59 protein-coding genes (2 of these 59 cut by a window edge) are annotated in these 57,671 nt (G+C 38.2%); 48 read left to right on the forward strand and 11 right to left on the reverse strand.

Annotation, left to right across the window (positions count from 1 at the left end; all coding sequences use genetic code 11):
- From Q360_RS0118130 to Q360_RS0118150, 5 genes are all read right to left on the reverse strand, one after another.
- Positions 1-594, reverse strand: the 5' portion of a protein-coding gene (locus tag Q360_RS0118130; RefSeq protein WP_027078341.1) for a hypothetical protein. Its footprint begins 150 nt before the window's first position; only the first 594 of its 744 coding nucleotides appear in the window; the start codon lies at positions 592-594; the stop codon falls past the left edge of the window.
- Positions 595-740: 146 nt separating this feature from the next.
- Positions 741-4,088 (reverse strand): VCBS repeat-containing protein, encoded by a 3,348-nt coding sequence (locus Q360_RS23860; RefSeq protein WP_051554798.1) that lies wholly within the window; start codon positions 4,086-4,088, stop codon positions 741-743.
- A gap of 125 nt (positions 4,089-4,213) precedes the next feature.
- Positions 4,214-5,128, reverse strand: a complete 915-nt coding sequence (locus Q360_RS0118140; RefSeq protein WP_027078342.1) for a hypothetical protein — start codon at positions 5,126-5,128, stop codon at positions 4,214-4,216.
- Between the two features lie 18 nt (positions 5,129-5,146).
- Positions 5,147-6,856 (reverse strand): SusD/RagB family nutrient-binding outer membrane lipoprotein, encoded by a 1,710-nt coding sequence (locus Q360_RS0118145; protein WP_027078343.1) that lies wholly within the window; start codon positions 6,854-6,856, stop codon positions 5,147-5,149.
- A 23-nt stretch (positions 6,857-6,879) separates the two neighbouring features.
- Positions 6,880-10,125 carry a SusC/RagA family TonB-linked outer membrane protein gene (locus Q360_RS0118150; RefSeq protein WP_027078344.1) on the reverse strand — a complete coding sequence of 1,082 codons (3,246 nt, stop codon included), beginning with the start codon at positions 10,123-10,125 and terminating at the stop codon, positions 6,880-6,882.
- A 403-nt stretch (positions 10,126-10,528) separates the two neighbouring features.
- Here Q360_RS0118150 and rpsL point away from each other — a divergent pair, with 403 nt between their 5' ends.
- The 40 genes from rpsL (at position 10,529) to Q360_RS0118345 (ending at position 39,251) form a co-directional block, all read left to right on the forward strand.
- A complete protein-coding gene (rpsL, locus tag Q360_RS0118155) occupies positions 10,529-10,903 on the forward strand; it encodes a 30S ribosomal protein S12 (protein ID WP_027078345.1) in 375 nt (124 codons plus the stop codon).
- 22 nt (positions 10,904-10,925) lie between these two features.
- Positions 10,926-11,402 (forward strand): 30S ribosomal protein S7, encoded by a 477-nt coding sequence (gene rpsG, locus Q360_RS0118160; protein WP_027078346.1) that lies wholly within the window; start codon positions 10,926-10,928, stop codon positions 11,400-11,402.
- Positions 11,403-11,408: 6 nt separating this feature from the next.
- Positions 11,409-13,541, forward strand: a complete 2,133-nt coding sequence (gene fusA, locus Q360_RS0118165; RefSeq protein WP_027078347.1) for an elongation factor G — start codon at positions 11,409-11,411, stop codon at positions 13,539-13,541.
- A gap of 9 nt (positions 13,542-13,550) precedes the next feature.
- Positions 13,551-13,856: a 30S ribosomal protein S10 gene (rpsJ, locus tag Q360_RS0118170; RefSeq protein ID WP_008613600.1), complete on the forward strand. Its 306-nt coding sequence runs from the start codon at positions 13,551-13,553 to the stop codon at positions 13,854-13,856.
- A 145-nt stretch (positions 13,857-14,001) separates the two neighbouring features.
- Positions 14,002-14,619 (forward strand): 50S ribosomal protein L3, encoded by a 618-nt coding sequence (rplC, locus tag Q360_RS0118175; RefSeq protein ID WP_027078348.1) that lies wholly within the window; start codon positions 14,002-14,004, stop codon positions 14,617-14,619.
- Complete coding sequence (rplD, locus tag Q360_RS0118180) at positions 14,619-15,248, forward strand: 50S ribosomal protein L4 (RefSeq protein ID WP_027078349.1); 630 nt, start codon at positions 14,619-14,621, stop codon at positions 15,246-15,248. Before rplC ends, rplD begins: the two co-directional genes overlap by 1 nt.
- Positions 15,249-15,256: 8 nt before the next feature.
- Positions 15,257-15,547, forward strand: coding sequence for a 50S ribosomal protein L23 (rplW, locus tag Q360_RS0118185; RefSeq protein WP_027078350.1), 291 nt, complete (start codon positions 15,257-15,259; stop codon positions 15,545-15,547).
- 9 nt (positions 15,548-15,556) lie between these two features.
- A complete protein-coding gene (rplB, locus tag Q360_RS0118190; protein WP_027078351.1) occupies positions 15,557-16,381 on the forward strand; it encodes a 50S ribosomal protein L2 in 825 nt (274 codons plus the stop codon).
- Between the two features lie 12 nt (positions 16,382-16,393).
- Entirely contained in the window at positions 16,394-16,672 is a 279-nt protein-coding gene (gene rpsS, locus Q360_RS0118195; protein ID WP_027078352.1) for a 30S ribosomal protein S19, read from the forward strand.
- A gap of 3 nt (positions 16,673-16,675) precedes the next feature.
- Positions 16,676-17,083 carry a 50S ribosomal protein L22 gene (rplV, locus tag Q360_RS0118200; protein WP_027078353.1) on the forward strand — a complete coding sequence of 136 codons (408 nt, stop codon included), beginning with the start codon at positions 16,676-16,678 and terminating at the stop codon, positions 17,081-17,083.
- 1 nt (position 17,084) lies between these two features.
- Complete coding sequence (rpsC, locus tag Q360_RS0118205; protein ID WP_027078354.1) at positions 17,085-17,804, forward strand: 30S ribosomal protein S3; 720 nt, start codon at positions 17,085-17,087, stop codon at positions 17,802-17,804.
- An 18-nt stretch (positions 17,805-17,822) separates the two neighbouring features.
- Entirely contained in the window at positions 17,823-18,251 is a 429-nt protein-coding gene (gene rplP / locus Q360_RS0118210; RefSeq protein ID WP_027078355.1) for a 50S ribosomal protein L16, read from the forward strand.
- 12 nt (positions 18,252-18,263) lie between these two features.
- Positions 18,264-18,455: a 50S ribosomal protein L29 gene (gene rpmC / locus Q360_RS0118215; protein ID WP_027078356.1), complete on the forward strand. Its 192-nt coding sequence runs from the start codon at positions 18,264-18,266 to the stop codon at positions 18,453-18,455.
- 13 nt (positions 18,456-18,468) lie between these two features.
- On the forward strand, positions 18,469-18,729 hold the full coding sequence (rpsQ, locus tag Q360_RS0118220; protein WP_027078357.1) for a 30S ribosomal protein S17: 261 nt from the start codon (positions 18,469-18,471) through the stop codon (positions 18,727-18,729).
- Between the two features lie 3 nt (positions 18,730-18,732).
- Entirely contained in the window at positions 18,733-19,101 is a 369-nt protein-coding gene (gene rplN / locus Q360_RS0118225) for a 50S ribosomal protein L14 (RefSeq protein ID WP_013993867.1), read from the forward strand.
- Positions 19,102-19,114: 13 nt separating this feature from the next.
- Entirely contained in the window at positions 19,115-19,429 is a 315-nt protein-coding gene (gene rplX / locus Q360_RS0118230; RefSeq protein ID WP_027078358.1) for a 50S ribosomal protein L24, read from the forward strand.
- Between the two features lie 2 nt (positions 19,430-19,431).
- A complete protein-coding gene (rplE, locus tag Q360_RS0118235) occupies positions 19,432-19,983 on the forward strand; it encodes a 50S ribosomal protein L5 (RefSeq protein WP_027078359.1) in 552 nt (183 codons plus the stop codon).
- Between the two features lies 1 nt (position 19,984).
- Positions 19,985-20,254, forward strand: coding sequence for a 30S ribosomal protein S14 (rpsN, locus tag Q360_RS0118240; RefSeq protein ID WP_027078360.1), 270 nt, complete (start codon positions 19,985-19,987; stop codon positions 20,252-20,254).
- Positions 20,255-20,320: 66 nt separating this feature from the next.
- Entirely contained in the window at positions 20,321-20,719 is a 399-nt protein-coding gene (gene rpsH / locus Q360_RS0118245) for a 30S ribosomal protein S8 (protein WP_027078361.1), read from the forward strand.
- A gap of 19 nt (positions 20,720-20,738) precedes the next feature.
- A complete protein-coding gene (gene rplF, locus Q360_RS0118250; RefSeq protein ID WP_027078362.1) occupies positions 20,739-21,281 on the forward strand; it encodes a 50S ribosomal protein L6 in 543 nt (180 codons plus the stop codon).
- Between the two features lie 10 nt (positions 21,282-21,291).
- Positions 21,292-21,648 carry a 50S ribosomal protein L18 gene (gene rplR, locus Q360_RS0118255; protein ID WP_027078363.1) on the forward strand — a complete coding sequence of 119 codons (357 nt, stop codon included), beginning with the start codon at positions 21,292-21,294 and terminating at the stop codon, positions 21,646-21,648.
- A gap of 9 nt (positions 21,649-21,657) precedes the next feature.
- Positions 21,658-22,182 carry a 30S ribosomal protein S5 gene (gene rpsE / locus Q360_RS0118260; protein ID WP_027078364.1) on the forward strand — a complete coding sequence of 175 codons (525 nt, stop codon included), beginning with the start codon at positions 21,658-21,660 and terminating at the stop codon, positions 22,180-22,182.
- A 99-nt stretch (positions 22,183-22,281) separates the two neighbouring features.
- Positions 22,282-22,461 (forward strand): 50S ribosomal protein L30, encoded by a 180-nt coding sequence (gene rpmD / locus Q360_RS0118265; protein ID WP_027078365.1) that lies wholly within the window; start codon positions 22,282-22,284, stop codon positions 22,459-22,461.
- A gap of 13 nt (positions 22,462-22,474) precedes the next feature.
- Positions 22,475-22,927 carry a 50S ribosomal protein L15 gene (gene rplO, locus Q360_RS0118270; RefSeq protein WP_027078366.1) on the forward strand — a complete coding sequence of 151 codons (453 nt, stop codon included), beginning with the start codon at positions 22,475-22,477 and terminating at the stop codon, positions 22,925-22,927.
- Between the two features lie 14 nt (positions 22,928-22,941).
- Positions 22,942-24,285 carry a preprotein translocase subunit SecY gene (gene secY / locus Q360_RS0118275; protein ID WP_027078367.1) on the forward strand — a complete coding sequence of 448 codons (1,344 nt, stop codon included), beginning with the start codon at positions 22,942-22,944 and terminating at the stop codon, positions 24,283-24,285.
- A gap of 3 nt (positions 24,286-24,288) precedes the next feature.
- The gene (gene infA, locus Q360_RS0118280; protein ID WP_027078368.1) at positions 24,289-24,504 is read left to right on the forward strand and encodes a translation initiation factor IF-1; all 216 of its coding nucleotides are present in this window, start codon (positions 24,289-24,291) and stop codon (positions 24,502-24,504) included.
- 8 nt (positions 24,505-24,512) lie between these two features.
- A complete protein-coding gene (gene ykgO / locus Q360_RS25445; RefSeq protein WP_076732133.1) occupies positions 24,513-24,629 on the forward strand; it encodes a type B 50S ribosomal protein L36 in 117 nt (38 codons plus the stop codon).
- Between the two features lie 2 nt (positions 24,630-24,631).
- Positions 24,632-25,006: a 30S ribosomal protein S13 gene (rpsM, locus tag Q360_RS0118285; protein ID WP_027078369.1), complete on the forward strand. Its 375-nt coding sequence runs from the start codon at positions 24,632-24,634 to the stop codon at positions 25,004-25,006.
- 9 nt (positions 25,007-25,015) lie between these two features.
- Complete coding sequence (rpsK, locus tag Q360_RS0118290; RefSeq protein ID WP_027078370.1) at positions 25,016-25,408, forward strand: 30S ribosomal protein S11; 393 nt, start codon at positions 25,016-25,018, stop codon at positions 25,406-25,408.
- A gap of 86 nt (positions 25,409-25,494) precedes the next feature.
- Positions 25,495-26,100 carry a 30S ribosomal protein S4 gene (gene rpsD / locus Q360_RS0118295; protein ID WP_027078371.1) on the forward strand — a complete coding sequence of 202 codons (606 nt, stop codon included), beginning with the start codon at positions 25,495-25,497 and terminating at the stop codon, positions 26,098-26,100.
- A gap of 17 nt (positions 26,101-26,117) precedes the next feature.
- Entirely contained in the window at positions 26,118-27,110 is a 993-nt protein-coding gene (locus Q360_RS0118300) for a DNA-directed RNA polymerase subunit alpha (RefSeq protein WP_027078372.1), read from the forward strand.
- A gap of 60 nt (positions 27,111-27,170) precedes the next feature.
- On the forward strand, positions 27,171-27,740 hold the full coding sequence (gene rplQ / locus Q360_RS23865) for a 50S ribosomal protein L17 (protein ID WP_084273501.1): 570 nt from the start codon (positions 27,171-27,173) through the stop codon (positions 27,738-27,740).
- A gap of 96 nt (positions 27,741-27,836) precedes the next feature.
- On the forward strand, positions 27,837-28,964 hold the full coding sequence (gene carA / locus Q360_RS0118310) for a glutamine-hydrolyzing carbamoyl-phosphate synthase small subunit (RefSeq protein ID WP_027078373.1): 1,128 nt from the start codon (positions 27,837-27,839) through the stop codon (positions 28,962-28,964).
- Positions 28,965-29,070: 106 nt separating this feature from the next.
- Positions 29,071-30,363: a phosphopyruvate hydratase gene (gene eno / locus Q360_RS0118315; protein WP_027078374.1), complete on the forward strand. Its 1,293-nt coding sequence runs from the start codon at positions 29,071-29,073 to the stop codon at positions 30,361-30,363.
- A gap of 117 nt (positions 30,364-30,480) precedes the next feature.
- Positions 30,481-32,016, forward strand: coding sequence for a glycogen synthase (locus Q360_RS0118320; protein WP_027078375.1), 1,536 nt, complete (start codon positions 30,481-30,483; stop codon positions 32,014-32,016).
- A gap of 126 nt (positions 32,017-32,142) precedes the next feature.
- Positions 32,143-33,429: a citrate synthase gene (locus Q360_RS0118325; protein ID WP_027078376.1), complete on the forward strand. Its 1,287-nt coding sequence runs from the start codon at positions 32,143-32,145 to the stop codon at positions 33,427-33,429.
- Between the two features lie 93 nt (positions 33,430-33,522).
- Entirely contained in the window at positions 33,523-34,434 is a 912-nt protein-coding gene (locus tag Q360_RS0118330) for a dimethylarginine dimethylaminohydrolase family protein (protein WP_027078377.1), read from the forward strand.
- 11 nt (positions 34,435-34,445) lie between these two features.
- Positions 34,446-35,375, forward strand: a complete 930-nt coding sequence (ctlX, locus tag Q360_RS0118335; protein WP_027078378.1) for a citrulline utilization hydrolase CtlX — start codon at positions 34,446-34,448, stop codon at positions 35,373-35,375.
- A gap of 1,206 nt (positions 35,376-36,581) precedes the next feature.
- Positions 36,582-37,073 carry a (2Fe-2S)-binding protein gene (locus tag Q360_RS23870; protein WP_036196295.1) on the forward strand — a complete coding sequence of 164 codons (492 nt, stop codon included), beginning with the start codon at positions 36,582-36,584 and terminating at the stop codon, positions 37,071-37,073.
- Positions 37,074-37,076: 3 nt separating this feature from the next.
- Positions 37,077-39,251 (forward strand): xanthine dehydrogenase family protein molybdopterin-binding subunit, encoded by a 2,175-nt coding sequence (locus Q360_RS0118345; RefSeq protein ID WP_027078379.1) that lies wholly within the window; start codon positions 37,077-37,079, stop codon positions 39,249-39,251.
- A gap of 120 nt (positions 39,252-39,371) precedes the next feature.
- On the opposite strand, the gene Q360_RS0118350 is transcribed toward Q360_RS0118345, so the two are convergent.
- Both Q360_RS0118350 and Q360_RS0118355 read right to left on the reverse strand, forming a co-directional pair.
- Positions 39,372-40,811 (reverse strand): SDR family oxidoreductase, encoded by a 1,440-nt coding sequence (locus Q360_RS0118350; RefSeq protein WP_027078380.1) that lies wholly within the window; start codon positions 40,809-40,811, stop codon positions 39,372-39,374.
- 115 nt (positions 40,812-40,926) lie between these two features.
- The gene (locus Q360_RS0118355; protein ID WP_027078381.1) at positions 40,927-41,352 is read right to left on the reverse strand and encodes a hypothetical protein; all 426 of its coding nucleotides are present in this window, start codon (positions 41,350-41,352) and stop codon (positions 40,927-40,929) included.
- A 101-nt stretch (positions 41,353-41,453) separates the two neighbouring features.
- Here Q360_RS0118355 and argS point away from each other — a divergent pair, with 101 nt between their 5' ends.
- Positions 41,454-43,235, forward strand: coding sequence for an arginine--tRNA ligase (argS, locus tag Q360_RS0118360; RefSeq protein ID WP_027078382.1), 1,782 nt, complete (start codon positions 41,454-41,456; stop codon positions 43,233-43,235).
- 522 nt (positions 43,236-43,757) lie between these two features.
- On the forward strand, positions 43,758-43,967 hold the full coding sequence (locus Q360_RS0118365) for a zinc-dependent peptidase (protein WP_027078383.1): 210 nt from the start codon (positions 43,758-43,760) through the stop codon (positions 43,965-43,967).
- Between the two features lie 295 nt (positions 43,968-44,262).
- Here Q360_RS0118365 and Q360_RS0118370 read toward each other — a convergent pair whose 3' ends face one another.
- The gene (locus Q360_RS0118370) at positions 44,263-45,018 is read right to left on the reverse strand and encodes a bacteriorhodopsin-like (protein ID WP_027078384.1); all 756 of its coding nucleotides are present in this window, start codon (positions 45,016-45,018) and stop codon (positions 44,263-44,265) included.
- Between the two features lie 87 nt (positions 45,019-45,105).
- Here Q360_RS0118370 and Q360_RS0118375 point away from each other — a divergent pair, with 87 nt between their 5' ends.
- The gene (locus Q360_RS0118375; protein WP_084273502.1) at positions 45,106-46,008 is read left to right on the forward strand and encodes a Brp/Blh family beta-carotene 15,15'-dioxygenase; all 903 of its coding nucleotides are present in this window, start codon (positions 45,106-45,108) and stop codon (positions 46,006-46,008) included.
- Here Q360_RS0118375 and Q360_RS0118380 read toward each other — a convergent pair.
- The 3 genes from Q360_RS0118380 to Q360_RS0118390 form a co-directional block, all read right to left on the reverse strand.
- The gene (locus Q360_RS0118380) at positions 46,005-48,530 is read right to left on the reverse strand and encodes a TonB-dependent receptor (RefSeq protein WP_027078386.1); all 2,526 of its coding nucleotides are present in this window, start codon (positions 48,528-48,530) and stop codon (positions 46,005-46,007) included. The two genes, Q360_RS0118375 and Q360_RS0118380, sit on opposite strands and share 4 nt — an antisense overlap.
- Positions 48,511-49,422 (reverse strand): FecR family protein, encoded by a 912-nt coding sequence (locus tag Q360_RS0118385; protein ID WP_027078387.1) that lies wholly within the window; start codon positions 49,420-49,422, stop codon positions 48,511-48,513. The genes Q360_RS0118380 and Q360_RS0118385 overlap by 20 nt, the downstream gene beginning before the upstream one ends.
- Before the next feature lie 243 nt (positions 49,423-49,665).
- The gene (locus Q360_RS0118390; protein ID WP_051554799.1) at positions 49,666-50,193 is read right to left on the reverse strand and encodes an RNA polymerase sigma factor; all 528 of its coding nucleotides are present in this window, start codon (positions 50,191-50,193) and stop codon (positions 49,666-49,668) included.
- Between the two features lie 91 nt (positions 50,194-50,284).
- Here Q360_RS0118390 and Q360_RS0118395 point away from each other — a divergent pair, with 91 nt between their 5' ends.
- From Q360_RS0118395 to Q360_RS0118415, 5 genes are all read left to right on the forward strand, one after another.
- Positions 50,285-52,057 carry a hypothetical protein gene (locus Q360_RS0118395; protein ID WP_027078389.1) on the forward strand — a complete coding sequence of 591 codons (1,773 nt, stop codon included), beginning with the start codon at positions 50,285-50,287 and terminating at the stop codon, positions 52,055-52,057.
- A 425-nt stretch (positions 52,058-52,482) separates the two neighbouring features.
- Entirely contained in the window at positions 52,483-53,811 is a 1,329-nt protein-coding gene (gene ffh / locus Q360_RS0118400) for a signal recognition particle protein (RefSeq protein WP_027078390.1), read from the forward strand.
- A 47-nt stretch (positions 53,812-53,858) separates the two neighbouring features.
- The gene (locus Q360_RS0118405; RefSeq protein ID WP_027078391.1) at positions 53,859-54,743 is read left to right on the forward strand and encodes a bifunctional 5,10-methylenetetrahydrofolate dehydrogenase/5,10-methenyltetrahydrofolate cyclohydrolase; all 885 of its coding nucleotides are present in this window, start codon (positions 53,859-53,861) and stop codon (positions 54,741-54,743) included.
- A 258-nt stretch (positions 54,744-55,001) separates the two neighbouring features.
- The gene (locus Q360_RS0118410; RefSeq protein ID WP_027078392.1) at positions 55,002-56,063 is read left to right on the forward strand and encodes a sensor histidine kinase; all 1,062 of its coding nucleotides are present in this window, start codon (positions 55,002-55,004) and stop codon (positions 56,061-56,063) included.
- Positions 56,064-56,298: 235 nt separating this feature from the next.
- Positions 56,299-57,671: the 5' portion of an alpha/beta hydrolase-fold protein gene (locus Q360_RS0118415; RefSeq protein ID WP_036196296.1), read on the forward strand. Its footprint extends 355 nt past the window's final position; only the first 1,373 of its 1,728 coding nucleotides appear in the window; its start codon is at positions 56,299-56,301; its stop codon lies beyond the right edge, outside the window.

Raw genomic sequence — 57,671 nt, forward strand, 5'->3', positions numbered from 1 at the left:
ATCAACCCTGCTAATTCCTTTTATTTCTAAATAATACTCCTCGTATTGTGAAAATTTTGCAGGAGTTGCTTTAACAAAAGAATTAGGAGATTTCTGCCCTTCTGTGAATTTTGCAGTATTTCTAAGATAAAGCGCATAATCACCATCTACTAATAGTGTTAGGTACCCATTTTGAGTAAGTCCCTTGCGATCAATAAAGGTGCTAAAGCGCAAAGCCTTATTATTAGTATTTACAATGGTAATATTTTTGTCACGTCCTAAAGATTTTAGGGGTTCATCCTTGAGATTAGTTTTCTTAATTTCTATTTCTTCATTATAGGAATTATAACGGAAATATACTTTTCCAGTGTTCTCCTCCTTATAATATACGGTACCTTGTTTAAATTCGTTTGAGGTATACGGAGAACCAGACAAGCCTTCCAACATATCAGCTGATTTGGATGACCTTTCGGCTATTGGTCCCATTAATGTTTCCAACTGCCCGAGGGAGTTAGCACTCCCACCAGCAGACCCGTAACTCATTATCTGTCCTGTCGCTTGCGCTTGGCTACTAAAACTTAACAAGGATAGTAAGCCAAAAATAAAATGTTTCATGTCAAATATAATTTATACGAGTGCCAATATAGGAAAATCATAAATGCGCTTCCTTATTTTAAATGTTAACATTTAATCTGGAACCTCCGATTAACAATAATTTAACTTTAGCCCAAAGATGTGTGGCTGCGACAATCGCTGTTTATTTACTTATTAATTAAAAAGGATTTTAGCTTTCCATTATTCTCCGTTGCGAAGAGCGTTGCGCTTTTAGTCGTTTTTATTATATTTAGGTCTTTAATATTACCATTGATTTTAAGACCACTTTTGCTATAAGGCATGGTTACGTAGCCATCTTTTTGGTTAGATAACATAACGATACCGGAAAACGAATCTAACCGTGGAGTTTCTACTTCTGTATTGTATATATTACCTCCAACGATAACATCTTCAAAACCGTCTTTGTTAATATCAAAAAACGAATAGGACAAATTGGGTAAAAATTGGGCCTCAACAGGAAGGTACTGTTGCTCAAATTTTCCGTTGCCTTTATTGAGTAGGAGTAAGGAGTTGAATTCGGTAACTTCTGCGTGGTAGGCATTTTTAAGATTCTCACCATAAATATCAACTAAACTAGCATTTGCATACTCGGCATACGTGCCAAATTTAGAGTTGATAAACGGCATTTGTTGAGAGGAACACTCTTTTCCCCTCACGGGCACATACTCCCCTTTATATCGTTTACTCAGAACAACATCGTTGCTACCGTTGTTGTCAAAATCGGCAGCATATATTTTAAATGGTTTCTTATCACTAGCAGTAAATTTTATGTTTCGGCCAACGTTCCCTATTAGATAATCTTTTAATCCATCATTGTTAATATCCGTTTCGCCAACCTCAAACCACCATCCCTTGTTACTTGCTTTAGAATTAGTAACGATAGAACTGGTGTTTTTGAAGGAACCGTTTTCATTTCTGAACATGCCTATGGTTGTCCATTCGCCTACGACAATAAAATCTTTCCAGCCGTCATTATCAAAATCTGTTACTTTTATAGCATTGATGATTCCAAATGACTCAAGTTCCTTGGCTTTTTCTTGGGTGATATCTACTAATTCCCCATTTCTATTCTCATATAGTGTTGATGCTTGAAATTTCGGATAATTTTTAGGTATAACTCTATTGCCAACTAACAAATCCTTGTCACCGTCATTGTCTATATCTATTGTAGCTACGGTTTTACCGTTCTTTGGAAGTGGCTGTAGCGCCGTAATATTTTTTTTCTTAAAATTCCCATCCCCATCATTGATATAAACTCGATCTAAATAGAACGTGTCGCTTTCATCATACTCGTTCCCGCCACTTACTACGTAAAGATCTAAATCTTTATCCCCATCTAAATCAAAGAAGACGGACTCCATATCTTCATGCCGCTTATCTTGTTCAAAAGCAGGTTGTTTTATTTGTTTAAACCCGTTAGCAGTAGCTAAGAATAGTTGGCTTGCAGAGTCTGCGCTACCACCAATAAACATATCATCAAGGCCATCTTGGTTCACATCACCTACGCTCATAAAGGGGCCTAAGGTAGATTGTTTGTATGGCAATAATATTTCATTTTCAAAATCGTTATAGTCATTTTCTACATGACTGTATCTGATTGGGCTTTCAATTAGTTCAGAAAAAAACGGTGCTTTGGTTGGTTGTTCGGAAGTTGGTTTTGCATCTGCAATCTCAAATACTTGTGTCGTATTTAATGGTATCCCATATCTTTCTTCTATGGTACCATTGTCCCAAGTTACCCGCAAGGTATCTATTTTGTCATGGGATCCAAGACCAAAAACCGCAGTGTTTTCTTGTGAAGAGCGGTAACCTCTTACTCTTCTGGGAACTATGAGTTGGTTCGTGCCGTTATATGCTATTTGAACTTTTGCGGATTGCTCTGAATGTGTACCTTTTAGTTCAACTTTTAAATAGTTTCCTATTTTGAGTTCGACGGCATTGTTTTTATAGAGTATTGCCGTTTCATCCATATTATTGATAACAAGATCTAAATCACCGTCGTTGTCTAGGTCGCCTAAACCAGCGCCGCTGCTGAAGGTGTAATCTGCTAGTCCCCAATCTTTAGCACTATTTTCAAAGTGTAGATTACTGGTTTGTTCAAACATAATATTAGGTAATTTCTCTGTGGGGAGGTTGTAGTATAGTTCCTTTTTAACCTCTAACGGAACAGACCTGCCATATTGTTGTTTTGCTTTTGTTACGTTTTGTTGGGAGTCGTTATCTAGTGCATAACGTCTATAGCCATTAGTAACATAAATATCCTTATCGGCATCAAGGTCAAGGTCAGATATAAGTACCGACCAGCTCCAATCGGTACGTGCGGTTTGGGTAAGTTGCGCAATGTTGTTATAGTGCCCTTCTCCAGTATTCAGTTGTAGACTATTGAACATATACTGATGTTGATACCCTAAGGTTTTCGTTAAATAATCAAAACGTTGTGTATTCATAGATGCCATTAGTGTTTTGGAACGTTTATGGTCATTGGAAGACATGTCTAGCACAAAAAGATCTTCTAAGCCGTCATTGTTTATGTCTGCAACGTCTATTCCCATTCCATAGAATGATATCTGGTTGATACGGGTTTTAACTTGGTCTTCGAAAGTACCATCCCTTTTATTAATAAATAAAGCATCTGGAATATAGTAGTCACTTGCGATATAAATATCTGGCCAACTATCATTGTTTAAGTCGCCAACTGCCAAGCCTAATCCAAATATTGGTCGCTCTAGACCAGCTTTTTTTGTAATATCTGTGAAGATTCCATTGTTATTTTCGTAGAGATGGGAAGAGTTAAAAAATTTAGATTCTTTATTCTTTGCAACGAGTTTTGCTAGTGAGGTAGGATCAACTCCATAATATTCGTTTTCGTTCATTACAATACAATCTAAATCGCCGTCCTTGTCATAATCAAAAAATGCAGATTGTGTACTAACACCCATATCCGCTAACCCATAAGCTGCTGCTTGTTCAAGGAAGGTGTTATCTTGTTGGTTGATATACAAAGCGTTTTTTCTAGAAAGACGCATGTTAGGGCCTCCTTGGGAAATGTAAATATCCATCCAGCCGTCGTTGTTAATATCAACAAACGTAATGCCATTAGACCATATCTTTCCTATGTTTATTCCTGAAGTTGCGGTAATGTCCTCAAAAACGAGATTCCCTTTATTGAGGTAAAGTCTATTTTCTACCTGATTTCCACAAAATACAATATCCAAAAGGCCATCATTATTAATATCCTCTAAGCCAACACCAGCGCCATTATAGAAATAGTCGAAGTCGAATAGGTTACTGCTTGTAGATAGGTCTTCTTTTACATGATTAGCAAAGAATAGGGTGCTGTAACTAGGGTCTATTTTGGAAAAAAGACTAGGTGTTGGATGCTGGGGTGATATAGAATCAAGTAAATATGCCTCTTCTAAATTTTCAGCGTTATCTGTTTTGCATCCTATGAATAGGAATAGTGTAAGGCCTAGTATTGATAAGGATAGTCGCATTATTTGACGTGTATGTTTTTAAAATGATAAGGATTATAAGGATTCAAAAATACGAGAACTTTTTAAAACAAAAAAAACGGCTCTTTTAAAAGAGCCGTTTTCAAAATATTCATTAGATGTCTTGTCTAAAGATTATTTGGACAAAAATTCAATACTTGACCAGTATTAGGCTCTTCACCTTCTGCAACAACAGTTCCGTTAGCAGAAGTGACAGAGTATATAACCTCTGAATCGAAATCCCCAGAAACGAAGACAATAGAAATAGTCTGTGCGCCTGTAGGTACATCAAAAGTAAATTCTTGTGTTGATGATGCATAAGGTCGCGTACCATCATCTATGTTAGCTATAGAATTAACTGCACCACCGTCTATAACAACGTCTAAACTAGCTCCGTTCCAGCTATCCCCATAGGTATCGGTTGTACTTACCGTCCATGTTCCAGCAGTAGGAACAGAAGGTGCACAAACAATATCAGCGGTATGCAAGAAACGTGCATTAAAGAATGCTCCCGTTAAGGTACCTGTATTATTGGCGAAGGAATACCTTCTTCCATCGGTCAATACCATCTCGAAACGTATAGTGAATTGGTCTCCTCCAAATATTTCGCTACCTGGTAGGTTCAACGCTGTTTGAATTGCGTCTGCAGTGGTCGAATATTGGTATCTAGGTAAGGCAAAAGGTCCTGCAGCAAATGCAGAAGCTGGAATGCTCTCTACTAAAACGTCGTCGCGATCATTGTCAGCACCAGCTTCTTCTGTGTTGTCTCTAAACCCAAAATAAACCTCTACTTCAGATAAAAGAGCACCATCTTCCTCGTCCTGTGCTTCTAAGATTACTGTAAAGTTACCTCCTGCAAGTGTACTTGTAGCTACGTTGAACAGGATTTCACTTTCTAGTATCTCTACCGTTCTAAGTACTGCACCGCGCTGTTCAGCGCCAGTAATGGCGTCGATAGGAAGATCGCTTTCTTCACAGGCCGCAAACAATAATGCAGTTCCTGCCAAAACAGTCTTGAAATGATTATATATTATTTTTTTCATTTTTTCTTGTATTTAATATTAGTTAGCAGGTGGAAAAGCTGGGCTCGCAGGATTAGTATCCCAAAAAACCTGAGTATTAAGGTCTGTCCTTTGACTTAAATTAGGATTTGTAATTACTTCGTTTTGTGGAAGTAATAACGTCCTTGGAAAAGGTCCTGGATTTGGTTCCCAGTTAGGAAGTACAGTTGTTGGGTATCCTGTTTTCCTGTAGTAGTTGTAGCTTTCTGTACCACCACCATAAAGGCTAGTGAAGTACTGCTCAGCAAAGATATTTTGCTTATCATCACCAGTGGCCGCATTAAACGCTATAACAGTATCGTCTATATACGCTGTTACTTCGGTTGCTGTAGGAGCGACAGATAAATCAGCAGAACCATCCAAAGCACCAAAGCTCTGTACTTTTGCAATTGATTTTTCTAATCCGGCTCTTAGGAATGTTGCTTTATCCGCATCAGATCCCATTTCACCTCTCCAAAAATCTACATAAGAAGCAAGGAAAATAGGTTCAATACCTGCACCTGCACCACCTAAACCTAGACCTACACCAGTAGTTAGGCCAGAGTCTGCATCAAACGCACTGCTATCAAAGAGTCCGGCTGCAGGGTACACCCCAACTGCTGTTTTTTTGAAACTATCTGGTGGGCCTCCTTCATCATTACCATGAGATCTTCCCCAATACCCATTGTTAACACTACAGAAGGTGTAATTACCATCCAAGTAATGTTGTGGTGGCACCACCAATGAACATGCTAAATCTTCCTCACTAACAGGAACTAGTACTCCGTTTACATCTAATGCACCAGGTGTACCGTTTGACTGACGATAGAAATAGTACCTGATTCTTGGGTCATTGTTCTCCAGCATCGTTTCCATTAACCAGTTAGATCTGTAACCGGCGTTAGCTCCTGAAGGTGTATAATTACCAGCATAATCCGGATGTCTTGAATCTGGCTGTAATTCACTAGTACCATATTGCAATTGAAAATCATCTTCCGTTTCGGAGATAAAATTATCTGCGGCTATGACTGTGTTAAAAGCAGAAACGTTTCCAGTATTTTTATACGAACGCAAACGTATGGTATTCACAAGCTTTACCCATTTGGTAGTATCTTCATTGTAAAAGATATCTACTGCGCCTTGTGATTCTGGTGCTGCTGACAATAATGCATCTGCTTCATCCAATAATTGGAATGCTGCAGCATATACTGCTTCACCGCTGTCTAAATTCGGTGATGGAAATTCAGTTGGCTGTCCAGCTTCGCTAAAGGCGGCTGCTCCTATAAAGTCAACCAATTGAAACAAAGAGTGTGCGTATAATGTCTTAGCCACGCCAACGTGAAAGGAGTAGTCAACATCTGTGGTAGCATCAATACCTTCCAATGCTTGTAAATTGGTTAAGATACCTACTGATACCGGATCGCCAACACCGTTGCTGTTAGAACTGTATGTTCTTCCCCAAACTCCGTTCAATTCAGTACCGGGTAAGGCATTGAAGTAGATACGACCAGTGAAGTAATCTATTCTGGTCAATTGAGCTGCAGTATTGCTAAAGGTCTGCTGATTCGTAGCATATGCCAATTGTATGCTGGTAAGCAACAAATTGGGATCTGCCTGATCAGTGGATAAGTCGTTAGGACTTACACGCTGATCTAGATCTATTGTCTCACATGAGGTGACAAAACCACCTACAAGGAGCGCTAACGTTAAATTTTTAAATATTTTTTTCATTGTATAATTCATTAACAATTTTGTTAGAAACTTGCTTTTAGTGTGATACCATATCTTCTTGCAGAAGGTCCGTTGATGAAGTCAAAACCAAATCCGTTACCTATACCTACACCTGCTACATTTGGATCAAAGTTAGCACCGTCTGGAGTATTATACGCATCGTACCAAAGGTTGAAGCCTTGCGCCGTAACGGTAAGGGCACCAAATGGAGTTTTGTCCAAATACTTAGCTGGAAAGCTATAGCTTAAGGATACTTCTTGTAAACGAATAACTGAAGCGTCATAAATACGAGTCTCAGTAGGTCCGAACAATAAGTTACTAAAGTAATACGTTGAGTTGTTTATTTGAAGGTCATTCGGTTGACCTGTGCTTTGACGGATACCAGGTAGTATATACGTGTTTAATCTATTCTCTGTTTCAGAAATAAGACCCCTACCTAATAACGTGGCAACTGTACTGGAAAGTATATCACCACCTTTAGTGTGATTCACTTGAAAATTTAAACTCCATCCTTTATATCTGATGCTATTTATAAAGTTCATGGAGTAATCTGCAACTGCATCACCAATAATGGGAACATTACCATCATTATCTTGTTCTGCTACCACATAGTTACCAGCATCATTAATAAGGAAGTTACCAGCGTCATCTCTTGCAATCGCTGTACCTACTATAGTACGTAAAGATTCTCCTTCAATTGCTGCGTTGGAACCACGGAAAAGACCCCCGCCCTCTGCAAGGGAACCTGCATATGCAATAAAATCTTGGTCTTGCTGTACAACAAGCTCTTCGTTGGTGAAAAAGTTTACACTAGAATTCCAAGAGAAGTTCTCACTTCTGATAACATCCATGCTTACTACTGCTTCAAAACCTTTGTTGCTTATTTCCCCAATGTTACTTTGCGTAAAACTAAAGCCTGTAGATGGCGCTAGTGGCTCGGTAACAATAAGATCATTTGTTCTACGATCGTAGTATGTTAAATCCAAGGACACTCTGTTCTTCCAGAATTTAGATTCGATACCTACTTCGTATTCCTCTAAAAGCTCTGGACGTAATGCAGGATTTGCTCTGAAGTTATCTACTTGATTGGTTGTCAAAGACGCACCATCATAAGGATCAACAAAACGTTGTGGATTCTGCTCTACCACGTTTACCGTAGGATAAGAGAATTGGGTATCAAAGTTTGCAGAAGTACCATAACTAGCTCTCAATTTTAAGAAGTTTAATCCGTTTTCGGATTTTAAACCATTCCAAACTGCTGTTGGCAAAAAGGATAAACTAGCTCCAGGATAGGTTTGGTTCCGATTTTCTCTAGCAAAGTTTGAAACCCAGTCAGATCTAGCGGATACCGTTAAGAACAGCATGTTGTCATAATCTAAGGTTGCTTGACCTAATAGACCAGCGATGTTTCTATTTCTAGAAAATTGGATAGGCAATTGGTTCTCAAAGTTAAAGTGTCTCTTTACACCATATACAAGCTGGCCTGTACTGGCAACACCAGAACGATCAAAGTTATCCTGTCTTGAATTTGCACCCAAGGTGAATGTCATCCCTAATTTCTCAGAAAGATCGTAGTTACCGTTTAAGGACAAGAAATGATCCCAAATCGTATTGTTGTTATCAAAGGTATCGTAGAATCCAAATATAGCATCAGAGAATCTAACACCTCCTTTATTAGAACCATTGATGTTACGTTCATTATAAAAATCTAAACCTGATCTCCATGTAACATTTAAATTATCGTTAATGGCATAATCTAGGGAAAGATTCCAATTGAACCTATTCGTCAATTGTCTGTACTGCACGTTTTTCGCTGTCCATCTTGGGTTGATAATATCGTTACCATTACGATAGTATACACTAGAACCATCAATAGGATTCTCGAAAGGTAGTCCCATAAGGTCTACACTACGAGGCGTAAAGAATACATTTCCAAATACAGAAAGACCATCGGTACCATTACCTCTACTTGATGCTACTGGAGGACTCGTAAAGTCTGTTCTGGCAAAGTTCATTGTTCCCCTAACTGTAAATTTGTTAGTTAATTTAGATACACCACCTACAGAAATTGTTGTTCTGTTAAGATCATTACCAGGAATAAAACTTTCTTCATTAAGATAACCAATATTTGCGTTGAAACTCGTGTTCCCATCTGCTGATCCACCAGAGATATTAACAGAAGTATTGGTTGCAGAACCTGGTTTAAAGAACTCACCGAAAGAATCATAAGGCTTCCAGTCATATCTAGCTCCTTGTAATTCAGGAAACGCATTACGTGTAGACGCTACAGCTGTAGATGAATATGGATGCTCCAATGTAGCATTTCCATCTATTAAAGGCTGTCTTCCGTAACCTGCTACGCCACCTTCACTAAAACTAGGACCCCAGTTACTGAAAAACCAACCAAAGTTTTGGTCAAAACCATTACCAAAAGAGTTTTGGTAATCTGGAGTAGAAGCGATTTCAATCGCATTGTACGATTGGCTAACACTAATTTCGGTCTTTTTAGGACCTCCTGTATTGGCGGCACCTGCTTTGGTCGTTATTAAGATAACGCCGTTACGACCTTGACTACCGTAAAGTGTGGCTGCTGCCAATCCTTTAAGTACTTCAACGTTTTCAATGTTGTTTGGATCTAAATCCAAAAACCTTGAAGAGCTAGGGTTTCCATCAATAAAATCTCCAGCGGCATTAGTATCATTTGCAAACGGAATACCATCTACAATAAATAAGGCTTGGTTAGTACCACTAAAGGAACTAAGACCCCTTACCGTGATATTAGTTGCCGAACCAGAAGAACCACCAGCAGATACCACTTGTACACCTGCAGCTTTACCAGATAAAACCCTAGCGACATCACCTTCTGTTCTGCCTTCAAGTTGATCCTTGCCTACAGATGTGGTGGCGTACCCTAGTGCCTTTTTCTCCCGTTTGATACCTTGAGCGGTAACAACAACCTCTTCCAAGGCTTGGGCATCTTCTTCCATTTGTACGTCAACAGTGTTACCTGCACCTACAGCTTGCCTAACATTCTTTTGTCCTATATAAGTAAAAAGAAGTGTTTGTCCCGTTTCTGCATTAATGGCATACATACCATCAAAATCAGTTTGAGTTCCATTCGTTGTTCCTTCGACAACTATATTAACTCCGGGCAAGGGAAGCCCATCCTGATCAGTAACCATCCCGGTTACTGACTTGTCCTGTGCAAAGGAAATCTGCACAACTAACGCCAAAAACAGCGTTAACAATCCATTTAATTTTGTTCTCATTTTTAATGTTATTTGAATTAGCTATTCGCAAAAGTCACAATAATGTGTTAATAAACCAAACTAATTTTAATAAAACTTTAAGTTTAAGTTATATAATGTGAAGTTACAGATGAAACAAGGACTGTATTATAAGATTAATAATGTAACATGTTGTTTTTTGTCAATTTCTAATAAATTGAAGATTTTATCATGTTAATTAAGGTGTTTTGAATAGTTTTAGTAAATTAAAACTAGCGGTTCACAAACATGCGATTTTTGGTGTTTCTTTAATTCCCTAGTCTTAGTGTTGCTGCGCGTTTGAAAAAAACTTTAAAAATAAACGAATCAGGGTTTGAAGTATTGGTATTTATTATTACATTTGCCGACCCTTAAACGAGGGGTAAATTTTACATATTTATAGAGTATGCCAACAATATCACAATTAGTACGAACAGGAAGAGCCACAATTACTAAGAAGAGTAAATCGGCTGCTTTGGATTCGTGTCCTCAAAGAAGAGGGGTTTGTACCCGGGTTTACACAACCACGCCAAAGAAACCAAATTCTGCAATGCGTAAAGTTGCAAGAGTAAGGTTAACTAACGGTAAGGAAGTAAACGCCTACATCCCAGGAGAAGGACACAACCTACAAGAGCACTCGATAGTATTAGTAAGGGGCGGAAGAGTCAAAGATTTGCCAGGAGTTAGATATCATATCGTTCGTGGAGCATTGGACACAGCAGGTGTGGCCGGTAGAACACAACGCCGATCTAAATACGGAGCAAAAAGACCTAAGAAGTAATAACACTTTTTAAAAAGAAAAGATGAGAAAAAGACAGGCAAAAAAACGACCACTTTTACCAGATCCTAGATTTAACGACCAGTTAGTAACTAGGTTTGTTAATATGATGATGTGGGATGGAAAGAAATCTGTAGCGTTTAGTGTATTTTATGATGCTATTGATATTGTCGATACCAAAAAAACAGACGAAGAAAAAACTGCTCTAGAGCTTTGGAAAGATGCATTAAGTAATGTAATGCCCCACGTTGAAGTAAGAAGTAGAAGAGTTGGTGGTGCAACATTTCAGATACCCATGCAGATAAGACCAGATAGAAAAATTTCTACGGCAATGAAATGGCTTATCAGCTACGCGAGAAAGCGTAATGAAAAGGGGATGGCACAAAAATTGGCAGGTGAGATTTTAGCAGCGTCCAAGGAAGAAGGTGCTGCTGTTAAGAAAAGAACAGATACGCACAAGATGGCTGAGGCTAACAAGGCATTTTCTCACTTTAGATTTTAATAGGAGATGGCAAGAAATTTAAAGCTTACTAGAAATATTGGGATTGCTGCGCATATTGATGCTGGTAAAACAACCACTACAGAAAGAATTTTATTTTATACAGGTGTTTCACATAAAATTGGGGAGGTCCACGATGGTGCTTCTACAATGGATTGGATGGAGCAAGAAGCTGAACGCGGTATTACTATTACTTCTGCGGCTACTACATGTGATTGGACATTTCCAAAAGAAAATGGGGAGCCTACCGCTGAGGCACAGGATTATCATTTTAATATTATAGATACTCCAGGCCACGTAGATTTCACTGTAGAGGTGAATCGTTCTTTACGCGTCCTTGATGGTTTGGTCTTTCTGTTTAGTGCGGTAGATGGTGTTGAGCCACAGTCCGAGACAAATTGGAGGTTAGCAGATAATTATAAAGTTCCTAGAATAGGTTTCGTTAATAAAATGGACCGTCAAGGATCAGATTTCTTGGGTGTTTGCGCTCAGGTTAAAGATATGTTGAAGTCCAACGCTGTGCCAATTGTTTTGAATATTGGAGATGAGGACGATTTTAAGGGTATTGTAGATTTAGTTAAGAATAGGGCTATTGTATGGCATGATGATAATTATGGTTCTACTTTTGACGTTGTAGCTATCCCTGAAGAGATGAAAGCGGAAGTGCGCAAGTACCGAGCCATGTTGATAGAGGAGGTTGCTAGTTATGACGAGGATTTGTTAGAGAAGTTCATGCAAGATGAGGATTCTATTACAGAAGAGGAAGTGCATGCTGCGTTGAGAGCTGCTGTTATGGATATGGCGATTATACCTATGGTATGTGGTTCTTCGTTTAAAAATAAAGGCGTGCAGTTTCTATTAGATGCCGTATGTCGTTATTTACCCTCTCCTTTAGATAGGGATAATATAATAGGTATAAACCCTGATACCGGTGAGGAAGAATTGCGTAAGCCAAATGTAAAAGAGCCTTTCGCAGCTTTGGCTTTTAAGATTGCTACAGACCCGTTTGTTGGTCGTTTAGCATTTTTCCGTGCATATTCTGGACGTTTGGATGCTGGTTCCTATATATTAAATAATCGTTCCGGTAAAAAAGAACGGATTTCACGTATCTATCAGATGCACTCAAATAAGCAAAATTCAATTGACTTTATTGAGGCAGGAGATATTGGAGCGGCTGTAGGGTTTAAGGATATTAAGACGGGAGATACCATGTCAGCTGAGAAACACCCTATTGTTTTAGAAAGTATGGATTTCCCTGATCCAGTAATTGGTATTGCTGTGGAACCTAAGACAAAGGTAGATGTTGATAAATTGGGTATGGCGTTAGCTAAATTAGCTGAAGAAGATCCAACGTTTCAAGTAAAAACCGATGAGGCCTCCGGTCAGACTATTATTTCCGGTATGGGCGAGCTACATTTAGAAATTATAGTGGACCGTTTAAGAAGAGAATTTAAGGTGGAGGTAAACCAAGGGGAGCCACAGGTTGAATATAAAGAGGCGTTAACTAAATCAACTGCTCACCGTGAAACATATAAGAAACAGTCTGGTGGTCGTGGTAAATTTGGGGATATTGTTTTTGAAATGAGTCCAGCAGATGTCGATTTTGAAGGCGAAGGCTTACAATTTGTAGATCAAATTAAAGGAGGACGTATACCTAAGGAATTTATACCATCAATTGAGAAGGGATTTGCTTCAGCGATGATGAATGGTCCTTTGGCAGGTTTTGAAATGGACACTATGAAGGTGGTATTGAAGGATGGTTCTTTTCATGCCGTGGATTCTGATGCATTGTCATTTGAATTGGCTGCTAAAATGGGTTACAAAGCTGCTGGTAAAGCTGCTGGTGCCGTAATTATGGAGCCAATAATGAAAATAGAAGTGATTACACCTGAGTTGAATATGGGTGATATTGTGGGTGATTTAAACCGTAGAAGGGGAACAATTACTGATATGAGTGATCGAGCCGGCGCTAAAGTGGTAAAGGGAACTGTTCCATTATCTGAAATGTTTGGATATGTTACTTCGCTTAGAACTTTGTCATCAGGTAGAGCGACATCAACAATGGAGTTTTTACATTATGCCCAAACACCTTCAAATATATCTGAAGAGGTTATTAAAAAGGCGAAAGGTATAACAGCATAAATTAAAGTAATGAGTCAGAAAATCAGAATAAAATTAAAATCTTACGATTATAACTTGGTGGATAAATCTGCTGAAAAAATTGTAAAGACGGTAAAAACGACTGGAGCCGTTGTAACGGGTCCTATACCATTGCCTACGCACAAGAAGATATTTACGGTATTGCGTTCACCGCACGTAAACAAAAAGTCTCGGGAGCAGTTTCAGTTGAGTTCATATAAGAGATTATTGGATATTTACAGTTCATCTTCAAAAACTATTGACGCTCTTATGAAATTAGAGTTGCCTAGTGGTGTTGAAGTCGAGATAAAGGTTTAAGTTTGCAATCCTTTTATAATAGAAGAGGTAATACATGTCCCGAGCCGCGTGCGAGGGAAAAACGGATAAAAATAATTTAGGGTTAAATTATTTTGACCCTATTTTTATGGATTAAGTTTAAATAGTAATAATTAATATAAATAATATGTCTGGGTTAATAGGAAAAAAAGTAGGCATGACCAGTATTTTTGACGAGAATGGGAAGAATATTCCATGCACCGTTATTCAAGCTGGACCATGTGTGGTTACCCAAGTCAGAACCGAAGAGGTTGATGGGTACAATGCCCTTCAATTGGGTTTCGATGACAAGGCAGAAAAGCGTGCTAATAAGGCTGAAATCGGTCACTTTAAAAAAGCAGGTGCTTCTCCCAAGAAAAAAGTCGTTGAATTTCAAGGTTTTGATGGTGATTACAAATTAGGAGACACCGTTGGTGTTGATGTTTTTGTAGAAGGAGAATTTGTTGATGTCGTAGGTACGTCAAAAGGAAAAGGCTTCCAGGGGGTCGTAAAACGCCATGGTTTTGCTGGTGTAGGGCAGGCAACTCACGGCCAGCATAATAGGTTAAGAGCTCCAGGTTCTATTGGTGCTGCATCCTATCCTGCAAGAGTTTTCAAGGGTATGAAAATGGCCGGTAGAATGGGAACCGATAGGGTAACAGTTCAAAACCTGAAGGTCTTGAAAGTAGTTCCGGAAAAGAATCTTGTTGTTGTTAAAGGTTGTGTTCCTGGTCATAAAAACGCTTATGTAACTATTGAGAAGTAATGAAAGTAGCAGTTTTAGATATTAAAGGAAAAGACACGGGGAGAAAGGCAGACCTTTCTGATCAGGTGTTCGGTATAGAGCCTAATAACCATGCGGTTTATTTAGACGTAAAGCAGTATTTAGCACATCAAAGGCAAGGTACTCACAAATCTAAGGAACGTGCTGAAATAGCGGGTAGTACCAGAAAGATTAAAAAACAAAAAGGTACTGGTACTGCGAGAGCAGGTAGTATTAAGTCTCCAATATTTAGAGGAGGTGGACGTATTTTTGGACCAAGACCCAAAGATTATACGCAAAAATTGAATAAAAATTTAAAGCGTTTAGCTAGAAAGTCTGCCTTGACCCTGAAGTCACAGGAGAAGGCAATTTTAGTAGTTGAAGACTTTGATTTTGATGCACCAAAAACAAAAGATTTTGTACAGGTTTTAAAGTCCTTAGGCTTAGAACACAAAAAGTCTTTATTTGTGTTGGGCGATTCAAATAAAGGTGTATATTTGTCATCTCGTAATTTCACCCACTCACACGTTATAACTAGCTCAGAATTAAGCACTTATAAGATATTAAATGCGAATAGTATTGTGCTGTTAGAGGGTGCTCTAGAGGGAATAGAATTGAATTTAAATAAATAAGTAAAGCCATGAGTGTTTTAATCAAGCCTATTATAACGGAGAAAATGACTGCCGACAGCGAATTAAATAATCGTTATGGTTTCATTGTTGATCCTAGGGCCAACAAAATTCAGATTAAAGATGCTGTTGAAGCAACTTATGGTGTATCGGTTAAGAAGGTGCGTACAATGAACTACGGACCATCACGGAAATCCAGATATACAAAAACTGGTGTTCAACACGGAAAGACAAATGCGATTAAAAAGGCTGTTGTTGATGTTGTTGAAGGTGATATAATCGATTTTTACAGTAATCTATAAAGACAAGAAATGTCAGTTAGAAAATTAAAACCAGTCACTCCTGGACAGCGTTTTAGAGTAGTAAATGGATTTGACGCCATTACTACTGATAAGCCGGAGAAGAGCTTGCTCGCTCCGTTAAAAAAGTCCGGAGGAAGAAACAGTCAAGGAAAAATGACCATACGCCAAAAAGGTGGTGGGCATAAAAGAAGATATCGGGTAATCGATTTCAAAAGGGATAAGCGTGACGTTGCGTCAACAGTTGATTCCATCGAATACGATCCTAATAGAACAGCGTTCGTTGCTTTATTGTCCTATGTTGATGGGGAGAAACGATACGTCATAGCACAAAATGGTCTTCAGGTAGGGCAACAGTTGTTGTCCGGTGTGAATGCGTCTCCAGAAATTGGTAACGCGATGCCTTTAACTGAAATACCATTAGGTACTATTATATCTTGTATCGAGTTAAGGCCTGGACAGGGTGCGGTTATGGCACGTAGTGCTGGTACATTTGCTCAGTTAATGGCAAAGGATGGTAAGTTTTGTACCGTGAAAATGCCCTCTGGGGAAACAAGATTGATTCTTTCTGCATGTATGGCAACAATAGGGGCTATATCCAATTCAGATCATCAATTGCTGGTATCCGGTAAGGCTGGTAGAAGTAGGTGGTTGGGCAGGAGGCCTAGAACAAGGCCAGTTGCAATGAATCCTGTCGATCACCCAATGGGTGGTGGTGAAGGAAGAGCATCGGGTGGTCATCCGAGATCAAGGAATGGTATTCCTGCTAAAGGATTTAGAACTCGTTCTAAGACTAAGAGCACAAATAAGTATATAATAGAACGTAGAAAGAAATAAAACTAGAAAGAAATGGCACGTTCACTAAAAAAAGGACCTTACGTTCATTATAGTTTGGAGAAAAAAATCCAACAGAGCGCATCTTCAGGTAAGAAGTCGGTTATAAAGACATGGTCAAGAGCTTCAATGATAACTCCTGATTTTGTCGGAATGACGATAGCGGTTCACAATGGAAGACAATTTGTTCCAGTTTTTGTAACTGAGAATATGGTTGGGCACAAACTGGGAGAATTTTCACCTACTAGATCTTTTAGAGGTCATGCGGGTGCAAAAAATAAAGGTAAAAAGTAAGCTATGGGAGTTCGTAAAAAACAAATGGCCGAAAGAATAAAGGCAGAAAAGAAAAAAGTTGCTTTTGCAAAGTTGAACAATTGTCCAACTTCCCCTAGAAAGATGAGACTTGTTGCGGATTTAATTCGTGGTGAGAAAGTAGAAAAGGCTTTGGCTATTCTGCGTTTCAATAGTAAGGAAGCTTCACGAAAGCTTGAAAAACTATTATTATCTGCACTAGCTAACTGGCAAGCAAAAAATGAGGATTCCAATGTGGAGGATGCTGAGTTGGTTGTTTCAGAGATTAGGGTAGACGGCGGTACTATGTTAAAGAGACTTAGACCGGCACCTCAAGGAAGAGCACATAGAATTAGAAAACGGTCCAACCATGTCACTTTAGTGTTGGGGTCTAACAATAATATAGCAAGCTAGAATGGGACAGAAAACAAATCCAATAGGAAATCGTCTTGGAATCATCAGAGGTTGGGAATCTAACTGGTACGGTGGAAACGATTACGGTGATAAGCTTGCCGAAGATAGTAAGATTAGAAAATATATTCATGCTAGACTATCTAAGGCTAGTGTGTCTAGGGTAATTATAGAGCGTACTTTAAAGTTGATAACCGTAACGGTTACTACGGCAAGACCAGGTATCATTATTGGTAAAGGAGGTCAAGAGGTGGATAAACTTAAGGAGGAACTTAAGAAGATTACCAATAAAGAGGTGCAGATTAATATATATGAGATCAAACGCCCTGAGGTAGATGCGAATTTAGTAGCAGCGAGCATAGCGCGTCAAATCGAAAGTAGAATTTCTTTTAGAAGAGCTATAAAAATGTCTATAACTGCTGCCATGAGAATGAATGCTGAAGGTATTAAAGTGCAAATATCTGGGAGATTGAATGGTGCTGAAATGGCGCGTTCAGAGACTTATAAAGATGGTCGCATTCCTTTATCTACTTTTAGGGCAGATATCGATTATGCATTGCATGAAGCTCAGACAACCTACGGTAAGTTAGGTATTAAGGTCTGGATTATGAAGGGTGAGGTCTATGGTAAAAGAGAGTTGTCTCCGTTAGTAGGTATGCAAAAAGGGCAATCTAAGGGGCCAAGTAATCAGGATGGTGGAAGAAAGCCACGTCGTAGAAAGTAATTTTAAAGAAGTAAAGAGATGTTACAACCTAAAAGAACGAAGTTTCGTAAAATGCAGAAGGGCCGTATGAAGGGTAATACCGGAAGAGGTCATCAGCTATCAAATGGTATGTTCGGTATAAAGTCTGTTGGTGATGCTGCGTTTTTAACCTCACGACAAATTGAAGCCGCTCGTATTGCAGCGACTAGATATATGAAGAGAGAGGGTCAGTTATGGATAAAGATTTTTCCAGACAAGCCTATTACCAAAAAGCCTTTAGAAGTACGTATGGGTAAAGGTAAGGGTGCTCCTGAGTATTTTGTTGCCGTAGTAAAACCAGGAAGAGTAATGTTTGAAATCGGTGGTGTATCTATGGATATAGCAAAAGAGGCACTTAGATTGGCGGCACAGAAGCTTCCCGTAAAGACAAAGTTTATTGTTGCAAGGGATTATTCACTTGATAATTAAGCGTAAGGAGTTATGAAAAAACAAGAAGTAAAAGAATTGTCTGTTGAAGGACTTACGGAGAAACTCATCGAGTATAAGAAACAACATGCGGATTTAAAAATGGCACATTTTGTAACGCCTTTGGAGAATCCACTTCAGATTAGGAAAGTTAGGAGAACTGTCGCTAGATTAGCCACAGAATTAACAAATAGGGAAAACCAATAACTGGTTCTGCTTTATGGAAGAAAAGAGAAATTTAAGAAAGGAAAGAGTTGGGGTTGTAACTAGTAACAAAATGGAGAAATCTATTGTTGTTGCCGAGGTAAAGCGTGTAAAGCACCCTATGTACGGTAAATTCGTTTTAAAAACGAAGAAATACGTCGCGCATGACGAGAAGAACGACTGCAGAGAAGGTGATACGGTAAAAATCATGGAGACACGTCCCATGAGTAAAACCAAATGTTGGAGGTTAGTAGAAATCTTAGAAAGAGCCAAATAAGTTATGTTACAGCAAGAATCTAGATTAAAGGTGGCGGATAATACAGGAGCGAAAGAGGTTTTAACCATTCGCGTCCTAGGTGGTACCAAAAGAAGGTATGCTTCGATTGGTGATAAGATTGTAGTAACTGTTAAGGAAGCTACGCCGAATGGAGGTATTAAAAAGGGTGCGGTTTCTACCGCAGTTGTAGTACGCACCAAGAAGGAAGTAAGAAGACCAGACGGATCGTATATAAGGTTTGATGATAATGCGTGTGTGCTATTGAATCCTACTGGTGAAATGCGAGGCACTAGGGTCTTTGGTCCTGTCGCAAGAGAGCTTAGGGATAAGCAGTTTATGAAAATTGTATCATTAGCCCCAGAGGTTTTATAATTGATTTCAGAAGATGAAAAAGTTAAAAATAAAAACAGGAGATACAGTTAGGGTTACTGCCGGGGATCATAAGGGTTCCGAGGGTAAGGTAATGTTGGTGAATCTTGAGAAGAATAAGGCCATTGTGGAGGGTGTGAATTTAGTTTCTAAGCATGAGAAACCAAGCGCAAAAAACCCTCAAGGTGGGATTGTCAAAAAAGAGGCTATGCTTCATATCTCTAATCTTTCACTTATCGATACTAAGTCAGGAGAGACGACTAGGGTTTCATATGAAGTAAGAGATGGCAAGAAAGTAAGAGTTTCCAAGAAATCTAAAGAAGTAATTTAGTTATGGCTTACGTTTCAAGATTAAAGAAGGAATATAGGGAGCGCATATTAGCAGCGCTTACCGAGGAGTTTAGTTACAAGAATGTAATGCAGGTTCCTAAATTAGAGAAAATAGTTGTAAGTAGAGGTGTTGGTGCTGCGGTAGCTGACAAAAAGCTTATCGATCATGCGATTGATGAGATGACTACTATAACCGGTCAGAAGGCCATTGCTACAATGTCTAAAAAAGATGTTGCTGCATTTAAATTGAGGAAAGGAATGCCTATCGGTGCCAAGGTTACATTACGTGGAGAACGTATGTATGAATTTTTGGACAGGTTGGTAACTTCAGCATTGCCTAGGGTTAGGGATTTTCAAGGTATTAGAGCTACAGGTTTTGATGGTCGTGGAAATTACAATCTTGGTGTTACTGAACAAATTATTTTTCCAGAAATCAATATTGATAAAATTAACCGTATCAACGGTATGGATATAACTTTTGTTACTTCTGCTGACACGGATAAGGAAGCAAAATCATTATTAACAGAAATGGGTTTACCTTTTAAAAAGAACTAGTATGGCTAAAGAATCAATGAAGGCCCGTGAAAGAAAAAGGGAAAGAACTGTAGCTAAATATGCTGAGAAGCGTAAGGCTTTGAAGGAAGCTGGAGACTATGAAGGACTACAGAAATTACCAAAAAACGCTTCACCTGTGCGGATGCACAATAGGTGTAAGATAACTGGTAGACCAAAGGGTTACATGAGAACTTTTGGTATTTCTAGGGTGACTTTTAGGGAAATGGCTAATCAAGGATTGATACCAGGTGTTCGAAAAGCGAGTTGGTAAAAAAAATTAACTTAACTGGTTTCAGGTTTAGTATAATACTAAAAACCGTGACCGAATTATATATAAATGGTAACAGATACTATAGCAGATTATCTAACGAGGGTTAGGAACGCAAGTAGAGCTGGACACAGGGTTGTTGAAATTCCTGCATCCAATCTAAAGAAAGAAATGACTAAAATATTATTCGACCAAGGATATATTTTAAGTTACAAGTTTGATGCTGATAAGGTTCAAGGGAGCATTAAAATTGCTTTGAAGTACGACAAGATTACGAAGGAGCCTGTAATCAGGAAAATACAACGTATAAGTAAGCCAGGTCTAAGAAAGTATGCTCCAAGTGAAGAGTTACCAAGGGTGCTTAATGGTTTGGGAATTGCAATCGTATCAACGTCACATGGTGTTATGACAAGTAAGCAGGCGAAAGCTGAAAATGTTGGCGGTGAAGTCTTATGCTACGTTTATTAATCGATTAAAGAGTTAGAAGATGTCTAGAATAGGAAATAATCCGATAGCAATTCCTGAGGGGGTTACAGTAGAAATCAGTGACAATATAATTACCGTTAAAGGTAAGTTAGGAGAGTTAAGTCAAGAGTATTCAGGTGTCGCTGTTAAAGTTGAGGATGGACAGGCTTGGGTGACAAGACCGTCTGATTCAAAAGAGCACAAGGCAAAACACGGACTTTACCGTTCTTTAGTTTTGAATATGGTTGAAGGTGTATCTAAAGGATGGACCAAGGAGTTAGAGTTGGTAGGGGTAGGTTACCGTGCCAGTAATCAGGGTCAAAAGTTAGAGTTGGCTTTAGGTTTTTCTCACAATATTGTTTTCAATATTGCTCAAGAAGTAAAGGTTGAGACAATTTCTGTAAAGGGTAAAAACCCGATTGTAAAACTAATGTCACATGACAAACAGTTGGTAGGTCACGTTGCTGCTAAAGTACGATCGTTCAGAAAATCCGAGCCTTACAAAGGAAAAGGTGTTAAGTTTGTTGGTGAAATATTAAGAAGAAAAGCTGGTAAGTCGGCTTAATAAGAATATTATGGGATTATCAAAAACACAAAGAAAATATAGAATCCGTAGAAGAATCCGAAAGGTATCTTCGGGAACTTCAGTAAAACCTAGGTTATCTGTTTTTAGGAGCAATACTGGGATTTATGCGCAACTTATTGATGATGTAAATGGTGTTACATTAGCATCTGCTTCATCACGAGACAAAAGCATTGCTTCCGAAAAAGGGACTAAAGTGGAGATGGCTGCTATAGTAGGTAAAGTAATTGCCGAAAAAGCATTGAAGGTTGGGTTAGATAAAGTGGCCTTTGATAGAGGTGGCAATTTGTATCATGGAAGGGTTAAATCTTTGGCCGAAGGGGCAAGGGAAGCTGGACTTAAATTTTAATATAACAGTATGTTTCAGAAATACAAAAACGTAGAAACCGTTAAGCCAGGAGGTTTAGATCTTAAAGATAGGTTGGTAGGGATACAACGTGTAACCAAAGTAACTAAGGGTGGTAGAGCTTTCGGGTTTTCAGCTATTGTTGTGGTAGGTGATGAGAGTGGTGTTGTAGGTCATGGCCTTGGAAAGTCTAAAGAAGTTGCTACGGCAATTGCAAAGGCTATAGAAGATGGAAAAAAGAATTTGATTCGAATTCCTTTGAATAAAGGAACATTGCCACATGAGCAAAAAGGAAAGTTTGGTGGCGCTCGTGTATATATTCAACCTGCATCTCAGGGTACAGGCGTTATAGCTGGTGGTGCAGTAAGAGCTGTATTAGAGGCTGTAGGCGTGCATGACGTTTTATCAAAATCACAAGGTTCATCTAACCCACATAACGTTGTAAAGGCAACATTTGATGCTTTATTACAACTAAGGGATGCAGGCACAATTGCTAAGCAAAGAGGTGTCTCCTTAGAAAAAGTTTTTAAAGGATAATTAAATAGGGTATTGGTTAGTACGTATATAGGTCCAATTATTCGATTTTTAGAGTTGAATAACGCTAATTATGAAGTGCTGATTACTAATTACTGAAAAATGGCAAAGATTAAAGTTAAGCAGGTTAAGAGTAGTATCAAGAAGCCACAAAACCAGAAACGGACTTTGGAAGCACTTGGATTGAAAAGAATTGGTCAGGTCGTTGAGCATGACGATACCAAGAATATCCTTGGAATGATAAATAAAGTACAACATTTAGTTTCTATAGAGGAAGCGTAAATATTAAGAACTCATGAATTTAAGTAATCTACAACCTGCGGAAGGTTCAGTAAATAGAGACGGAAAGCGTTTAGGAAGAGGACAGGGCTCCGGAAAAGGGGGTACTGCAGCTAGAGGTCATAAGGGTGCCAAATCAAGGTCTGGTTATTCAAAGAAAATTGGTTTTGAAGGTGGTCAGATGCCGCTACAACGTCGTGTTCCAAAGTTTGGTTTTACGAATATCAATCGTAAAGAGTACCAGGGAATCAACTTAGAGGTGCTACAGGCATTGGTTGATGATAAAGGGGTAAAAGATGTGGTAACGATGGAAACGCTCATAGAAAACAGGCTAGCACGAAAGAACGAGCTGGTTAAGATTTTAGGTGATGGAGAATTAAAAGCTTCCCTTAAGATTTCGGCACATAAATTTAGTGCAACGGCAAAAGCAGCGATTGAGGCTGCTGGTGGTGAGGCGATAAGCTTATAAGCATAAAAGAGAACATGAAGAAATTTATTGATACAATAGCCAATATTTGGAAGATAGAAGAGCTAAGGAATAGAATACTTATTACTTTAGGTCTTCTGCTGGTATATAGATTTGGTTGCCAAATTGTTCTCCCAGGAATAGATACTACACAATTGGGGGGGTTAGCAGATAGTACAGACCAAGGTATTTTCGGTCTTTTAAATGCCTTTACTGGTGGTGCCTTTGCAAATGCATCCATTTTCGCATTAGGGATAATGCCATATATATCTGCATCCATTGTGGTGCAGCTCATGGGAATTGCTATTCCTTATCTTCAAAAATTACAAAAAGAAGGTGAAAGTGGTCGTAAGACTATTAATCAAATTACAAGATGGTTGACTATTGCTATTTGTATTGTCCAAGCGCCAGCCTATTTGTACGGTTTAGAGGCATTTGGTGTTAGGGATACCGCTTTTTTATTAGGTAAGGGTTTAGATTTTATGGTTCCTGCGGTCATTATTTTGGTTACAGGGTGTGTCTTTGCGATGTGGTTAGGCGAAAAGATTACGGATAAGGGAATTGGTAATGGAATATCATTATTAATTATGATAGGTATTATAGCAACGATGCCGCAATCTTTTGTTCAGGAATTTATTTCCAGAACCACCGATAATAATGGGGGGCTTATGTTTATCCTTATTGAAGTCATACTTTGGTTCATGGTCATACTAGCATGTATATTATTGGTTATGGCTACGCGTCAAATACCGGTGCAGTACGCAAGAAGAACTGCGTCTGGAGGCTATGAGAAAAATGTTATGGGGTCGAGGCAGTATATACCGCTTAAGTTAAATGCGTCAGGTGTGATGCCTATAATATTTGCGCAGGCAATTATGTTTGTTCCTGGTTTGATAGGAAGTACGTTTGATGATACTGCTTTTGGGCAGTGGATGCAGGTAGAATTTTCTAATATATTTGGTTGGGCTTATAATATTTTATTTGCCGTGCTAATTATAGTATTCACATATTTCTATACGGCTATTACTGTTCCTACGAATAAGATGGCAGATGATTTAAAAAGAAGCGGTGGTTTTATTCCAGGTATTAGACCAGGGAAAGAAACAGGTGATTTTCTTGATAAAATCATGTCATTGATTACATTGCCTGGATCAGTATTTTTAGCATTATTAGCTATACTTCCGGCAGTGGTTGTATCTTTGCTAAATGTCCAAGCCGGATGGGCCTTATTTTATGGAGGAACATCACTATTAATAATGGTTGGTGTTGCCATCGATACGGTTCAACAAGTGAATTCATATCTATTGAATAGACATTACGATGGTTTGATGAAAACTGGTAAAAATAGAAAAGTAGCATAATTTATGGCTAAACAGGCAGCAATAGAACAGGATGGCGCTATTATAGAGGCATTGTCAAATGCAATGTTTCGTGTAGAGTTAGAAAATGGTCATGTGGTAACGGCGCATATATCTGGTAAAATGAGAATGCATTACATTAAGTTGTTGCCAGGAGATAAGGTTAAGCTTGAGATGAGTCCTTATGACCTAACAAAAGCAAGAATTACTTATAGATATTAAAATACAAGATGAAAGTAAGAGCATCAGTTAAGAAGAGAAGTGTGGACTGCAAGATTGTTCGCAGGAAAGGCAGGTTGTACGTAATCAACAAAAAGAATCCTAGATTTAAACAAAGACAAGGGTAATTATGGCAAGAATCGCGGGTATAGACATACCAAAACAAAAAAGAGGCGTGATTGCCTTGACTTATATTTTTGGAATCGGAAGAAGTAGGTCTAAAGATATTTTAGAGAAGGCACAGGTTAGTGAGGACACTAAGGTTTCTGATTGGAACGATGATGAAATCGGACGTATTAGGGAAGCAGTATCATTCTTCACGATAGAAGGTGAGTTGCGTTCTGAAACGCAATTAAACATCAAACGATTGATGGATATTGGCTGTTACAGAGGTATTCGCCATAGATCAGGATTGCCGTTAAGAGGTCAGCGTACAAAGAATAATTCTAGGACCAGAAAAGGAAAGCGTAAAACAGTTGCCAACAAGAAGAAGGCTACTAAATAATATAGAGGTATGGCAAAGGTAAATACTAAGGCAACCAAGAAACGTAAGGTAATAGTAGATTCTGTTGGCGAAGCTCATATAAGTGCTTCTTTCAATAATATAATTATCTCTTTAACAAATAAAAAAGGAGATGTTATATCTTGGTCCTCCGCTGGTAAGCTAGGATTTAGGGGTTCAAAAAAGAATACACCTTATGCAGCACAGGTAGCTGCTGAAGATTGTTCTAAGGTTGCACATGAAGCAGGGCTTAGAAAAGTAAAGGTGTATGTTAAAGGTCCTGGTAATGGGAGAGAATCTGCTATTAGGTCACTTCATAATTCTGGAATTGAGGTAACGGAGATTATCGATGTTACTCCTATGCCACATAATGGATGTAGGCCTCCAAAGAGAAGAAGAGTTTAATTAATTAATATATTTCACAGAAGGTGCAGTTACGATTATCGAAGGATAAGCCTTAATTCATAATCTCACTTTCATAACTTAAGAAAATGGCAAGATATACAGGACCAAAATCAAAAATCGCCCGTAAATTCGGAGAGGCGATATTCGGGGATGATAAATCGTTCGAAAAGAAGAATTATCCTCCGGGACAACACGGTAATGCCAGACGAAGAGGTAAGAAGTCTGAGTACTCTGTCCAGTTGATGGAGAAACAAAAAGCTAAGTACTCTTACGGTATCTTAGAAAAACAATTCAGAAATCTTTTTGCAAAGGCCAATAGAAGTAAAGGTGTTACTGGGGAAGTATTGCTACAGTTATGTGAGTCTCGTTTAGACAACGTGGTTTATAGAATGGGTGTATCTCCTACTAGAAGTGGCGCTAGGCAACTGGTTTCCCATAGGCATATTACAGTAAATGGTGAGTTGGTAAATATACCTTCTTATAGTTTAAAAGCAGGGGATGTAGTAGGTGTGCGTGAGAAATCAAAATCTTTACAAAGTATTCAGGATTCATTGGCAGCGAATAGTTCGGTCTATGAGTGGATGACATGGAACACTGCAACAATGCAGGGTAACTTTGTTGCCATTCCAGAAAGATTGCAGATTCCTGAAAATATCAAGGAACAACTAATAGTCGAGTTATACTCTAAATAAACAACACTGATCTAATTATGGCATTATTTAATTTTCAGAAGCCCGATAAAGTAATAATGATCGACTCTTCAGATTTCGAAGGGAAGTTTGAATTTCGTCCTTTGGAACCTGGTTATGGTTTAACTGTTGGGAATGCATTAAGAAGGGTATTGCTTTCTTCATTAGAAGGCCATGCTATTACGTCTGTAAGAATCGATAAGGTTGAGCATGAATTCTCGGTTATACCAGGGGTTGTGGAAGATGTGACCGAGATAATTTTAAATTTAAAGCAAGTACGCTTTAAAAAACAGATTGAAGATTCAGAAGCAGAGGTAGTTTCTATTTCAATTAGTGGTAAAGAGCAATTGACGGCTGGAGATTTTCAGAAGTTTATTTCGGGATATCAAGTATTGAACTCCGACTTAGTCATTTGTAACATGGATCCCAAGGTAAATATCAATATGGAGATTACCATAGAGAAGGGAAGAGGATATGTTCCAGCCGAAGAGAATAAAAAATCTGGTACGCCAATTGGAACTATCGCTATCGATTCTATATTCACACCAATCAAAAATGTTAAATATAGTATAGAGAATTTTCGTGTAGAGCAGAAGACAGATTACGAAAAGTTGGTTTTCGAAATTGTTTCTGACGGTTCTATTCATCCTAAAGATGCGCTTACAGAAGCTGCAAAAGTTTTGATACATCACTTTATGTTATTCTCAGATGAGCGTATAACCTTAGAGGCAGATGAAATCGCTCAGACAGAGACGTATGACGAGGAGTCCTTACACATGAGGCAGTTATTGAAAACAAAACTTGTAGATATGGATTTATCCGTGCGTGCATTGAATTGTTTAAAAGCTGCTGAAGTAGATACACTTGGTGATTTAGTTTCTTTCAACAAGAATGACTTGATGAAGTTTAGAAACTTTGGTAAAAAATCTTTGACGGAGCTTGAGGAACTAGTAATTAATAAGGGGTTGAGCTTTGGTATGGATTTGTCAAAATATAAGTTAGATAAAGATTAATTAATCATATTTTGCTCTCTGCCCGAGGTAGATTTGGTAGCAAGATGATAAAAATGAATTATGAGACACGGTAAAAAAATAAATCACTTAGGCAGAAAGAAAGCACATAGGCACGCTATGTTAGCGAATATGGCTTGCTCTTTGATTGAGCACAAGAGAATAAATACTACGGTTGCAAAGGCAAAGGCTTTAAAGCAGTTCGTAGAACCTTTGATTACTAAATCTAAGGCAGAGAATAATAAGTCCACTGAAAAAGGTACGCACAACAGACGTGTCGTTTTCAGAAACTTGAGAGATAAATTTGCGATAACTGAGCTGTTCAGTGTAGTATCAGAAAAGGTAGCGGATAGACCAGGGGGTTATACTAGAATTATAAAACTAGGAACACGTCTTGGAGATAACGCAGATATGGCTATGATAGAGTTGGTAGATTTCAATGAGATTTATAACGCAGGCAAACCAGCTAAGAAATCTACAAGGAGAAGTAGAAGAGGTTCAGGTGCGAAAACCGAAACGTCCTCTACAGAAGCTGTAGAAGAGCAAACTGAAGCGGCAACGGATGTGGTTTCAGAGGTAGAAAAAGAGGTACAGACAGATGAAGATGTTAAAACTGATGACTCTGAAAAATAAAATGTCAATAAATAGTGATAATTTTAAAAGGATAAGCTTTAACGCTTATCCTTTTTTTATGTTTTTTTGTTAAGTAATAATCTAGTAGAAGAAGGTATGAAGTATCAATCCAAAAAGAAAGCGTTAATATTACTAGCTGATGGGACTATTTTTCACGGTAAATCTGTAGGCAATAAAGAAGGTACAGCATTTGGTGAAGTTTGTTTTAATACTGGTATGACCGGCTATCAGGAGATTTTTACCGATCCTTCCTATTTTGGCCAGCTGATGGTTACAACAAATGCACATATTGGAAACTATGGAACAAACACTGATGAAGTGGAGTCAGATTCGGTTAAAATAGCAGGACTAATTTGTCGAAATTTTAGTTATCAGTACTCTAGGCCCTTGGCAGACGCTAGTTTAGAAGAGTTTCTTGACCACGGTAAACTTTTTGCTATATCCGATGTAGATACACGAGCCTTAGTAGGTTATATTCGAGATAATGGTGCTATGAACGCTGTTATTTCTACAGACGTTGAGAATATAGAACACCTTAAGGAAAAGCTAAAGGAAGTACCAAGTATGGAAGGTTTGGAGCTTGCGTCAAAGGTATCTGCTAACGAGACCTATTTCTATGGTGATGAAAGTGCGACATATAAGATAGCTGCCTTAGATATAGGAATCAAAAAAAATATACTAAGAAATCTGGCTAAACGGAATGCTTACATAAAGGTATTTCCATATAACGCAAGTTTTGAAGAACTCTCTGCTTGGAGTCCGGATGCGTATTTTATTTCAAATGGGCCAGGAGATCCAGAGCCCTTGATTGATGCAATTGCAGCAGCTAAAGCGATAATTGAGACTAACAAACCGTTATTCGGTATTTGCTTAGGGCATCAAGTAATTGCACTAGCAAACGGTGTATCTACTTATAAGATGCACAACGGACATAGGGGTATTAATCATCCTGTTTTGAACTTAGGAACTGGAAAGGGAGAAATCACTTCACAAAATCATGGATTTGCCATAAATAGGGAGGAAACAGAAGCTAATGAGCTTCTTGAAATTACACATGTACATTTAAACGACCATACTGTCGCAGGAATAAAAATGAAGGGTAAGGATGTTTTCTCTGTGCAATACCATCCTGAGGCTAGTCCAGGTCCTAACGATGCAGATTATCTTTTTGATGATTTTTTTAAATTAATCGAGAAAAACACAAAAGAGATAGCCAAAGTTTGAAGAATCCATATTTTATTGGCAATAACAGGTGTATGAGGACATCTATGCATGCAGTGTTTTGTACCTTTAGCCAGCAATAATTAATCAATTTTAATAATAAGATACAATGAGTATTATACTAAGTGTTCACGCAAGGCAAATTTTTGATTCTAGGGGTAATCCTACAGTAGAGGTAGATGTAATTACCGAAAATGGTGTAATGGGAAGAGCAGCGGTTCCATCCGGAGCTTCGACCGGTGAACACGAAGCTGTTGAACTACGTGATGGTGGTAGTGCTTTTATGGGTAAGGGGGTTACCAAAGCTGTTTCTAACGTAAACACTATCATAGCTGAAGAAATTTTAGGAATGTCGGTCTTTGATCAGAACCTCTTAGACCAAACGATGATCGATTTAGATGGTACACCCAATAAATCTAAATTAGGCGCGAATGCTATTTTAGGTGTTTCGCTTGCTGCGGCTAAAGCTGCTGCTAACGAGTTAGGGTTATCCTTGTTTAGATACGTAGGAGGCGTAAGCGCCAATACGTTGCCGGTGCCAATGATGAATATTATAAATGGTGGTTCACATTCAGATGCACCTATTGCATTTCAAGAGTTTATGGTGATGCCGGTAAAGGCAAAGAGCTTTTCACATGCCATGCAAATGGGAACAGAAATTTTCCATAGCCTTAAAAAGGTATTACACGATAGAGGGCTAAGTACCGCAGTTGGTGATGAGGGTGGTTTTGCGCCAAATCTTGCTGGTGGAACTGAAGATGCTTTGGATACTATCGCAATAGCAGTGGAAAAGGCAGGGTACAAATTAGGGGATGATGTGATGATTGCACTAGATTGTGCAGCAGCCGAGTTCTTCGTGGATGGTAAGTACGATTATACTAAATTTGAAGGGGGTAAAGGAATTATTAGAACTTCTGAGGAGCAGGCTCAATATTTAGCTGACTTATCTGCAAAATATCCTATCCTTTCTATAGAGGACGGTATGGACGAGAATGATTGGGATGGATGGAAGTCCTTGACCGATAAAATTGGAGATAAGGTGCAACTAGTCGGAGACGACCTTTTTGTAACCAATGTAGAGCGTTTATCAACAGGAATAGCAAAGGGAATTGCAAATTCTATTTTGATTAAGGTAAACCAAATAGGAACCCTTACCGAAACTATTGCAGCAGTTAACATGGCAAAGAATGCAGGTTATACCTCAGTGATGTCGCATCGCTCAGGTGAAACAGAAGACAATACTATCGCAGATTTGGCGGTAGCATTGAATACTGGTCAGATAAAAACCGGTTCTGCTTCACGATCCGATCGTATGGCAAAGTACAATCAGTTACTTAGAATCGAAGAGGAATTAGGAAGTATGGCATATTATCCTCAAGAGAAAGCTTTCAAAATCAATTAACAACCACTATTGTTGTTTAAAGCCTTTCTTAATCGGAAAGGCTTTTTTTTGGTTTAATTCAAAAAAGATGCCTACCTTTTTAGAGCATAATAATTAATCTCTCCTATTTAGATTTATATGAATAACTTTCTTTTTGTCGCTGCCGAAAACGATGCCATACCAAATTGTAAAGCCGGTGGAATGGGTGATGTGGTGCGTGATGTACCAAGGGAGATTGCTAAGCGTGGTGATACCGTTCATGTGGTTGTACCAGCTTATTCCAGACTGCACAGAGATGGTATTTTTATAACAAATCTAGATTTCAATCTTCGCGGTATGACCTATCGCGCAGAATTGTATCAAGTTATACCTAAAAAGGAAATAGTTAACATTGTTCACTACGTAATTCATCATCCAGAAATAGAGGAAGGTGGTATTGCCCATATTTATCATGATGACCCAACAGAGCCATTTTATAATGACTTTGTCAAATTTATGATTTTTAACACCGCAGTTGCGGAAGCCATTAAAATAGAAGTTTTTGGTCAATTGGATATTGTTCACATGCACGATTGGCATTCAAGTGCGGTATTGTTTTTAAAGGCTTATCATCCAAATTATAGGGCCTTAAGGAAGATGCGTTATGTGTACAGCATACATAACCTTGCCATACAAGGTATTCGTCCGTTTTATAATAATTACGCTTCAGTAAACCAGTGGTTCCCGGAAATCAATTTAGACCATGCGGTACTTATGGATCCTAGATATCAGGACTGTATAAATCTGATGGCCGTAGGAATACGTTTGGCAGATGCGGTACATACCGTTTCCCCTTCCTATAAGGAAGATGTATTACTACCCAGCAGAAAACCAGAGTTTATTGGAGGGGAAGCATTGGAGAAAGATTTACAAAAAGCAGACAATGAGGGGCGTCTTTTTGGGATATTGAACGCTTCCAACTATGGAAACATTAGAGTTGCAGAGACTGGTTTTCTTTATAGGAATACAGTAAAGGCTATTTTTAGGTGGTTACAGGATGAATCTAAAAAATATAAGGCTGATTTTTTAGCGCATACAGGAGAAAAAATTATGGAGCATGTTGGTAACAGACCAAAGTTCATTGTATCTAGTGTGGCGAGGTTAACAGAACAAAAATTCTATTTTTTTAAACGTTCTCCGGAAGCTTTAGAGCAAATCTTAGCACGTTTAGAATCTGTAGGTGGAATATTTATTTTATTAGGAACAGGTGATCCGGACTACGAGGATTACTTTCGGAATATGAGCTATAAACACAAGAATTTCATATTCACCAATGGCCAATCCGAAGACTTAATCGATTCTATGTATTTAGAGACTGATCTTTATTTTATGCCTAGTCTTTTTGAGCCGTGCGGTATTAGCCAAATGTTAGCCATGAGAAACGGTAATCCATGTTTGGTTCATCATTCGGGTGGTTTAAAGGATACCGTGCATCATATGAAAACAGGATTTGTTTTTGATGGGAATACGTACGATGAGAAAATAAGGAATATGGTTTCTAGTTTTGATGAAGCATTAACGCTCTGGGAGAATGACCAACCTAAATGGAAGAGGATAAAGGAAAACGCAAAAAAAGCAAGATTTACTTGGGAAAAATCCTTGGATGAATATTATAAATCACTTTATTTGTTATAGTTCTCTTTAGACCAGTTGTAATCTCTTGAAACCACCATGTTAATTATTGTTTAAAGCGATTTACATAATTGTTAAAATGACTGTTTTTATGTATGTTTACTTTTACATAACCACTAATTTATAAGAATGTCAGATAAAGCTACTTTAGAGTATAATGGTAAAACGTATGAGTTTCCTGTAATAAAGGGAACTGAAGATGAGCTTGCTATTGATATCAAAACCTTACGTATGGCTACCCATGGAATCATTACTATAGATCCAGGGTTTAAGAATACAGGATCATGTAAAAGTGAAATTACGTTTTTGGACGGGGAGAAAGGAATTTTAAGATATCGAGGGTATTCTATTGAAGAGCTAGCGGAAAAGGCAGGTTTTCTGGAAGTTGCCTATTTGCTGATTTTTGGAGAGTTGCCAAACAAGGAACAATTAGAAGCTTTTCATGTAGATATTAAAAATGAATCACATGTAGATGAAGAGATGAAAAAGATTTTGGATGCTTTTCCAAAATCTGCGCATCCAATGGGTGTTCTTTCCTCGTTAACCAGTGCGCTTATTGCTTTTAATCCTGCTTCTGTCAATGTCACGTCTAAGGACGAGATGTATGGAGCTATTGTTCGCATTTTGGCTAAATTTCCTGTATTGGTATCTTGGACCCTTAGAAAGAAAAAAGGCTTGCCGTTGGATTATGGTGATGATTCTCTTGGTTATGTAGAGAATATCCACAAAATGATGTTCAAAAAGCCTACCCAAGAGTATAAAAGAAATAAGATTGTAATTGATGCTTTGGATAAGTTATTGATACTTCATGCGGACCATGAGCAGAATTGTTCTACGTCTACTGTACGTATTGTAGGATCTTCTCATGCGGGCTTATTTGCATCTCTTTCTGCAGGAATTTCTGCCTTATGGGGCCCATTACATGGCGGAGCTAACCAAGCTGTTTTAGAAATGTTGGAAGCCATACAAGAGGATGGTGGCGATACTAAAAAATATATGGCTAAGGCCAAGGATAAGAATGATCCGTTTAGATTAATGGGCTTTGGACATAGAGTGTATAAGAACTTCGATCCAAGGGCAAAAATCATAAAAGTAGCTGCTGAAGAAGTATTGGCAGATTTAGGAATGGATGATCCTATCTTGGAAATAGCGAAGGGATTAGCAAAGGAAGCTTTGGAAGACCAATATTTTGTTGACCGAAAGTTATATCCAAATGTAGATTTCTATTCTGGTATTATCTACAGAGCATTAGGTATTCCAACCGAAATGTTTACTGTGATGTTCGCTTTAGGAAGGCTGCCTGGTTGGATAGCACAATGGAGAGAAATGCGTTTGAACGGTGAACCTATTGGTAGACCAAGACAAGTGTATATGGGAGAAACCCATAGATCTTTTGTCCCACTCGATAAAAGGTAGATTGCTACCTTATAAAAAAAAACAAGAAAGCTCTTTTAGTTTAAAGGAGCTTTTTTTTGGTTAAAAACGAGATTTAATTTTATTGACACTGTTATGCTAGAACTGAATATCAAAGACGAAATAGCGCCTTTAAAAGCGGTTGTTTTAGGTACCGCAAAAAGTTGTGGCCCAATCCCTAATCCGGAGGAGGCTTATGACCCAAAGTCTTTGGAGCATATATTGGCGGGCACGTATCCAAAAGAGGTAGATATGATTAGGGAAATGGAAGCTTTTGCCAATGTTTTTAAAAAGTACCATGTAAAGGTCTATAGGCCAGAAGTCCTTGAGGGCTGTAATCAGATTTTTTCTAGAGATATCGCCTTTGTTATAGAAGACAAGTTGGTGATTGCAAATATATTACCCGATAGGGAGCAAGAGGTGGAAGCTGTATTGCATGTTTTAGATAATATCGATGACACCCATATCTTATATCCGCCAGAAGAAGTGCATGTAGAAGGTGGTGATGTGATGCCTTGGAACGATTACCTTTTTGTTGGAACGTATACGGCAGTGGATTATGCAATGCACATTACGGCAAGAACAAATAAGCACGCGGTAGATTGGTTGACAAGTCAATTCCCTAATAAAAAGGTAAAATCATTTGAGCTTAGAAAATCTATCAATGCAAAAGAGAACGCCCTTCATTTAGACTGTTGTTTTCAACCTTTGGGTAATGGAAAAGCAATTCTGCATAAAAATGGATTTTTAGAGGAAACCGAATACCAATGGTTGGTTGATTTTTTTGGTTCGGAAAACATATTCGAGATTACATCCGATGAAATGTACAACATGTTCAGTAACGTTTTTTCTATTTCCCCAGATGTTATCGTTTCTGAAAAAAACTTTACCAGATTAAACAATTGGCTAAGGGGTGAAGGTTTTACCGTAGAGGAAATACCATATGCAGAAATAGCCAAACAAGAAGGACTTTTAAGATGTAGTACCTTGCCACTAATACGGGAGTAATTAAATAGAATATGCAGATAACCAACACAATATTGATGATACGCCCAGTTGCCTTTCGGATGAACGAGCAAACCACAATAAATAATTATTTTCAGGAAGATTTAAATGTTAAGAGGCAAACCATAAATGAGCGAGCACAAACAGAGTTTGATGATTTTGTAGCAGTTCTAAGACAGAAGGGAGTTAACGTTATCGTAGTAGATGATAAAAAGGAAAACGACAGTCCAGACTCTATTTTTCCAAACAACTGGGTCTCTTTTCACAAATCGGGAACAGTAGCTATATATCCTATGTTCGCAGAAAATCGACGTAAGGAAAGAAGAGAGGATATTTTTGATATTCTAGAAGAGAAAGGGTATGTGATAAATGATGTTGTTGATTATACTTCGGCAGAGCTCGAAGGTATTTACCTAGAGGGGACTGGAAGTATTTTAAAGGATAGAGTACATCAAAAAGCCTATTGCGCATTATCACAAAGAGCCGATGAAGAACTGTTCATAGAATTTTGCGAAGATTTTGATTGTTTTCCTGTTATTTTTACTGCAAATCAGTCTGTAAACGGTAAGCGTATGCCTATTTATCATACTAATGTTATGATGGCAATGGCAGAGTCCTTTGCCGTAATATGTTTAAATACAATAGACGATAAGAAGGAACGTAAGAATGTAGTAGCGCACCTAAAAAATGATGGTAAGGAAATTATAATCATTAGCGAACAACAGATGCATCATTTTGCGGGCAATATGCTTCAGGTTATTGGTGCAGATGAGCAACGTTTTATGGTCATGAGTTCGGCCGCATACAACTCCTTAAAACCAGAACAGCTTTTAGCTATACGTAAGCATTGCGAAATTATTCACAGTTCATTAGAGACTATTGAAGCCTGTGGTGGCGGCAGTGCGCGTTGTATGATGGCAGAGGTGTTTTTACCTAGGGTCTAGATTTTTTAAAACCCTTTAGTAAGATTTGTTTTACTTTTATTTTGCATGTTTTAGTGTTGTATCAACCTGCAGCAAGTAGGTTCTTATGGAACCGATTTGCCTTTTTTTTGCTCTTTAGCTGAAGCCCACTTACTCTTTTGTGCGAGTAACAAAAACATTTCATAAGCAAAACTACTGATGAAAAGGCGAAAGATGTTAGCTCAATACTCCTGATTGGAAAGCCTATCTCATCAGTACAAATTTTAACTTCTATTTTCACGTGCTTCTCCGCTGAGCACATAATACACATGCTAGATGTCTCTAGCTTGCTTTTCTTTCAGAGTACTCATGAAGTGTGGCTACTTATCCCTTTATTAAGTAAAGATTTCGTATTGCTTTTCTACACGTGAGTCCTTCCTTTTAATACCGTATTATGTACTTGTACAATTACAACTAATAAACCATACAGCGTTACCAATGCGTAACATGCAGCACAACTAAAACCAGTATCCGTTTTATTGCAATCTTCACCTTAGGGCATGGGTTGCGAATCTTAATCATTATACGTTTTAAAATGCCAACACATCATTTATTAGTGTGGCTATTTTCTAGGCGAAGAGCAGGAAGAATTAGTTGGTCTGTTTCACCACCATGAAAAAATGATTCATTCCAATGAACTGTCCTTAATATCTATTAAACATTCACATTTGTTAATTTCCATGGATAGGGTCATCTGTTGCATCAATAGCATCCTAATAAAAACACGCTGTTTAAGCTGTGCTTCTCGGCTGTACCTAAACAGCATTGGATTACATAGGTTAGGTAGATGCTTTTCAAACGTAGGTATGAAGGAGTGTTGCTGTGCTCGTTTTTAAAGAAGTAGTAACAATCGATCTTTGCTGCTTTCTGATGCAGAAAAATCAAGAGAAACTGCGGTATTTCCGCTGTAAAATAAAGTATCTTTAGTATTAAAAATTAGGTGGTTTTTTAAAATATTATTTTTGCTTGTTTGTATAATTAATATAACACCTTACACCGCCTTTTATTTGTTTACAATCAATTTCGGGTGAACAAAGTATGTTCTATTCCCGTTGGTTTAGGAGCCTGGAGTGGATGTAAAAGGAGTTCCCAGATAATTACCTTCCGTTTCCAAAGAGAATGATAAAAAAGCGGCTAAAATGTGGTTTGAAGAAGGCCATACTATACCATTAAAATAAAATAAAGCATATGAACATTTCATTGAATGTAAACGGAAGGTCTCATGCCTTAGAGATAGCCGATGGCAATACACCCTTGCTTTGGGTCATTAGGGATATTTTAGACTTGAAAGGCACCAAGTTTGGATGTGGAAAAGCCGCTTGCGGTGCATGTACCTTGCATGTAGATGGCGAAGCAGTTCGCTCCTGTTCTTATGGGGTTAAATTTGCCGAGGGAAAAGAAATTACGACCATAGAAGGGCTTGGAACAAAAGAGAACCCCCATCCTGTGCAGCAAGCATGGATAGAAGAAGTGGTGCCACAATGCGGATACTGTCAACCCGGTTTTATGATGGCTACCGCCGCGTTGTTAAACAAAGTTCCAAAACCTACAGATCAAGATATAGATGACAATATTATAAATGTGTGCCGTTGTGCTACATATTACCGCATGCGAAAGGCTATTCACAGAGCTGCGGAATTACATACGCCGAACGAAGTAGTTCAAAATCAAAACGCTTAGGTCATGGCAGAAAAGAAAAAAATATCTAGACGTAAATTTTTAGTAAGAGGTGGCTTAAGTACATTAGGTGTTCTTGCTGTTGGAACCTATTTGCTTAGAAATCATGTGCGAAGAGGAATTGCAGGAATGATAAATACGGCAGATACGCCTTATCAAGGAAATACGGATACACCTATAATTTGGTTTGAGATTACTAGTGAAAACAAAGTGGTTTTGCATAGTCCCAAGGTGGAAATGGGGCAAGGTACTTTTACTAGTCTGGCCCAAATGGCAGCAGATGAATTAGAGATTTCTATGGAACAGATCAGCGTGGTACATGCAGATTCTGCTTCGGGAAATATGGATGCGTTTGCTACAGGGGGCAGCACATCGGTATCCGCACTTTGGGTACCACTTCGCGAATTGGCCGCTACCATGCGAGAAATGATTAAGATGGAAGCGGCCAACAAAATGGAGGTTGAACTCTCTGAGCTTACCGTAACCAACGGCGTTATTTCTGATGGCGCTAAAAGTATGACCTTTGCGCAAACGGTGGAAGGGGTTTCTGATTGGGCAGTTCCCGATACGCCCGAGTTAAAGCCTATTTCTGAATATAAGTTTGTGGGTAAGCCTATTGCCCGTGTAGATTTAGAAGATAAAGTATTCGGTGCGCCTATTTTTGGGATGGACGCTACCATGCCGGATATGTTATATGGTGCAGTGGTGCGCCAATCTCGAATTGGATCTACCTACTTAAGTTCGGATATCAGTAAAGCAGAAGGAATGCCTGGCGTACTTAAAATAGTTCAAGAAAAGGACTTTGTAGGCGTTGTGGCTTATTCCTTAATTGAAGCTGAAAATGCTAAGGCAGCTATTGAAGTCCAATGGGAAAGCCAAGAAAATCTGCAAACAGCTGACATTAGAGCTATGGTTACTGTTGGGAAGGGAAAACCTTTCGTAATACAAAAAGAAGGAAACGCTAACGGTTTATTGGAAGATGATGATAACGTTATAATTTCCGAATACTGGAGTCCGATAGGGGCACACGCCCAATTGGAGCCTAGTGGCGCCCTTGCCTATGTAGAGGCCGATAAAGCTACCATTATGATGTCTACACAGGTGGTGAGTATTACACGTGGAGAAATTGCAGAACGCCTAGGTTTCGATGCTGAACAAGTGAATATAATGCCTACCTTCTTGGGCGGTGGTTTTGGCAGAGGACTACATACGCCAAATGGGATACAGGCAGCGGTACTATCTAAAGCGGTAGGGAAACCGGTAAAGTGTTTTTTTACTAGGAAAGAAGAATTTCAGAATGATAGGTTTCGCCCACCGACACACCATGTGTTGAAAGGTAAATTAAATACCAACGGAATGATAGAAGCTTTGGAACATAACGTATCTAGTGGTGCTGTTGCTTTTGGTTCTCCTATGCTTCCTAAAATATTGGAAACTGTTTTGGGAGCCGATTTAGGTGCTTGGCGTGGCGGAATGATTCAGTATGGTGTAATACCCAATTATCAAGCTATTTCTTGGCGGGTTAAATTGCCTTTTGCAACCAGTTGGTGGCGCAGCCTTGGGCTATTGGCTAATACCTTTGCCATAGAAAGTTTTATGGACGAATTAGCAGTGAAAGCAGACAGGAACCCAGCGGAATTTCGCTTGGCTCATATCCAGGATAATGAAAGGGGTATACGGTTAAAATCTGTCATTAGAACCGTGGTAGAGAAAGCAGGCTATACAGATGAGGTTATCGACGGAAAGGCAATGGGTTTTGCAGTATCTACCGATGCGAATACACCCTGTGCAGAAATCGCTGTGGTGTCTATTGAAAACAAACAAATAAAAGTGCATAAAGTTACGTGTGCTATAGACCCTGGCCTAGCTGTGAATCCGGATCAGGTTCGCGCCCAATGTGAAGGTGCTATTATTATGGGTTTGAGTGCTGCTATGTTTGAAAAAATGGAAGTTGAAAATGGCGAGTTGACACCAACCATCTATGGGCCGTATCAAATGGCTTTAATGAAACATGCGCCTAAAGAGATAGATGTAGTTTTGCTTCAAGGGTCGGACACACCTGGTGCCGTTGGGGAGCCACCTTTGGGACCTATTGGAGCGGCCATAGCAAATGCTGTATTTAGGCTAACGGGACAGCGCCTTAGAGAAATGCCTTTGCAGTTGAGTGGAAATGATATTTAGTTCTTGCATGTATAAAAAATACCCTTTGCATTGATATAGTGAGGTATACCAATGAAAACAAAGCGATACTATAAAATGTGTTTGCTTATTATTTGTTGTGTTAAGACGACACTCAAGTTCTTATTCTGATTTTGGTTTAACTTTGGCAATATTCCGTATCATCCCACCAAAAATAAAATAGTGCAGCGGCACAATGCTGTACCAGTATAGTCTGCCTTTTAAACCTCGTGGCCTGAAGGTGGCTGTTTGGTGTAGTATATTATTATCATCTATTCTGAATTCTAACCAAGCTTCTCCAGGTAGTTTCATTTCGGCAAATAGCAAGAGACGTTTTCCTTTTTTGTCAGCCAAGAGAACTCTCCAAAAATCCAATGCATCCCCAGAGTAGATTTTGTCTGGATGCGTTCTGCCTCTTCTAAGTCCCACACCACCTATAAGTTTATCTATAAAACCACGAAGTTTCCAAAGCCAGTTTCCATAATACCAGCCATTTTTTCCGCCAATTTTCCAAATATTTCCTAAAACCTGTTTAGGGTCATTAATCTTTAGTGTTTTCACATCACGCAACACACCAAATCTTGGAACCTGAATATACTTTTCTAAATTTTTATTGAATCGTCCACTGACCATACTGTCTTTCCAGCTGCTGACCACCAAGTTTTGCTCAATCTTATTAAAAGCCATATCAAGAGCTTCGCTGTAGGTATGAGGAGTTATATTTAAAAGGTTCGCTAGTCTTTGGTCCTTTGCGACAACCTCTATTTTCATGCTATCCACAAGGTTTAAAGCTAAGGTGTACGATGTAGATGTTACGAAATATAACCAATAGGAAGATAGTTTCGGGGTCATAACAGGAACGGTATAAATCCAATTTTTAAAACCTCTTGCCTTTGCGTATTGATGTAACATCTCCTTGTAGGTTAGTACATTTGGACCAGCTATATCAAAAGAGTCATCACACGTCTTCTCATTGCCCAATACACCGGTTAAAAATGAAATAACATCTCGTATCGCAATTGGTTGGGTTTTGGTCAACACCCATTTTGGGGTTATCATGAAGGGTAATTTTTCACATAAGTCTCGGATAATTTCAAACGAAGAACTTCCGGAGCCTACTATAATTCCGGCTCTAAGCACAGTCAGGCTAAAATCTCCTTTATATAGTATTTCTTCAACATTTCTACGCGACCATAGGTGCTTGGAAAGCGTAGCATCGTTCACGATGCCGCTCAGGTAAATGACCTGCTTAATGTTTGTTTCAGCTACATAGTTATTAAAATTAGTAGCCGTTTTGGCTTCCAATTCGTCAAAATCGGTCGTAGAGGTACTCATGGAATGAATAAGGAAGTAAGCGGCATCCAAATCCTTTGGTAGTAAACCCTCTTTTACCTCGTTTAGAAAATCGATTTCTACGATTTCTATTTGGTTCCGTGTTTCGGCATCTACTGAAAGCCGTTCTGCATCCCTTACGGCACAAACGACCTCATGTCCCGCATCTAATAACTGTGGGAGCAGCCTCATTCCTATGTAACCGTTGGCACCTGTAAGAAGTATTTTCATTTTTTATAAATCTAGGTGTATCTAGTAATCAGTGAGTTTGGATTGAATTAGCAGTTTGGTTTTATAGCAATGTGACTTTGTTTTCTAAATAGACTTTTAAAATTTAGCTAAGGGATTAAAGATCTTCTATTGACGTGGGTGCATTGTCTGCCTTATAGCCTAATAGCCTCGAAAAGAACTTTTGAACCGCTTTAGTGTCGGATTCCACCTTAAAAAAATAATGATCCCGGTACACTGAGTAAACGGAGGCTTGCCCTTTGTAGATGCTAAGTTTATAATACGGAATCACCAGCGCAAAAGTTTCCAATAAAGACCTAAAACGAACGATAATACCCTTGGGTCTTATTTCTATATTGCAAGTGTCCCTGTTATTGTCCAGAATAAGTAAATTTCTAATTTCGACACTGGTCTCTGTAATAATAAGTTTAGGAGAACCTATCCCGCCCATATTCAGTCGGTCTTTAAGTGTGAAGGGTTTTCCAACGGCCTCATCTACCTTTTTGGTAATCGCTTTGTCGTTATAAGATACATTTACTAGCATTTAGCATTTTTCTTTAAAGTTAATAAAAGGGAAAGGGATATTTGAACTAATAGAGCGATAAGTGTAAAAATGATTAGTTTTGCAGGCTTAATTACTTTTATATGAAGATTCAGGATGTACTGGAGAAGAAAGTGACTGAAGGTATTCACACTTTATATAGTGTAACCTTGCCTAATGTTGAGTTTCAACCCACTAGAAAAGATTTTGAAGGGGACATTACGGTAGTTGTTTTTCCTATGCTCAGGCACGTAAAGGGTACTCCTGTTCAGATAGGGGAGCAAGTGGGAGCATATTTGGAAAAGGAGCTAGACATCGTTATCGGTTTCAATGTCGTAAAGGGATTTTTGAATATTATTATTTCTGATGCTTTTTACATTGATTTATTTAGGGATATTAGGGAAAATAAAACGTTTGGAATTGTACCACAATCAGATGATGCGATACTCGTTGAATATTCATCCCCAAACACCAATAAGCCTTTGCATCTAGGGCACATCCGAAACAACTTATTAGGGTATTCCGTGGCGGAGATATTAAAGGCGTCAGGCAAAAAGGTATACAAGACTCAGATCATTAATGACCGTGGTATTCATATTTGCAAAAGTATGTTGGCGTGGCAGCGTTTTGGTAATGGGGAAACTCCAAAAAGTACGGGACTTAAGGGTGATAAGTTAGTCGGTAATTATTATGTTGCTTTTGATAAGGCCTACAAGGTAGAAGTTGCTGCAATGATAGATGTAGGAACGGATAAGAAGGTAGCTGAAAAGGAAGCTCCTATATTATTAGAGGCACAACAAATGCTCTTAAAGTGGGAGGCAGGAGATGAAGCCGTCGTTGCCCTATGGAAGAAAATGAACGGTTGGGTATATGAAGGTTTTGAAACCACATACAAAAATCTCGGTGTGGATTTTGATTCCTACCTCTATGAGAGCGATACCTATCTTTTAGGAAAGGATGTGGTTGCGGATGGAATTAAAAATGGAGTTTTTCATAAAAAAGAAGATGGTAGTGTCTGGATAGATTTGACAGCAGAGGGGCTGGATGAGAAAATTGTTTTACGTTCCGATGGTACAGCCGTGTATATGACCCAAGACATAGGTACTGCCATACAAAGGGTAAAGGATCATGAAGATATCAATGGAATGGTCTATACTGTAGGTAATGAGCAGGATTATCATTTTAAGGTCCTTTTTCTAATTCTTAAAAAACTAGGATTTACATGGGCCGATAAGTTATACCACCTGAGTTATGGGATGGTAGACCTGCCTAGTGGAAAAATGAAGAGTAGGGAAGGTACTGTGGTAGATGCCGATGACCTGATGGAGGATATGACAAAAACTGCTCGTGCCATATCTGAGGAACTGGGTAAATTGGAAAATTATTCTGATATAGAAAAACAATCACTTTATAAGATGATTGGTCTTGGAGCCTTAAAATATTACATCCTAAAAGTAGACCCTAAAAAGAGAATTTTATTTAACCCGGAGGAATCGGTAGACTTTCAGGGGAATACGGGTCCTTTTATTCAGTATACCTACGCTAGAATACAATCCATATTGAGAAAGGCCAAGGACACCAAAATAGAATGGCAAAACGAGTTAAAAATAACCGGGTTGCATCCTAAAGAAAAAGAGTTGATAAAGCAATTGCAGGTATTTCCGGATACGATTCAATTGGCAGCTGAAAATTATAGCCCTGCTGTAATCGCAAACTATACGTATGATTTAGTTCGAGAATTTAACTCCTTGTACCAGCAGGTCTCCATTTTAGGCGAAACAGATGAAGAAAAGAAGGTGCTTCGAGTCCAACTGTCTCAAAAGGTAGGGGAGGTTATTCAATCTGCGTTTGGATTATTGGGTGTAGCTGTTCCTGAACGAATGTAGTATCATGCCTATTGGATGGAAATTCTGGTCGATGTTTTTGCAGTTGGTGGCCTTCTTTCTATACATGGTTTGGTATACCCTAGATTTATTATTCCTTAACCCCTTCAATAAAATATCGCCACCTAATTAAAAGGGAGTTTGAGAAAAACGTATTTGTTTTCAGGCATCGGAAAATAGTGTGTTCCATGAAGTTATTGAGGAAGAGGATAAGATAATATTACTCATCTCCACTACTGGCGCTATGTTGACTTTGGGTTTGGTAGACTTCTTGGTCTTGTCTATTTACAAAATCATTATTTATTACGCCTTATATTATTCTAGTATAAGCATAAAGCAATAGTATGGAACATATAATCCCGCACTTAATACTTTAGGTTTTCAGCCCAGCAATTATTGTAAGGGTTTAGGATTCCAAATGATAATCTAAACTTGGTAGGTCACGAACTCGATTATGTATTTAGTTTTCATATGGCCAATAAATTAAATGTGAGGTCATTTCTTTTTATTTTTTGAATGAAGAAAATGAAATGCTTAGTGTCTGATTCAGAGCTTAATGCAAAATGGGAGAAGAATAACTACTTTAGAAAGTACGGTAAGCCTAATACATATAAGTTTTTTGCCGTTGCTGCCGAAAGTTACGTAGCAACAGCTATAGAATTTGCGGCTCACTTTCCACAACTTTATAGTACCGTAAAGGTGATGCTCAGCTTTGTGTTTTACAAACTACCTTAAAAGTATATTTTAAAACTTGCGTTCTAATTTATTCCTGAACCAATAGGAATCTCATGTTTAATATTTTTATGGAGCTGGGTTTTACGAAATGTTTTTTACTGTTACTGATAGACAGTTATCAGGAGTTTTTTATAAATCTGATTCAGTTTGTTACCCTATATAAATAAGAAAGACCGCCTTAGGCGGTCTTTCAAATAGCAACTTGAATTTATAACCAACTAAATAAGGGTTGCTAGTTTCTTATTTGTATATATTTAAAATAGCAACTGAATTAGTAACTACTTCAGCTTGCCTACTAGGCGGTGGCTACTTTTTTGTTTTCGCTTTTAGAAGCTACTGCAGCTGCATAAACAACAAGACCGAAACCAATTTTGTTAATGGCATCTCCTATGTTATAAATAACATCCATGTTTAATCCTAAGCCAGCAATACCGTCATACCATCCTGGCGTACCTGCCATGTAACCTAATGGGTAAATAGCCCATCCTACCAATACAAACCAACATAGCGTTTTGTGTGCTTTTAAAACTGCACCACCAGCTTTTTCTGCCAATTTTCTGGCACTTCCAAACCAAATTTCGTATACAATGTAGAAGTAAGCAACACCTGAAAAGAAGCCCCAAAGTGCTGGACCAGTTCCAGTAGTAAATATTGCTTCTCCAGCATAACCTGTAACTAACATAACAACAGAGGCTAAAATTAATTTCCACATTAATGATTGCTTGGCACCAGCAACTTTTAATATTAGGTAAAACTCAACACACATTAATGGAACTGTTAACGTCCAGTCCACATACCTGAAAAATGTTGGAGATTCGCCAATTGCTTCCCAATAATCGCGCATGTAGAAATAATGCACCGCAGCAATAAAAGTGATGATACCAGATATCAGTATCGAAGTTTTCCATTTCCTATCGAAATCATTCATAGAAAGAAAGAAAAAAGCGGAAGCCGCCATCATAGCCATACTTCCAACAAAGAATGTAAAGCCAACATAATCGTCCGTAGCCATTTTGGATACGAGCGAAAAAGAACTCATTAAATTTTCCATATATTTAGTTTTTAAGGTTTTGTTGAGGTAAATTTACATAAAGTTAAACACATCTCGTTTAATTAAAATGTTAAAATATTAAATAAATTGAAAAAAAATATAGTTCAAAATATTGATTTGGGAAGTTTTACCATTGTAACTACCTTTTTCTCACTGTGGTTAGCTATATATTTTGAAGAGGCTATTGAAAATATGCTAGCATACTTATTAATATTGACTTTTGGGATTCTTCATGGCGCTAACGACATTAAGTTACTTCAAAAGGCTAATAAAAAAATAAATACTAAAAAGGGATTTTTTATTACCTTGATTTATTATACTCTTTTTGTTCTAGGTAGTGGCTTATTGTTTTTATTTATTCCAACAGTTGCATTAGCAGCGTTTGTATTATTTAGTGGATATCATTTTGGAGAGCAACATTGGGTCTCTAAAATTAAAGTCCCATCAGTTTTGAACTCTATTTTTTTATCGACCTATGGTATTTTTATTTTATTCTTAATTTTTTCGGCACATGCGATTGAGGTGAGTTTGGTTATAGAACAAATATGTGGATTTAACATTCCCATTAACTTTTATAGTTATGGCGTTTTGTCTACGGGAATAATAACTTGCTTGTTTGGTGCAATTAGTTATGCTAAGAAAAAAATAAAGTTTAATGTGGTCAAACAGTTATTTTTTATTTTAGTCCTTACTATCGTCTTCTATTCATCTTCCTTGTTATTGGCTTTTGCCATATATTTTATCCTTTGGCATTCATTACCTTCCATGGTAGATCAAATTAAATACCTTTATGGAGCGGTAACCATTTCAAATATTAAAAAATATGTAGTGTCCTCTTTTACGTATTGGTTGATATCAGTTCTAGGAATGGGTATAATGTTAATTTTATTCAAGGATAATCTAAGTACGTCTTTGGCATTTTTCTTTTCTTTTTTAGCAGCGATTACCTTTCCTCATGTACTCGTAATTAATAGGCTTTATAAGCGTTAAAACCGAATTCGAAAACTTGCGTTCGGAGTGACACCTAAAGAAATGCGTTTCACTTTTTCTATTCCGTTAGCCTCATCCAACCTAAAAAATATATTGAGATTGTTACGCCTGTTGGTGAAGTTGAGTACGGATACACCAGCGGATGCTTTAATCTTACCGGTAAGTGAAAAATCGTAGATAGCCGAGAAGTCTGCCCTAAAATACTCTGAAAGCCTACTGTTGTTCGGGTCTTGATAAACGATTTGATTCGGAACAACGCTAGTGTCAATTGGGTTTGTAGCGTTGGGCAGGGTAAACGGTCTACCGGAACGGTAGTTGAGTCCCACACCTAGTTTAAGGTTGTTGTAGGTATAATTGCCGGCCAAGGTAACGGAATGGGTGACGTCCAGATTATTTGGAAAAGTGCTTGGGACAAGCGTATTAAAACTATAATCGTTTTGATTAAAGGTGTAACTGAGCCAGGTACTATAGGTATTGGTTTTTTTGTTCAACAGTAGCTCTATCCCCTTTATCGCATAGCTACCTACTTCCCCATCAAACTGATTTTGGTTTTGGAACCCCTGAGTGTTTACATTTATTCCATCTACCTCTTTAAAAAAAGCTTCGATGCCTGCGTAGAAACTATTCTGGTCATAATTAAAGCCCCATGAACCTTGTTTACTTCTTGTAATAGGTAAATTGGCACCATCTGCCAATACCCACCGGCGTTTTTCTATGCCTAAAAAATTCTGTTCTAGATCAATGACCTGGCTCGTCGTCTGACTTTTAAACTCTCCCATCACTTCGGTTTTGTAAAATGGCGCCAGCTCAAAACTTATATTAAGTCTAGGCTCTATCACCAGTTCGGCAAAGGTATCGGTGTTCTGTATGTAATTGAATCGTCCGCCAGCACTAGCAGCTAGTTTCTGATTGGGCGAACGGTAACGTAGTTCTGAATAAAGAGAATGGTTGTAGACTACGCCTTTTATATTACGTATGAATGCTGGCTCGTTGAGTTCTGTTTTGTTCGCTATCCCAGTTTCGATTATTTGATATCCGTTGTCCCATTTTAATTGTTCATTTAATTCAAGTGAGGTATTGAGTTTAGCGCTTTTTTCGATAACAAGATTGTTTTGTATCAACCGTTGTCTTGCATCGTTGGAAATACTCAACGCATTCAATTGATAGTTGGTGTAATAGAGACTCAGCTGAGTGGAAAAACTAGTGCTCCAATCGCTTTCTAGAATACCGCCAAATGAAAGATTGGTCTGGTCCAAGGAGCTTCGGTTGGTTAGGCTTCCGTCTAGTTCTTTTTCCTGATAGTCTAAGTTGTTATTCATATTAATTAGACTCAATCGCACGCGATGATCAGCATTTATATCATAAAGTATCTTTCCGGTAAAGTCATAAAAGTAGAAATCACTATTCGCTTGCACCTTAGTATCTTGAAAAGCTTTCTGGGAAAAGGTGGAATAGGTAGGCGTTTCAATGAAATCGGTATGGGAGCGTCTTCCGGAGAATTGTAAGGCTACGTTATCTGCTATTGAAATTTGCCCGTATACATCTCCACTAATCAGATTAAAACCCGCTCCACCAAAGAAGGAATCCTCAATCGTGTTCTTAGTTTCCATATCCAAGACACCACTAACACCCTCTCCGTATCTAGCGCTTGTTCCATTTTTAATTACGGTAACCTTATCTGTCAAATACGGATTAAAGGCCGATATCAAACCAAAGAAGTGTCCGGATTGGTACATTTTAATTCCATCCCATAAAATGAGGTTCTGGTCATTAGTGCCACCTCTTATATTGATGTCGGACACCGTTTCATCCACACTTTTTATGCCTGGAAGCGATTGTATGCTTTGTAGTATATCCGGTTCGCTGAGCCCAGGGAGGATTCCAAACCCAGCACTGTTGAGCTCTATGCTGCCATCCGTCAGTTTCTTTAAACCTTCGGTTAAGAATTTATACACCACAACCTCTTCCAGTTCTTGATAGCTTTGAGCCATAGCGATAATGCTACACGGTTCCGCTATAAAGTTTTCCGCAGGTATGAAAAGTGTTTTAAAACCGATGTGTTGGATTTGTATCATGGCGGTTCTTGGAATGTCCGATAGGAAGAAATTACCGTCCAAGTCGGTTATCATAGCCAGAGGACTTCCAAGCACTTGTATAGTAGCGCCCGGTATGGTATTTTGTTCAAAATTATCCAGCACGGTCGCACAGATGGTACGTAATTTACTTTTGGAAATACTGTAATACCTATCGCTTAGTTTTTGAATATCCAATTTTGTACGTTCGCTTATTTGAACTAATATTTTAGCGAGAGTGCTTCCATTTGGTTTTGCCAGTTCAATTTTAGTAAGATCAGTATCCAAGTAAGAAAATTTTACTTGATAGGTTACTTCTAACTCCTTAATGAGTTCAATGATACCTATGGAAGTTTTGGGCAGTTCTTGGGCTGCCACTCTCCCTAATCCAAGTAAAAGACTGATAAAAAAAAGAAATAAAGAAAGTGTACTAAGGTGCGTTTTTCTCATAGAACAGCACGTTATTCCCCTCTAAAGTAAACTTTATTTGTAGAGGAACACTAATACTTTTAAGGGCAAGGTCTGTATCTGTGTTGCTAAAAGATCCTGTAAAAAGAACATTGGTGTCCACACCTTTGCTGTCTACCGTTATATTATGTTGCCTTTGGAATTCAGCCAAAACGTAATTCAACGGAATACTCTTGAAACTGCTTTCGTTCTGCATCCAAGAGGGTTGTCCGTTTTTTACTGCGCTAGCTTTAGATAGTTTTCCGTTGACGACTATAATAGCGTTTCCGGCAGTAAGTTTGTTTTCTTTTCCGTCGTAAAGAACGCTTACTAACCCTTCAAAACAAGTGACTTCAAAAAAGCCATCTCGGTTCTCTACATTAAACTGGGTTCCCAAAACAGTAACCGTTCCTTGATCTGTAGTTACAGTAAAAGAATTTCCTTTGGCTACGTTAAAGAACGCTTCTCCCTGTAAGGAGATATTTCGCTTATTGTTCCAGTCTTTTTCGTCGTAGGATACTTGGGATTCCGCATTCAATAGTATTTCTGAAGTATCGGGTAAAATAATCTCTTTGGTTTCTGCATATTGGGTAGCTACAGCTTCGTTTAGTGAATTCAAATAAAAATAGGCACCTCCCAATACTACGGCTACTACTGCGGCAACCTTTAGGAAAGATTTGAATGGAGAGAGGGTCAGTATCTTTGATTCGGCTTGCATGCGTTGCACTTTCAGTTCTTCCCAAGCCTGATTTGTGTCAAAATCTGGAGCTTGCATAGTCGCCGTGGTAGCTCTTATTTTTTGGTACGTGGCATACGCATCGGACTTTTTAAACTCCGAAAGTTCTGCTTCCGTAAGTTCATTGTTGAGCCATTTTGCCAAGTAATCTTCTTGCATTAGTTCCAGCTTTATACGTTAATAACAATTGCTTTTAAAAAAACCCTACTTTTTTTAAATTAAGAAAAGTGTAGTGCTCAAAATATACCAATACGCCTATGTTCTGTCTTTCTTTGAAAAGAAAATTAGAACTAGCTTTTACCACGTTTAAATAATCGATTTTAAACTTTAAACGAAACTTTAAACGAAACTTTAAACGAAACTTTAAACGAACCTTTTAGCAACCTAACTACTTACTTTTAATCAAATTCCATCAATCTTTTTCCTTAGACTTTTTAGCGCCAAATGCATCCGTTTTTCTATGGCCTTAATACTAACACCTTCCAGTTCTGCAATTTCGGTATATTTTAATCCATCTATTCTGTTCATCAAAAAAGTAACCCTTTGATTTTCTGGTAAACTTTCTAGGGCCGCATCCAGTTTTTCTTGGAACTGTTTCTCCTCCATAATAAATTCCGGATTCTCATTCGTATTTTTTAAACTTTTATCAGCATACTTTAACCTTATTTTTTCAGCTTTTAGAACATTTAGATACAGGTTATTGGCCACAGTGTATAAAAAGGATTTTGCTTTTTTTGGCGGTACCTTCGCACAGTTTTCCCAGAGTTTTATAAAAGCCTCCTGTACAGCATCATGTGCTTTTTCTTCATTACCGAACTTATAATATATGTAGTTGAAAATCGTTTTAGAGGTATCCTTGAAAATACCATTATACACGCTTTCTTGGCAAACGTTAGATTCTTGGCTTGGGTGCACTGTAGTTATTTTCATCAAATATATTTTAAAAAAAATAAAAAAGGAGGTAGGGTTTTTTTAAAGTGTGTTGTTTTAGAAATGTATGAACAATAAATACCGAATCGTTATGAAAAAGTTTTTTAGTTATGCCGTGTATATTAGCCTACTGATGGCTACGTTAAACTTTACCTCTTGCCAAGATGAGTTTGAAATAATTGGGGGTGAAGCGGAAGAGCAGCCAATTACAGCTAGTTCTTCTGTTGCAAAGTTAATTGAAAATACCTCTACCAAAGATGGTTCTTTTGATAATATAGTAGACGGAGCCAGTTGTTTTGATATTAAATTCCCTTATACCGTTGAGGCAAACGGATTAGAAATCACTATTGATTCTAGGGAAGGTCTTCATTTAATCGAAGAAATTTTTGATGAGGTCGATGATGATATAGACTTCTTAGAAATTCTCTTCCCGATAACCATTACTGCTGGTGATTTTACTGAAATTACTATTAATAGTTTTGAAGACTTAAGAGAATTAGCTGCTGAATGTAAAGAAGGTGGTGATGATGATGATATTGAATGTATTGATTTTGTGTACCCAATGACGGTATTTACTTTTGATGCAAGTTTAGAACAGACAGGCTCTATAGTTGTTGAAAGCGATAGAGATCTTAGATTATTTTTTAAGGGACTTGATGCTAGTGATTTTTTAAGTTTTAATTTTCCAATTTCCTTGAAACTTTATGACAGTACTACTGTTGTTGTAAATAGTAATCAAGAATTAGCAAGGACTATAGAAGGTGCCAGAGAAGCTTGTGATGAAGATGATGACGACGACTATAATGATGACGATTTTGATGAGGAAGACTTTAATGAAGAATTAGTGGAGTGTATCTGGTCTGTAAAGGAATTTAAAAGAAATAATATTAATCAAATTGGGCAATATTTGGACTATGTTTTCAACTTTAAGGAAGATGGAACAGTAGTAACTGGTTTTAGAGGAGCTACAACTATAGAAGGTACTTGGAACACTACTTTTAATGATGATGGAGCTAAACTGAACATGGAGTTTGATATATCTGTTGATTTTAATTTGGAATGGAATGTTTATGATGTAGGTGATGATAGAATTAAATTATACAATGGTGAAGGCAACCGTATCATCATGAGACAAATATGTGAAGACGACCTTCCAGAGTTTAATCCTGATACAATCCGTGAAATATTAAGAGAATGCAACTGGGTAATTAAAAGAGTTAAAAATAATGGCGAGCATATCAATAGATTACTTGGTAGTGAGTTTACATTTAAAGCTGACGGCATGATCACCTTGACCCATGAGGAAACTGTATCTGAAGGTGCGTGGGCCATCACCACGAACACAGAAGGACGTTTTGTAGTTGCCATTACTATGGGTGATGAACCAGGTGTTAGCTTTGAGTGGTTATTGTCTGATTTAAGAAATAGGTTCATCAAGTTTAATGTTGAAGGAACAGCTTATGAGCTTGTTATCGTAAGAAACTGTTCAGATGACGATGATGACAATGATGTGGTTTTCATCAGAAGTTTATTCAATGATGTGGAGTGGGACATTACTTATTTTGCTGAGAATGGAGATGAGACTACAGCAGCATATGCTGATGTTAAATTATATATAGATAATGACGGAAGCTTAGAAGTTAGAAATCTTGAGGGAGAAGTCTTTAGCACAGGTAGGTGGTTTGCTTATCGAAATACTTCTAGTGATAAATTAGAGCTAATTATTTCTTTTGCACCAGGTAGTAATTACCTTCCATTAGCCAATGATTACGAAATTATAGAGATATTGGAGAATAGAATGGAGCTTAAGCATGAAAATCAAAATGAAGGTTATGACAGATTGATTTTAGAAAGAGAAGAATAAAAATAAGCTTCTGGGAAGTAATTCCTAGAGGCTATTATAGTGCCCAAAACCTTGCATAGTTATCGGAAAATTAAAGTATTGTCTCTTACAGTGATACGAGAATTGAAAGATATAGGTGAAGGAGGTGATAGTGCAGATCGACTCATTTTTGAAAAACTATAGAACGCTATTCAAATAGTAACTAGTGATAAGAATAATATCCAGATATACACCGCCAACAGAAAAGAGTTGGGCCTTGTTGGTGGTGTTGATGGAGTTTTGAAACTAGAAATTGTTATGAAAACGTAATACCTTTTTTACCCCACATCCCATAAAAGAGCACTCATGTTTCATGAGTGCTCTTTTGTTTTATAGATTTTAGGCTTCATTTTATCTACTTAGCGTTGATATTGTTAAATTTGCACTCCCTCAAAATTGCAAAATATATGTTTGATAATTTAAGCGAAAAGTTAGATAAAGCCCTTCACGTCCTTAAAGGGCACGGGCAGATCACCGAAATTAACGTAGCTGAAACTACAAAGGAAGTCCGCAGGGCGCTTTTGGATGCGGATGTCAACTTTAAAATTGCCAAGGAATTTACCAATAGGGTTAAGGAAAAGGCAATGGGACAAAACGTGTTAACTACCCTTCAACCGGGTCAGTTAATGGTCAAAATCGTTAAAGAAGAACTTACAGCGCTAATGGGTGGGGAATCGGAAGGTATTCATCTTTCGGGAAACCCATCAATAATTCTGATGACTGGGCTTCAAGGTTCGGGTAAGACCACATTCTCTGGGAAACTAGCAAATTTCTTAAAGACGAAAAAGTCTAAGAATCCTTTAATGGTGGCTTGTGATGTATACCGTCCTGCTGCGATTGACCAATTGCATGTAGTTGGAGAACAAATAGGAGTGCCGGTATATTCCGATAGAGAAAATACTGATCCTGTTTCCATTGCCAAAGCAGGAGTTGCCAAGGCAAAGGCAGATGGCCATAACGTAGTCATTATAGATACCGCAGGTCGTTTGGCCGTGGATGAAAAGATGATGGCGGAGATTTCCGATATTCATAAGGCCATACAACCACAAGAAACCTTGTTTGTGGTAGATTCTATGACAGGTCAAGATGCTGTTAATACAGCAAAGGCTTTTAACGATATCCTTAATTTTGATGGGGTTATTCTTACCAAGCTGGATGGTGATACCCGTGGCGGTGCGGCAATTTCCATTAAGTCCGTTGTAGATAAGCCGATAAAGTTTATAGGAACAGGTGAGAAGATGGAAGCTATTGATGTATTCTATCCTTCCCGTATGGCAGACCGTATCCTTGGAATGGGAGATGTTATCTCCTTAGTGGAGCGTGCACAAGAACAGTTCGATGAAGAGGAGGCCCGTAAGATTCAAAAGAAAATAGCCAAGAATAAGTTTGGTTTCGATGATTTTTTAAGCCAAATACAGCAAATCAAGAAAATGGGGAACATGAAGGACCTCATGGGCATGATTCCAGGCGCAGGAAAAGCATTAAAGGGCTTGGATGTAGATGATGATGCCTTTAAACATATAGAGGCTATTATTCATTCCATGACACCGGAGGAACGTTCCAGCCCTGCTAAGCTTGATGCAAGTCGTAAAAAACGAATCGCCAAAGGAAGTGGCAGGGAGGTGCAGGATGTAAACCAATTGCTAAAACAATTTGATCAGATGAGTAAAATGATGAAAATGATGCAAGGTGGCGGAGGCAAAAAGATGATGCAGATGATGCAGAATATGAAGTAAAAGTAGGTTTCATGTTGGTAATAAATAGTAATTAGCTAAGACAAAAAATGGAGATTCTCGACGGTAAAAAAGTATCCAATCAAATAAAGGAGGAAATCGCTACTGAGGTGGCAAAAATGAAGGCAAATGGCGAAAAAGTTCCGCATTTGGCTGCTATAATCGTTGGGAACGATGGGGCGAGTTTAACCTATGTAGGTAGTAAAGTGAGGTCCTGCGAGCGTGTAGGTTTTGAATCTACCCTCATTCAAATGCCTAGTACCACATCGGAACAAGAACTCTTAAAGAAAATAAAGGAGCTAAATGTAAATGAGGATATAGACGGTTTTATAGTGCAATTGCCGTTACCGGAACAAATAGATACCCAAAAAGTGATTATGGCGGTACATCCAGATAAGGATGTAGACGGATTTCATCCTACCAATTTTGGTAAAATGGCCTTGGATATGAGCACTTTTATTCCGGCTACGCCTTTTGGTATTTTGGAGCTTTTGGAGCGTTATAAAGTAGACACTAAAGGAAAGCATACGGTAGTAATTGGGAGAAGCCATATCGTAGGTAGACCAATGAGTATCTTAATGGGTAGGAAAGGTTGGCCAGGAAATTCTACAGTAACCTTGACTCATAGTCACACTAAAAATATTACCCAGATTATTTCTCAGGCTGATATTGTAATTTCAGCACTGGGCGTACCTAATTTCCTAAAAGCCGAGATGGTTAAGGATGATGCAGTCGTTATCGATGTGGGTATTACAAGGGTTCCAGACGATACACGACCAAAAGGATATTATATCACTGGGGATGTAGATTTTGAAAATGTAAGTAAAAAAGCTTCCTTTATAACTCCCGTTCCCGGTGGCGTTGGTCCAATGACCATAGCTATGTTACTTAAAAATACACTATTGGCTAGGGAAAGACACAGAAACAGAGAATAAGAGCGTCAACTAAAATTTACGAATACGATATACTTTGAAAACTTTCAATCTTTTAGATTGGAAGTTTTTTTGCGTTAAACCTTTTAACTTCATCAAAACCCAACTAAAATTCTTTTTATCGATAGGTTACTACAATGCGTTGTGTGAATTCTTACGCCAATGGAGCAGCAAGCTATATCTGGGTATTAATTAACTTTTTTTGAGCTCAATTGTTGGCATATATGTTTTCATTAAACTAACTTTAAATAAAAAATTGTAATGTCAGTTTCCTTAAATCCATTTTTTGATTCCTCTTTAGACTTATTATGCGTGGCTAATTTTGACGGCTATTTTGTTGATGTGAATCCAGCCTTTTTGAGAATGATTGGCTATACCAAACAGGAGCTCTTGTCTAAGAAAATAAATGATTTTGTTTACGCGGGTGATCGCCAGCAGACTGAGGAAATTAGAAAAGGTTTATTTGACAGCCAATCTATTACCAGTTTTGAAAATAGGTACCGTACCAAATCAGGAGATTTGGCTTGGTTATCATGGAGTGCTGTTCCTATAGAAAATAAAAAGTTGGTTTATGCTATAGCGAAGAATATTACCCATCAGAAGGTATTAAAGAATGAACGTTTGGATGAGCTAGTTAAACTTATTCAACAGAATGAAGACCTCACACGATTCAATCTTATTACCTCCCACGACTTAAGGTCTCCGATGCATAGCGTGCTTTCCCTTTTTAATTTAATTAATTATGACGAGATAAAGAATAAGGAAACATTAGAAATACTGAAGTATATAGAAATAGGAGTCAAGGGAGTTAAAAATTCATTGGACAACTATCTAAATATCATGAGGAATAGTAGTTTTGGAAAAGCAGCACTTGAAGAAGTTGTTCTGGACGATAGTCTTTCGGCAGTGATTAACTCCATAGGGTCATTGATTCAAAACTCAAATACCACAATCAGTTCTGACTTTTCTTCTTTTCAAAGTGTTTATTTTAACAAGGTCTTCATGCAGAGTATTTTTTTAAACCTTATTACCAATGCAATTAAATATACAAAACCCGGTGTTTATCCAGCACTTGAACTATTTTCTTCTATTGAAGATGGACAAAAAACCTTAGTGGTAAGGGATAATGGTAGTGGTATGGATTTGACTGTGATTGGGGATAAACTGTTTAATTTAAATCAAAGATTTGACTCGGAGAAGGAGGGAAAAGGTGTTGGTCTTTACATTGTTCACAATCAGATAACCAGTCTTGGAGGTGAGATTAGCGTAAAAAGTGAACTGAATCAAGGAACTACATTTACTATCAAATTTAAGACGGACTAGGGTTTTCTGTTCTAGTAGCAGATGAGTCGACAGGCGTCAAGATAGCTATATCGTTACTAGCACCATAATCGCAACTGCTAAGGACAATAATTCAGGCCATAAGTATCAATGAAAATAGTACTCTTTTCATTGATTTATTATTTAGGGTTTCAACCTAGATTATAACCTTAGAAATCCCTACTTGGTATTTGATGCTAACCAGTAATACCGTATCTTTTAGGAAAGAATTCCAACCATGAAAAAACTAATAATTTTATTGCTTTACATTGCGGTATTACAATCCTGTAAAGAAGATTTGAAGTCCACTAATTCGGTAAACGTTTCTTTCGCTTCTGAAGTTAGTGATATGTCCAAAGACGGCAGACTATTGCTCATGTTTTCCAATAACGACGAAAAAGAGCCGCGTTTTCAGATTAATGACGGATTAAACGGCCAATTGATATTTGGGCTAAATGTGGATGCCATGGCCCCAGGGGTTTCGATAACTTTTGACGATACCGTTTTTGGGTATCCGTTTTCTAGTTTGGCAGAAGTGCCACCAGGCGAGTATAATGTCCAAGCGTTATTGAACGTTTACGAAACGTTTGATTTGGCCACTGGACAAACTGTAAAACTTCCAATGGATAACGGTGAAGGACAGCAATGGCAGCGATCACCAGGTAATTTATACAGTAAGCCTTTTAAAATAAGGGTGGCAGATAATGGAATCTCTAACGTAGACGTGGTCATGGACCAAGTAATTCCGCCAATTGAAGAGCCAAAGGATACCGAATGGATAAAGCATATCAAAATTAAATCGAAAAAACTATCTACGTTTTGGGGTAGGGATATGTTTTTGGGCGCTCATATATTATTGCCTAAAGGTTTTAAAGAACATCCTGAGGCCAAATATCCGCTTATGGTATTTCAAGGTCATTTTCCAAGTGATTTTGGTGGATTCCGAACGACGCCTCCAGACCCAAATATGGAGCCAGTGTATTCCGAGCGGTTTAGTTTAGAAGGATATAATGTAATCCAACAACAAGAAGCCTATGACTTTTATAAACGTTGGAACGAGCCAGATTTCCCTAGAATGTTGATTATAGAAATCCAACATCCAACCCCGTATTATGATGATTCGTATGCAGTTAATTCTGCCAGCCAAGGGCCGTACGGGGATGCGATTACCTATGAGCTTATTCCATATATAGAAAAGGAATTCAGAGGATTGGGCCAAGGCTGGTCTAGATTCCTATACGGTGGTTCTACGGGTGGTTGGGAGTCTTTGGCGGTGCAGGTGAAATATCCAGAGGAGTATAATGGCTGCTTTGCTGCTTGTCCAGACCCAATTGACTTTAGGGCCTATACGCTTACAAATATTTACGAAGATGATAATGCCTACTACTATGAAAGTGCAAATAAAAAATTAGAGGTTCCGGCACATCGCGATTATTTAGGGAACATACAATCTACCTTACGCCAAGGCAATCATTTAGAACTAGTGTTGGGCGATAGGTCCCGATCAGGACAGCAATGGGATATATGGGAAGCAACGTACTCTCCGCAAGGGGAGGATGGCTATCCTGTGCGTATCTGGGACAAAATGACTGGTGATATTGACCATTCCGT

Source organism: Maribacter antarcticus DSM 21422 (assembly GCF_000621125.1).
GTDB lineage: Bacteria > Bacteroidota > Bacteroidia > Flavobacteriales > Flavobacteriaceae > Maribacter > Maribacter antarcticus.

Excerpts from the sequence above, each read along its gene's own strand:
- ctlX (WP_027078378.1), top strand. The coding sequence starts at position 34,446 with ATGCAGATAACCAACACAATATTGATGATACGCCCAGTTGCCTTTCGG.
- Q360_RS0118370 (WP_027078384.1), bottom strand. The coding sequence starts at position 45,018 with ATGGAAAATTTAATGAGTTCTTTTTCGCTCGTATCCAAAATGGCTACG.
- rpsS (WP_027078352.1), top strand. The coding sequence starts at position 16,394 with ATGGCACGTTCACTAAAAAAAGGACCTTACGTTCATTATAGTTTGGAG.
- rpsG (WP_027078346.1), top strand. The coding sequence starts at position 10,926 with ATGAGAAAAAGACAGGCAAAAAAACGACCACTTTTACCAGATCCTAGA.
- rplB (WP_027078351.1), top strand. The coding sequence starts at position 15,557 with ATGTCAGTTAGAAAATTAAAACCAGTCACTCCTGGACAGCGTTTTAGA.
- rplX (WP_027078358.1), top strand. The coding sequence starts at position 19,115 with ATGAAAAAGTTAAAAATAAAAACAGGAGATACAGTTAGGGTTACTGCC.
- rplF (WP_027078362.1), top strand. The coding sequence starts at position 20,739 with ATGTCTAGAATAGGAAATAATCCGATAGCAATTCCTGAGGGGGTTACA.
- Q360_RS0118410 (WP_027078392.1), top strand. The coding sequence starts at position 55,002 with ATGTCAGTTTCCTTAAATCCATTTTTTGATTCCTCTTTAGACTTATTA.
- fusA (WP_027078347.1), top strand. The coding sequence starts at position 11,409 with ATGGCAAGAAATTTAAAGCTTACTAGAAATATTGGGATTGCTGCGCAT.
- rplC (WP_027078348.1), top strand. The coding sequence starts at position 14,002 with ATGTCTGGGTTAATAGGAAAAAAAGTAGGCATGACCAGTATTTTTGAC.
- rpsJ (WP_008613600.1), top strand. The coding sequence starts at position 13,551 with ATGAGTCAGAAAATCAGAATAAAATTAAAATCTTACGATTATAACTTG.
- rplQ (WP_084273501.1), top strand. The coding sequence starts at position 27,171 with ATGAGACACGGTAAAAAAATAAATCACTTAGGCAGAAAGAAAGCACAT.
- ykgO (WP_076732133.1), top strand. The coding sequence starts at position 24,513 with ATGAAAGTAAGAGCATCAGTTAAGAAGAGAAGTGTGGACTGCAAGATT.
- rpmC (WP_027078356.1), top strand. The coding sequence starts at position 18,264 with ATGAAAAAACAAGAAGTAAAAGAATTGTCTGTTGAAGGACTTACGGAG.
- rplW (WP_027078350.1), top strand. The coding sequence starts at position 15,257 with ATGAGTGTTTTAATCAAGCCTATTATAACGGAGAAAATGACTGCCGAC.
- infA (WP_027078368.1), top strand. The coding sequence starts at position 24,289 with ATGGCTAAACAGGCAGCAATAGAACAGGATGGCGCTATTATAGAGGCA.
- argS (WP_027078382.1), top strand. The coding sequence starts at position 41,454 with ATGAAGATTCAGGATGTACTGGAGAAGAAAGTGACTGAAGGTATTCAC.
- rpsK (WP_027078370.1), top strand. The coding sequence starts at position 25,016 with ATGGCAAAGGTAAATACTAAGGCAACCAAGAAACGTAAGGTAATAGTA.
- rplN (WP_013993867.1), top strand. The coding sequence starts at position 18,733 with ATGTTACAGCAAGAATCTAGATTAAAGGTGGCGGATAATACAGGAGCG.
- Q360_RS0118140 (WP_027078342.1), bottom strand. The coding sequence starts at position 5,128 with ATGAAAAAAATAATATATAATCATTTCAAGACTGTTTTGGCAGGAACT.
- rpsN (WP_027078360.1), top strand. The coding sequence starts at position 19,985 with ATGGCTAAAGAATCAATGAAGGCCCGTGAAAGAAAAAGGGAAAGAACT.
- rplO (WP_027078366.1), top strand. The coding sequence starts at position 22,475 with ATGAATTTAAGTAATCTACAACCTGCGGAAGGTTCAGTAAATAGAGAC.
- rplP (WP_027078355.1), top strand. The coding sequence starts at position 17,823 with ATGTTACAACCTAAAAGAACGAAGTTTCGTAAAATGCAGAAGGGCCGT.
- Q360_RS0118300 (WP_027078372.1), top strand. The coding sequence starts at position 26,118 with ATGGCATTATTTAATTTTCAGAAGCCCGATAAAGTAATAATGATCGAC.
- Q360_RS0118150 (WP_027078344.1), bottom strand. The coding sequence starts at position 10,125 with ATGAGAACAAAATTAAATGGATTGTTAACGCTGTTTTTGGCGTTAGTT.
- carA (WP_027078373.1), top strand. The coding sequence starts at position 27,837 with ATGAAGTATCAATCCAAAAAGAAAGCGTTAATATTACTAGCTGATGGG.
- rplV (WP_027078353.1), top strand. The coding sequence starts at position 16,676 with ATGGGAGTTCGTAAAAAACAAATGGCCGAAAGAATAAAGGCAGAAAAG.
- Q360_RS0118380 (WP_027078386.1), bottom strand. The coding sequence starts at position 48,530 with ATGAGAAAAACGCACCTTAGTACACTTTCTTTATTTCTTTTTTTTATC.
- rplE (WP_027078359.1), top strand. The coding sequence starts at position 19,432 with ATGGCTTACGTTTCAAGATTAAAGAAGGAATATAGGGAGCGCATATTA.
- Q360_RS0118145 (WP_027078343.1), bottom strand. The coding sequence starts at position 6,856 with ATGAAAAAAATATTTAAAAATTTAACGTTAGCGCTCCTTGTAGGTGGT.
- Q360_RS0118365 (WP_027078383.1), top strand. The coding sequence starts at position 43,758 with ATGAAATGCTTAGTGTCTGATTCAGAGCTTAATGCAAAATGGGAGAAG.
- Q360_RS0118325 (WP_027078376.1), top strand. The coding sequence starts at position 32,143 with ATGTCAGATAAAGCTACTTTAGAGTATAATGGTAAAACGTATGAGTTT.
- Q360_RS0118320 (WP_027078375.1), top strand. The coding sequence starts at position 30,481 with ATGAATAACTTTCTTTTTGTCGCTGCCGAAAACGATGCCATACCAAAT.
- Q360_RS0118350 (WP_027078380.1), bottom strand. The coding sequence starts at position 40,811 with ATGAAAATACTTCTTACAGGTGCCAACGGTTACATAGGAATGAGGCTG.
- Q360_RS0118385 (WP_027078387.1), bottom strand. The coding sequence starts at position 49,422 with ATGCAAGAAGATTACTTGGCAAAATGGCTCAACAATGAACTTACGGAA.
- secY (WP_027078367.1), top strand. The coding sequence starts at position 22,942 with ATGAAGAAATTTATTGATACAATAGCCAATATTTGGAAGATAGAAGAG.
- Q360_RS0118345 (WP_027078379.1), top strand. The coding sequence starts at position 37,077 with ATGGCAGAAAAGAAAAAAATATCTAGACGTAAATTTTTAGTAAGAGGT.
- rplD (WP_027078349.1), top strand. The coding sequence starts at position 14,619 with ATGAAAGTAGCAGTTTTAGATATTAAAGGAAAAGACACGGGGAGAAAG.
- eno (WP_027078374.1), top strand. The coding sequence starts at position 29,071 with ATGAGTATTATACTAAGTGTTCACGCAAGGCAAATTTTTGATTCTAGG.
- rpsH (WP_027078361.1), top strand. The coding sequence starts at position 20,321 with ATGGTAACAGATACTATAGCAGATTATCTAACGAGGGTTAGGAACGCA.
- rpsC (WP_027078354.1), top strand. The coding sequence starts at position 17,085 with ATGGGACAGAAAACAAATCCAATAGGAAATCGTCTTGGAATCATCAGA.
- rpmD (WP_027078365.1), top strand. The coding sequence starts at position 22,282 with ATGGCAAAGATTAAAGTTAAGCAGGTTAAGAGTAGTATCAAGAAGCCA.
- rpsL (WP_027078345.1), top strand. The coding sequence starts at position 10,529 with ATGCCAACAATATCACAATTAGTACGAACAGGAAGAGCCACAATTACT.
- rpsQ (WP_027078357.1), top strand. The coding sequence starts at position 18,469 with ATGGAAGAAAAGAGAAATTTAAGAAAGGAAAGAGTTGGGGTTGTAACT.
- Q360_RS0118330 (WP_027078377.1), top strand. The coding sequence starts at position 33,523 with ATGCTAGAACTGAATATCAAAGACGAAATAGCGCCTTTAAAAGCGGTT.
- Q360_RS23860 (WP_051554798.1), bottom strand. The coding sequence starts at position 4,088 with ATGCGACTATCCTTATCAATACTAGGCCTTACACTATTCCTATTCATA.
- Q360_RS0118395 (WP_027078389.1), top strand. The coding sequence starts at position 50,285 with ATGAAAAAGTTTTTTAGTTATGCCGTGTATATTAGCCTACTGATGGCT.
- Q360_RS0118355 (WP_027078381.1), bottom strand. The coding sequence starts at position 41,352 with ATGCTAGTAAATGTATCTTATAACGACAAAGCGATTACCAAAAAGGTA.
- rpsD (WP_027078371.1), top strand. The coding sequence starts at position 25,495 with ATGGCAAGATATACAGGACCAAAATCAAAAATCGCCCGTAAATTCGGA.
- rplR (WP_027078363.1), top strand. The coding sequence starts at position 21,292 with ATGGGATTATCAAAAACACAAAGAAAATATAGAATCCGTAGAAGAATC.
- Q360_RS23870 (WP_036196295.1), top strand. The coding sequence starts at position 36,582 with ATGAACATTTCATTGAATGTAAACGGAAGGTCTCATGCCTTAGAGATA.
- Q360_RS0118405 (WP_027078391.1), top strand. The coding sequence starts at position 53,859 with ATGGAGATTCTCGACGGTAAAAAAGTATCCAATCAAATAAAGGAGGAA.
- Q360_RS0118390 (WP_051554799.1), bottom strand. The coding sequence starts at position 50,193 with ATGAAAATAACTACAGTGCACCCAAGCCAAGAATCTAACGTTTGCCAA.
- ffh (WP_027078390.1), top strand. The coding sequence starts at position 52,483 with ATGTTTGATAATTTAAGCGAAAAGTTAGATAAAGCCCTTCACGTCCTT.
- rpsM (WP_027078369.1), top strand. The coding sequence starts at position 24,632 with ATGGCAAGAATCGCGGGTATAGACATACCAAAACAAAAAAGAGGCGTG.
- rpsE (WP_027078364.1), top strand. The coding sequence starts at position 21,658 with ATGTTTCAGAAATACAAAAACGTAGAAACCGTTAAGCCAGGAGGTTTA.